This window comes from Mucilaginibacter jinjuensis (assembly GCF_028596025.1).
In the GTDB taxonomy this organism is placed as follows: Bacteria; Bacteroidota; Bacteroidia; order Sphingobacteriales; family Sphingobacteriaceae; genus Mucilaginibacter; species Mucilaginibacter jinjuensis.
This window is the reverse complement of record NZ_CP117167.1, coordinates 2,361,024-2,418,694: the sequence shown is the minus strand read 5'-3', so window position 1 is coordinate 2,418,694 and position 57,671 is coordinate 2,361,024. Positions and strand designations below refer to the sequence as shown.

Sequence of the window (57,671 nt, the reverse complement as noted above, 5' to 3'; positions counted from 1 at the left end):
TGGCCAGTTTCTTTTTTTACCAGGTCACCGAAATAGTTTGGAAGTAACGGAGGCTGCTTTAAAGCGCTTGCGAACGGATCATATTGACCTGCTGTACCAGCATCGTGTTGACCCCAACATCCCAATGGAAGATGTGGCTGGAACCGTGAAGGATTTGATCACTGAAGGTAAAGTAAAGTATTTCGGCCTTTCTGAGGCTAGCGTTGATTCCATTCGTCTGGCACATGCGGTACAGCCTGTCACTGCTTTGCAAAGTGAATATTCATTATGGTGGAGGGAACCGGAAGAAGAAATCCTGCCGCTTCTTGAAGAACTTGGCATTGGCTTCGTACCGTTCAGTCCCTTGGGTAAAGGTTTTTTAACAGGTGCGATCAATGATAGAACATCCTTTGATAAAACAGATTTTCGCAATACAGTACCTCGTTTTTCGGAAGAAAACCGAAAGGCGAACCAAGCCCTGGTTAATAAGCTCACACAAATTGCCAATGATAAAAATGCTACCCCGGCTCAAATCGCCTTAGCTTGGCTGTTGGCACAGAAATCATGGATCGTTCCAATTCCGGGGACAACTAAGCTTCACCGTTTGGAAGAAAACCTTGGAGGCGCGGATATAACACTCACAGATAGCGACCTGAATGTGATCAAAGCTGCATTGGCTGATATCGAAGTTCAAGGTCATCGTTATTCCGCTGATGCGCAAAAACTATTGGGACGCAAATAATAGAAATATGGGTGAAGTTACCTGCTCCACCCATATTTTATTTAAATGGAACCGAAACGCAATAATTAACACCAATTAGCAAACCAAAAAATGAGACACATGAAAAAATTAATCTTTGCTTTAATCTTGCTAACCTCAGGCATACAAGTATGCCAGGCACAAGCCAATCTGCCAAGCGTGGCCAAAACCCCGACAAAAGAAGAACAGGAATTACTCGACCTTTCTAAAACCAAGTGGACCTTAATGGCCGATAAAAAGGTTGATGCCCTGAAAGATCTGTTTACCGAAAAATGTGTTTTTGTACATATGGGAGGAAGCTGGGGCAAAGACCAGGAATTGAATACCATTAAAGGTGGTTTCATCTGGTATAAAAAAGCGGAGGTTTATGGGGCATCGGTAAACATTTTTGGTAATACAGCGATACTTTTAAATGACATCGACTTGCTGGCAGTAGTTGGCGGCAATGAAGTAGTTCATGCTTTTATGGTTACAGAAGTTTATCTCAAAGAGGACGGCAAATGGAAAATGGGCTCACTTACGTTCTCCACGTTGATCAGGCCCGTTAAAATGGCCGGCGCACCTGCTACGCCACCACAACAACATTAACATTTAACTAAACAAACTATGAACCGTCGTAACCTTTTAAAATCAGGCCTGGCAATTGCCGGTGGCTCTTTGCTGGCCTCAAATGCCGCTGCCGGTACCGTCATTTCCGAAGCGGTTGCGCCAATCCCCGGCCCCGGTAAGCGCAAACTTGGTGGTAAACTGGAAGTCTCAAGTATAGGACTCGGCGTACAGAACATGAGCCGGACCTATCAAACCACCATCCCATCGAGGCCTCAGATGATAGACATCATTCGAAAAGCTTATGATAATGGCATAACCTTATTTGATACGGCAGAAGCTTACGGGCCTTTTGAATGCGAAAAGATCCTAGGTGAAGCTGTTGCCTCGTTCCGGAACAAGATCGTCATCGAAACTAAGTTTGGCTGGGATATTGACCCGGAAACCGGCCGGATGCGCGGTGGCTTAAACAGCAAACCTGAACATATTAAAACGGCTATTGAGGGAATGCTGAAACGGTTACGGACTGACCATATTGACCTGGTATATCAGCACCGGGTTGATCCTAATGTGCCTATCGAAGATGTAGCGGGCACACTTAAAGATCTTATTCAACAAGGAAAAATTTTGCATTATGGGCTTTCAGAACCAGGTCCGGAAACAGTAAGGCGGGCACACGCCGTCCATCCGGTTACGGCGATTCAAAATGAATACTCGCTGCTATGGCGCGGCCCTGAACAAACTATCATCCCCCTTTGCCAGGAACTGGGTATTGGCTTTGTTTGCTGGAGCCCGCTTGGCGTCGGGTTTTTGACCGGTGCTATTGATGGAAATACTGGTTTTGCACCTGGTGATATCCGGGGCATGGAAACCCGTTTTTCAAGAGAGAATATCGGTAAGAATATGCCCCTTGTGGAATTGCTTAAGAAATGGGCGACGCAAAAAAATGCAAGTCCCGGCCAGGTATCACTGGCATGGCTTTCGGCGCAAAAGCCATGGATCGTACCGATCCCCGGAACAACCCAGATGGCACACATGCTCGAAAACGTGGGTGCCTCGCAAATTCATTTCAGTAATGCGGAGCTAACCCAGTTTAATACAGAATTGGCGGCAATTAAAATTGAAGGTGAGAGGTTACCGCCATTTGTACTCGCGTTATCGGGCGTAGAAGCGGTTGCAAAAAAATAAATTGATGTTTATGAAAAAGGTCATCGTTTACGGTCTTCTTATCTGTTTGTGTACCATGACATCATGTTTAAAGGCGCAGCCAACGACAGCAAAAAAGATCCTGATCGTTTACCTCACAAGAACCAAAAACACAGAGGCAGTAGCCCGGATGATCCAAAAAGACATTGGAGGAAAGTTGGTAGCCCTTGAATTGGTTAATCCTTATCCTGCGGATTATCGCGCCAATGTGGCGCAGATGGTTCAGGAAAACCAGGATAATTTCTTACCACCGCTCAAAACAAAGATCGACAGCATTGGCAAATACGACATCGTATTTGTAGGCTTTCCCACCTGGGACATGAAAATACCGCCGCCAATGAAGACTTTCCTGAAGCAATATGATTTGAGCGGTAAAACAGTCGTACCATTTAACACCAACGCCGGTTATGGCGTAGGCAGCGGCTTTGAAACAGTAAAGGAATTGTGCCCTAAGAGCAAAGTACTGGAAGGTTATTCTACAAAGGGTGGCATAGAAAGGGATGGGATGTTATTTGTTATGGAAGGAGATAAAGAAAAAAAGGTTCAGACTGAAGTAAAAATGTGGTTAACAAAATCAGGCATGATGGTGAAGGGTAATTAGGAAAATACATAATCGAATCAACCGACATTACTTTTTTAATACAATGGTTCAATGACTTGATAGCCAAAACAAAAAAATTACAAACCTATATTATCTATGAAAAACTACATCAAGATAATTGCCGCCAGCTGTTTGTTATTAACAGCCGCCTGCGCAAAAAAAAGCAAACCGGAAGAATCTATAGGGATGTCTGCAGGTGGCAATCCTGCATCCGTAGAAACGCTGCCTCCGAATTCAAATTATAAACCTGCTTTTGAGGGACAGACCAGGGTGGCCGCAGTAAAAACCGCGACAGCTTTTCGGGCAACTATAGTTACATCATCCTTGAACGCTCCCTGGGGTATAGCGGCGCTCCCAGACGGCCGTTTTCTTATCACGGAAAAGGCAGGAACAATGAGGCTGATCACCAGTAACGGACATGTTGGCTCCCCCCTTGCTAACGTCCCGGCTGTGAATGCAGCAGGTCAGGGCGGTTTATTAGGTTTATGTATAGATCCCGCTTTTTCTAATAATCGGATGGTTTTCTGGTCGTTTTCCGAAAGAGGATCAAACGGTAATGTCCTGGCTGTGGCCAAAGGACGGTTGGCTACCGATGAAACCGAATTTGAAAATGTAACTGTTATCTATCGGGCTACACCAGCTTACACGGGAGCCAACCAATATGGCAGCAGGGTTATTTTTGACGGGACAGGAAACCTCTTTGTCAGCAGCGGTGACCGCTCTGATCCGGCAATACGAATTCAGGCACAGGATCCTAACTCCGGCATCGGTAAGATCATCAGGATCACTACAGATGGACAACCGGCTCCAGGCAATCCATTTATAGGGCAGGCTAACACGCGGCCCGAAGTTTATTCTTTAGGTCATCGGAACGAACATGGTTTGGTTATCCACCCTGTTACCGGCGATTTGTGGGAAGCAGAATTGGGGCCAAGAGGTGGTGACGAAATTAATATTATTAAACCCGGTGCAAATTACGGCTGGCCCGTTATAACTTACGGCATTGACTACAGCGGGCAACCTATAGGAAATGCAATCCAGCAGCAAACGGGCATGGAGCAACCCATTTACTATTGGGACCCTGTAATTTCCCCCAGTGGCATGACCTTTTATAAGGGTAACCGTATCCCGGAGTGGGAAAATAATCTTTTTGTATGCGCACTAAGCGGTATGCATATTGACCGGTTGGTGATTGCTAATAATAAAGTCACCGGCGAGGAACGATTGCTTATTAGCGAAGGCCAACGGTTCAGAGATGTTATCCAGGGGCCAGACAACGCGCTTTATGCGATAACGGACCAGGGGAAGTTGTACAGGATCGACCGAGATTAACAACTTTAAAGTAAGAAGATTGGTAAGTAGATAATAGTACAGCTGATTTATCTCAAATAATTCCAACCTTCAATGAGACCTTAATATCTAAATCCAACCAGAAGCTAAGCCATGTTTAAACGAATAAAAGTTCTTAAATGAAAAGCCTTCAAAAAACAGCTATACACCTTTTTTTATTTGCCCTAACACTATCAGTTTATGGCCAACAAAATAACAATCGTGAATTATCACTTTCTGTCAGGCAGAAAGCTATGGTACCCATCGCAGCATTTGCCGCTAAAGGAGATCACTTGGGTTTGAGTCTTGCCTTAAATAAAGGATTAGACGCAGGGCTGACGGTAAATGAGATCAAAGAGATTTTAGTCCAGTTGTATGCTTACGCCGGTTTCCCAAGAAGTCTGAATGCGATCAGTACTTTTCAAATGGTGGTCAACACCAGAAAAGATAAGGGCGTAACCAATAACGAAGGCCGTAAACCGGGAAGTATTAAATTTCCCGACCAGAAGTATCAATATGGAAAAGATGTTCAAGCAAAACTGACGGGCCGATCAGCGATCTCAACCCAGGAGTTTGTTCCTGTGATCGACACCTTCTTGAAGGAACACCTGTTTGCTGATATTTTTGGAAGAGATAATCTCGATTTTCAAAGCCGCGAAATTGCAACTATTTCTATACTGGCCAGCATCGGCAGAGCTGATGCTCAACTTCGCAGTAATTTGAGAATCTATCAACGGGAAATTATGAAAGATGCTGCTGAACGCTATAAAGAATTGCTCCGTTTAAATCCCCAAATTATCAAACGGCTTTCCAACAAAATAGTCGCATCCTACCTGAACATGTCTCCGGAAACCCTGAGCCGTTTGAAAACAAAACTCTGAAAATATTGGGTATGATATAGATGTTTCGAAATTTACTAATTCTCCGTTTCAACATAGCGCTTTAGTTCGTTCAAAGTACGCATCTAATCAATAAATTGGTTCGAAACAGACCAGTTTGGGGAGCAAAAAACTTCGGTACTACCGACCTTTGCTAAAGTATTAAAAACAAGATATTTTCGGGTAAATACCTAATACGATTACCCACCTCTTTGTAAATAGGTAGTTATATAATATTAACCCTTGTGATGTACACCAAAACAGCTACCTGGAATATTGATTAAATGTAATCATCTGAAGGTTAACTCTGTACAACTTAGATTCGAAGCGAACCAGGACTGGGCCTACACTTGGAAAACGTAATATTCCAGGTGCGTCCCCTATATTCCGACTTATGTAAATCATCGGATAACATAGAATTGATGTTATCTGAAAAAATCCATTACGCACTCAATAACTTTTTCAGGCTTCCCTCATTCCTTGCTTTCCTTTCGTTTGAATAATTATACTCACTTAGTGAACACAGAACAAAAATTCAAAACTTATAAGCTATTCCAACCACTAAACCATAATCAGTTTTGGCAGAACCAGCATCCAGTGGTTTGCTATCAAAGTTGCCGTATAGGTTGGTGGTTAGGGAGAAATCGGTTATCAACGTCCACGAAACATTCAAATTCCCATCGTATCGGTAACGCCCTGACTGAGACAAGCTGACATACGCAGTATTTGTCATGGATACCTGCATATTCGGATGGCTAAACTTAAAGTAATCCAATTTCAACATTACAGGTATTTCTACCTGGGTACCTCCCCTGGGCGATAAGCCTTCAATACTTATCTCCTTACTTGCAGCTATCCCCGTTAATATAAACCCTTCGATGGTTTGAGCCTTTATAATTTTATTTCCTGCACCTAATAAACCCTGGTAACGATGAGCCAAAGATAGTTCTACATTACGCTGATGGCTTAAGGCCACCTCTGCAAACCAGGCTGAGCTTTTGATATAATGATACGAACTAACCTGTTCTTTCTCCTGGTCCAGTGAAAAACGGGACGAATCAATGCTCCCCAATTCACTAAGTGAAAGTTCTGACTGTAACCACCGCGAGGTATGTTTTACACTGGCATTCAAATTAAATTGCCCGATTGAAGAGGAACGCGCAAAACTTAAACCCGCGGATACATTACCATCCAACTGATCGAAGAAATTATTTCTGATAGATGCAATTGTGCTGATATCGTTAATGGCCAGCTTTGTATGTTCACTGCCATCAACCACATACAGTGTATCTTTACTACCCGATGGCTGAAGTTTGCCATAAATCCGCATTCGGTCTATTGTTTCTACCCGTAAAGTACTGATGGTTGTATGTACCGAACGAACCTTATAAGTCTTGATAGTTAACAGGCCTATATCATCCGAATCAAATGTCACCATGCCCCTGAGAATTTGCTTCAGTTCACCAATCAACCTTTCACCATTATTGAGCACAAGGGTATCTTTTTCCGTTTGTGCAAAACAAGCACAAGACATAAACAGGGATGTCAAAAATAACAGTATGCCGAATGCGGATCTTTTTGATCTCATTTCATTAGGTAATTTATTGAACCAATACGATTTTATTAACGGCGTCTTCCTCCGCCACCTCGCATACCGCCGCCTCGCATTCCTCCTCCTCCACGCATTCCACCGCCACCTCGGTTTTGAAAGTTTTGCTGGCGCATATTCCCGCGGTCGCGGTTTTGGAAATCGCGGTTCATTTCCCTGCCTTTATTACTGTTGGGGTTAACAGGGCCCCATTGCCTTGTATTATTATCCCTTTGCCCCCAGTTACCTTTGTTATCTCTTTGAAATACGCCCCCATTCCTATCGGTAAACACATTATTGGCCCCACCGGCGGGTCTTGCGTTAGGTCTGTTTATGCCGCTACTATTTGGTCGGTTCATACTGCCGGGTTGCCGGTAGTTTACCTTAGAAGATACACCTTTATGATTATTGTAAATATTGTTGTTGTGGCCGTGGTTACCGTTGAAATTATTATCTCCAATGTGGATGTTGTTCCCACTATGATTTCCATTATAACCGCCATGTCCGTTGTATCCGCCATGGCCATAGTATCCGCCGTGCCCATAATAGCCACCACCATAAAATGGCGGGCGATACATAGGCGGCCCAAACCAGCCACCATACCCACCGCCGAAACCAAAGCCAAAACCAACATGTAAGAAACCTACGTTGAAGCCGATCCCCATGCTCCATCCCATCCAGGGGTTATAACTGAAACCAAAGCCCCAGGTTACAGGGCGGGGATAATATGCTGCACCATACCAGGGCGAATAGTAAAAGCCGGTACCGTAAACAATAGTTGGCCCATAAACATAACAGCCCATATAACCGGGTGTATATCCTGTATAAACATAGTCAGGCGTGGATTCATATACATAAACATATTTGGTATTATATGCCGAACTACTTGCAGGTATTTTATCTACATCCTTTGGTCTCGAATCGGCAACTGCCCATGGGCCGGTAGCGGTAGAACTTATAAACCATATCCCATTATCTAAAGCATAGTACTTGCCACTGGCATCTTTCATCACGGTTAAACTCGAATTGTCTGCAAGCTGTAAAGAAGTGCCTTCAATAAGCTTAAATTTAGGCTGCCCGTCATACTCAACTTTTACTGTTGCGACCTTGCGGTCTACCTTGGCTGTTTGCGGAACCTGGGCATCAACCTTAGCTTCTTCTGCCGCATCCGTTCCGGGTACGCATGCAAGCACATCATCTTTTTCTGAGCCTTCCGGGATTTTAGCAAAATCGCCCGGCAGCTTATCGGCCTGCAAGTATGCCCATGGCCCTTTTATACCCGAAGCTGTATACCAGCGACCTGCCAGCAAAACATAGATCTTTTGCGAACTGATCTCCTTAAATATGTCATTAATTGTATTGGATACGTAGAGCAAATTAGTACCCTGTATAGATTTATAACTGGGTTCGCCTTTGGTTTGCAATAACTCTGCAGGTACTTTGCTTACTATGATATCAGTTGCTTCGGGCTTGGCGGTGATGTCTTTACCGCCGTTATTCTCTTTCTCCTGTTTTTTAATCTGGTCATTTATCGATTTAACTTTGGCCGATAAATTTTTGTTGGGTACCCAATTATCCAACACCGAGGCTGATTTATACCAGATGCCACCATTGTACATATTCCATTGGTTTGCTTCTTTAAAAATTAATGAAGGCGTATTTACCACCCGGTCAGCATCCAATTGCTTATCTTTTTGAACCTTGGGCTCTCCATCCAGAATCACCAGCGTAGTGGGCTTAGTTCTGTACAAAATTACAGGTGGATCATTTTTAAACTTTTCTAAATTTGATCCGCCACTTTCCTGCTTAATTGAGGTGATTATAGCATCCAGAGAAAGCTGCATATTCCATTTGGGAACTTCAGTCTGAATAATGGTTGCCAGTCTATTCAATTGTGTTGAATCTTCTACCCCAGGGAATTTTGCGTTAATAATATTGGCCGATTCAAGAGTGGCCTGGCGGCTGTTTTTATCTGTAGCAATAGTAGCGACAAAAAATATAGCTCCAAAAACCGGCTCCTCCTTTGCAGATTTCCGGACAGAGACCGCAGCACGTCCTGTAATCTTATCCCCTTCTAATTTTTCGGACTGTGGTTCATAAATGGTGATTTTACCCCCGTTTTTTATAGGGATGTATTTAGGCCACTGGGCTTTAACCTGTAACCCAACAAAAATTAACAAGATGGCTAAAATTGCCCTGGTGAAATGGCTATTTGTATACATAACTACAGTTTTAATTGGTTTAGAGGTGCTGTAAGCTCTAATTGGTTCTTACCGCTAAACATTGATATTTTATGAAGCAATGGGGTATGATTAAATGTAGGCAATCCATATAAGCACATAAGCATAAAGCCCGTTCAAAAACCCGGTTTAACTGTTAATAACCCCATCACCTTATTAAATGGGAGCATAAGGTGTTAGCTTTACTATTGTCATTTAGCAGCTGCCTGATTACTCTGATTAACTTAAACTGCAATTTTTCATTGAATTGGTAATTACACCAATAACTGAATAATAGATGTGTGCAGATCATACAACCTGCGCTTATAGTCTCTCGATCGAACAACCATAAGTCGTCAATGCATTTAATAGAATTTCATTTATCATATAACTATTTCTGAACATGAAAAAAATCTTTTACGTGATATTACTGGTGGCAATTGGATTTGCTGCCTGTCGAAAAACTCCGACTTACGATGATTTGTCATCCGACTTTATCGTCTCAACCAATCTCGATAAAACAGCTTCGTTTAGCAGTTATAAAACCTATTATATAGCAGACACGGTTGTGAATTTAGGTGGCACAGGAGCGGATACGCTATTGACTGACGCTAATGCTGTTAAGCTTGTAGCGAGTGTGAAAAACAACATGTCATCGAGAGGTTACAGCCTTGTTGCAAGAAACGCTAAGCCCGATCTTGTTCAAAGGATGGGCGTAGTCAAAACAGTCAATGTAGAGGTTTATTATCCCGGATGGTGGGGTGCCTATGGCGGGTGGTATCCATTTGGCGGCGGGTATTATCCTTATTATTATCCCTGGACAACCGTTTATACCTATAACACCGGTACGGTTATCCTCGATACCTATGACGTTAAAAATGCTAAAGCAAATGGTCAGTACAAAGTGATCTGGAATATTTCCTCGTTCGGTGCATTAGGTTCAGATATAGGCGCCAATTTAAATCGTGGGATCACTTCTATCAATCAGGGATTTGCACAGTCTCCATATCTAAAGGCTAATTAAATATTAAATGCTCTTATAACAATAAAATTTGATGTCATGAAAAAAACACTATATATCATTGCCCTACTCCTTGGCTTTTACCAATATGCCCAGGGACAAACGAGTGTCAATAAAAGCCCTGAATTTGATCGGGATCTATTCTTTGTAGGTTACGAGGTGGCTATACCTACCAACACCAACTATTTAACAAAAACCAGCTGGTCCGGCGCCAGGTTTGATTATAGGCGAATGATTAATCAAAACGTATCTGTTGGTATTGGTGTTAGCTTTAACTCGTTCAACCAGTATTTTAAAGAGCAAACCTATCAAAGGCCTGATGGTACCGGTGCAGTAACAAGTGATATGATCAGGCAAATTTACACCACTCCTATTACAGCAAGTGTACAATATTATTTTCCAGGCAAAATGATTAAACCTTATGTTGGGCTTGGGTTGGGTACAGAATATAGTGAGCAAAATGCCTACTTAAATATCTATAGCATAAGCACTAAAAATTGGGGCTTTGCGGTTAGGCCGGAAATTGGTGCAACAACGAAGTTCAATGAAATGGTGGGCGCTTTTGTAAGTGCGGCTTATAATTATTCTACTAACAATAATGATTCATTCCACATCAACCATCTGTCGCAATTCCCAATAACTATTGGTGTGATATTTATAGCGCCGTAATAGCTTTTGTGATTATTATTCGGCATAATCATCCTGAAGCGAATACTCGAAATGAATATTTATAAATTAAAGAGATTGGAAGGTTCTATACTTTTCAATCTCTTATCACTTTTGGTGTTTGTCAAGTCAGGTAGTCCCAGATGGTTTTAATCAACTCCAATCTGTCATTCCATAAAAAAGCGAGATGGACATTAACAAAGATTTTGCATTTGCCTCCGGCGGAATAATCTGGAGGATCATTGATCGTCCTAAGTTCGAAGCGAAAACTTTGCGATACAAAATTTCTATGGTGGTTATACTGGCAATGATGTGCTGGTTACCGCTTGCCTTGCTTTCTTTGTTCCAACTGGGGACAAGCCAGTTTTACTTATTATTTGTTCGTGACATTGCAACGCATGTACGTTTTCTGTTGGCTTTTCCTATCCTTCTCTTCGCACGAAGCACGGTTAATCATAGTTTCAATCATGCGATCACTTTCTTTTACGAAACTAAATTGGTTGATAAGGCCAATAGCTCCCAATTTGAACGGATACTGGATAAACTTAAAAAATGGAAAAAATTAAAAATCATTGACGGTCTTATAATCCTTTTGATCTTTTTTTTATTTTTCACTCAGGGAAAAGGCCAGACTAACAATGCCAGTATCTATGCACCCTGGTATTTGTTAAACAATCATATAACACTGGCGGGATGGTGGTATCTGATTTTAAGTCTGCCCATTTTTCAAATGTTGTTGTATCGCTGGATATATACCATTTTTCTTTGGATCGTCTTTTTAAGATTAATTTCCAAAATACATCTTAACTTATCTTCATTTCACCCTGATGGTGTAGGCGGCCTTGGATTTCTCAGATATACGCAGCTCAGCTTTTTCCCAATAGCGCTTGCCTTTTCGGCGCTTACGGCAGGGGTTACAAATAATTTAATCATCTTTTCGGGCATCTCTATTTCAGACTATAAAATTGCTATTGGCACCGTTATTATATTCTCCATATTTCTGTTCATTATACCACTATTACTGCTTATACCTTTACTGGTTAAAACCAAACGAAAGTATTTCATGGAATATAGCTTACAGGCCTGGCCTATAGCCAGGAAATATGAAGACGAGCTTGATGCCTTTTACCAAAAAAATGAAGGAACGCCAGATTCGTCATGGCATGTTGACCTGATCGGTAGTTTCGAAAAAACCCAGGAAATGAAAATCAGTTTGGTTGACAAAGACATCATATTCGCATTTCTGGCTGCAATTATCTTTCCTTTTTTACCTGTTGTTGCACAACAAATACCACTTAAGCAAGTGTTTTTTGATGTAATCGGGAAAGTTTTAGGATAGATAAAGCTTAGAACCGGGTAGGATTTAATCTGTCACCATCTGAAAACCAACCCTTTCCAGTCCTCCGATAAGCTGTGTGATAATTTCTTCCGATAATATAAAAGTTGCAAGCATATTTTTTATCTCTGAAGGCGTCTCCGGGTTTAGTTGCGGCAGTTTTGCCAGATATTTTTTCGCCTCATCATCTTCGTTGATATAAGACAAACAAGCTGATTTAAGCAGCGGATCCCAAAAAGTGGTCTCGGCATTCATTTTCTCTGCCCAGGCATAAGCCATTTCATATTCTCCCGTATGGAGATAGTAAAAAATAAAGCCCATGTTCATCCACCAGGGATAGTAAAGGTTCTTTTTAACAGCCTGTTCCATTACCGGGAAGCCAATTTCAAAATACCCGGCAGAGATCAGCATTAAGGCTGCACCGGCAGTCATGATAGAACCATTAGGGTTTATCTCTATACACTGTAGACCCGAGTACAGGCAAGATTCTTTTTCTTTTTTTATTAAATAAGCCCACGTAAGGCTATGCCATCCATGATGGCACAATGGATCGAGCTTAATAGCCTGCATTGCACAACGATAGCCGCTTTCAATGGGGTTATCAACTTTCTTTACGCGAAGTGGTATGCTGTCCAGGTATATTTCTCCTAACATCGCCCAAGATAAAGCATGATCCGGGTTAACTTTAACAGCCTGCTCAAGCAATATAACAGCCGAATTATAGTTCTCCATACTGAAAGTGCGCTGGTATTGGTGATAAGCATTAATACCCTTGCGCGTGCTAATATTATTATTAACTTTTAACGGCGATGCTTTATCCATTTTCTGAAAAATGAAGCCATAGTATCCTCCCACCTCACATATAAAACTTTTTACAATCTCATCCTGTATCTCGACCAGATCGTCACATACATCTCTGTCTAATGTCTTTGTCATTACCACCTCTCCGGTGGACGTGATTAGCAGATTAATTCTCACCCTTACCTTTTTATCGATATACCTGACACTACCCGTAATAATGTAATCGGCGCCTACTAATTTGCCTGCTTCTATAATGTTTTGGTTGATTTTTGCAGTCATCTCTACCGAATGATAACCTATTACAGAAATATCCTGAAAGCGCGAAAGCTCGGCACTTAGCTCCTCTCCAAGCATGATAGAAAACATTTCGCTTTCTTCTCCGGGAAGTATGGATTTAAACGGGAATACGGCTACAGTTGGGTTAACGTCAATATCGTGCGCTATATCTGCTTTTATTTCACCGGACTTACTCATCGGCTCAAACTGCGGGATATATCCTCCTTTGGGAATATGAATAAAAATAAGATCGCTCAGCCCCTCAGTTAAATAGTATTCATTCAATGCACGTCTCAGTCGCCCTGCATGGATACGTACAACTGCATTATCATTTGAGTTAAAGCTAACATCGCGGTTAAGCACATCCACAGCAACAGAATATTCTTTCAAATACTGCTGCCGGCCATTAGAGGTCTCCACTACAATATATTCCAAAAATTTAGAAAGTGTGTGGGAATTTTTAAATACGTAAAAGTTTAATATCCGTTGCAATTGTTCATTAACCTCGCCAATAGAAAAGCCCGTCGATGTTTCCATATCGATACCATTTATAATTATGATAAAGTAAAACGGGGTAAAGAAACGGAGCGGCGGGTACGGCTAAAATATTAAACCAATTGTATTGCATTACAATGGTTTATTCTTAATACTAATATAACTATTACTTGTAAATAACAAAGTTAAATATTTCAGTTAACGGTTAATAACCGCCTGATTGCGCTTAAACGCAGTTTTTATCTATAAACTTGCTCCATGCTTTCTAACAATACCTTGCGAAGAAAGCCTTTTCATTTTCTGATAAGCATAGTAAAACCCCTATTGTCCGAAAACAAATTGTGTTAGCCGAACGGAGATTAATACCATTAATTATAAAAAATTGATTGTTATGTCTTTTCCAGATTTTCTTAATAATGACCGGTTCTCCAAATATGCCGAGATAATTAAAATGCGGTATCTCGCGGATGAGGATTTTAGAATGCTTTGTGATGACTATGCCATCAGCAAAATAAAAATTGAAAAGTACGAAGGCCGGTTGATGGAAGATTCGTCGATAAAGCAAGAATACGAACACCTGGCATCAGAACTGGAAAATGACATTTTGAGGTACTTGAATAAATTAACTGATAAGCGGATCTGAATTAAATGCAATACCTCAATGACATAAAATACTAATCGAAATTAATAAAGGAGGGCAAGATGGAATCGGAAATAAAATTTTTAAAGGTGGGATTAACACTGGATATGGTACCCGGACTAAACACCCTACTTTATGCCCAAAACGATAATGATTCTTTATTCAGATATCTGAGATGGCGAACCAGATATATGAACGAATATAACAGACCTAAGCACGCTACATAAAACGCAAGCCTTATTTAACAGAACTAATAACCTCCGAGTACGATAAACACCTGTGATTAATTTTTTTCAAAACCCCCTTTGAACAAAATTTAACCGTCTGAGCTGAGGGAATGTTAATGGCATTCTCGAAAGTAACGGATGGTTATGTGTATTGAAAGCTATTATTCAATAACCATTAATCAATAGTCACTATGAAAATTCCTTTATCTAACGAAACGAAAATGGCCTGTATGACCACAGCGTTTTTGCTCGTGGTAACAGGTGTTTCGCGTGCGCAGAATACCACTCCGCCGCCACCGCCTGAGAAGCAAAAGAGCATGGAAATCTACGGATTCATCCAAACAGACGCGGGTTACGATTTTAATCAGATTAACCCCAATTGGTTTGATGTGGTTAGGCCAACACAGTTGCCATCTTATGCAAACCAATATGGTACAAACGGTAATACATATTTCTCTGTACGGCAAACCAGGCTTGGATTCAAAAACTATTTCGACACCCCATTGGGTGAGTTAAAAACCACTTTCGAGTTCGAGCTATTCGGCACAGGTGTTGACGCAGGGCAAACAACCTTTCGTTTAAGACACGCTTATGCCGAACTCGGCAAGTTTGGGGTTGGGCAATACTGGAGCCCCTTTATGGATATTGATGTATTCCCAAACACATTAGAATATTGGGGGCCTTCGGGGATGGTTTTCTTCCGCAATCTGCAAATACGGTACATGCCTATCCAGGGTGACACCAAACTGACTTTTGCTTTAGAGAGACCAGGAGCAAGCGCTGACCAGGGTGTATATTCAGACCGTATTGAACTAAAAGGTGTTAACACACGGTTCCCATTACCGGATTTTTCGGCCGAATTTCGGCAAGGTGCCAAATGGGGTTATGTAGAATTAGCCGGTATTGTTCGCAGGATCAATTGGGAAGATCAAAATAATGATCAGTACGATTTATCCGGCGGTACATTTGGCTGGGGCTTAAACTTCAGCACCAACCTTAAATTAGGCAAGGGAGATGTTTTCAGGGGCCAGGCCGTGTATGGTGAAGGTATAGAGAACTATATGAATGATGCCCCGGTAGATATTGGTATTAAGAATCAGCTCTCCAACCCCACCCAGCCTGTTAAAGGTGTGACGTTGCCAATTGTTGGTATCGTAGCCTTCCTCGATCATACCTGGAGCCCAAAATTCACTACATCACTCGGCTACTCTATGGATAAAATAAGCAACTCTGATGCCCAGACGCCGGATGCTTTCAAGAGAGGCCAATATGCAGCTGTAAACTTGCTATACACACCAGTAAAGAATGTAATGGCCGGGGTGGAGTACCAATATGGCAGCCGCGACAATTTCAGCGACGGGTTTAGCTCACACATCTCTAAAGTGCAATTTTCTTTCAAGTATAACTTCTCACAAGTATTCTACAAACACTAATACAGTCATTAACCTCAAAATAATTTAAGATGAAAACATTATCAGTTTTAAAAAGCCTGATGCTATCAGGACTTATCTTATCAACAGCTGTAGTTAAGGTAAAAGCTCAAACGCCATCTTACCAATCTGTGATAGATGCGGCGTATGAAAAATTTAAAGATCTGAAAGAAGGCAAAAACGCCGATTATATAAAAGAACTCGCCACTGTTGACCCCAACATTTTTGGCATTGTGCTGGTAACAGCAGATGGCAAGGTTTATACCAAGGGCGATATCACATCAAAGGTATCTATCCAAAGCGTGTCGAAAGTATTTACTAGGGCCAAGGTAATTGAAGACCAGGGCGCAAAAGCAGTACAGGATAAAATCGGCGTAGATGCCACCGGCATGCGTTTCAACTCGGTTATTGCGGTTGAAGTGCAAAAGGGAAAAGAAATAAACCCATTGGTAAACCCGGGTGCAATCGCCTCTACCAGCCTGATTGCCGGTACTGATTCTGCTACCAAATGGAAAAATATTGTACAAATACAAAGTGATTTTGCAGGCAGGCAGCTCAGTATAAACCAACCTGTATATGTAAGTGAAGCCGGAGATAATATGCACAACCAGGCACTGGCTGTTTTACTGTTATCGTATGGAAGAATGTATTTCGACCCAAGGGAAGCCACTGACATCTATACAAAACAATGTGCGCTTAATGTTGATGCCAAAGACCTGGCAACAATGGCAGCTACACTGGCAAACGGTGGTGTAAACCCGGTTACCAAAAAAACTGTAGTAAGCCCCGAAACAGTTGCGCACACCCTACCGGTTATGTGTACCGCCGGTTTGTATGACGATTCGGGCATCTGGCTATATAACGCAGGTATCCCGGCAAAAAGCGGTGTTGGCGGCGGCTTGCTGGCAGTTTGCCCGGGCAAATTTGGTATAGCTGTGGTATCTCCTCCATTAGATGCAGCGGGTAATAGTGTTAAAGCACAAAGGGTTATCGAATATGTAGTTGAACAGCTAAAGGTAAACCCTTACCTGGTGGTACCTAAAAAGTAACCATCTGCATTTCATTCTTACAGGCACACATTTAATAATCAAGCAATGAAAATTCAAAGATTCTTTTTATACCCCTGTGCGGTTTTAATGACGATGCTTTCTCAAACAAATTATGTTGTTGGGCAAGACGGTGCTTCGTCTAAATATCTGTTTAACGACAGTCATTTCCACCTTACCAATTATATTCAGGAGGGTATTACTGCTCGCAAATTCCTGCAGATAATGGATGATAAAGTGGGCCGTTCAACGTTGTTTGGCATCCCTTTGCAACAGCAGTGGTCTTACCAAAACTCGGGTGGCCAATCCGGCCCTACATACTACCTGCAATCAGACGCACCGCTTTACTACTATTCGTTTACAGATGCGTACATTGCCATGCAATATAAATCGCTCACCAAACAGGAACAAGCGCGGTTTGACCCCATGATCACTGGTTTTAATCCCGCCGATATGTACGGGGTAAACCATATTGAACGTGTGCTGCGCACCTTCCCCGGCGTATTTACAGGCATTGGCGAATTCTCTATCCATAAAGAGTTCGTGTCATCAAAAGTGGCGGGCGAAGTAGCCAGCCTTACCAATCCGGCATTGGATCGAATATTAGATTTTGCCGGAAAGGCCGGGCTGCTCGTTATAATGCACAGCGATATGGATATGCCAATGGCCAAACCTAAAACAGAACCGGTTTACCTTATCCAGATGAAATCTGTATTAAAACGGCATCCGCACACCACTATTATTTGGGCGCATATTGGGTTAGGCCGTATAGTGCACCCGGTTGGTTACGGTTCAGCATCTAATACAGAATCGGCAGGGCATTCTCCTAATCATATTGACATTGTAAAACAAATACTGGAAGATCCCCAATTTTCGCATGTGTATTTTGATATTTCATGGGATGAAGTAGCCAAATATATTGTGGCCAACCCGCAAACCATAAAAACCTGCGCAGAACTGATGGATAAATACCCTAACAGGTTTTTGTTTGGTACCGATGTGGTTTCGCCCCCCGATCAAAAGTTTTACATGGAGGTATATAACATGTACGCCCCGCTTTGGAAAGCCCTGAAACCCGAAACCAGCGAAAAGATAAGAAAGGGAAATTATATAACACTGTTCGATGCTGCACGCAAGAAAGTAAGGGCTTGGGAAGCCGCTAATGTGACCAAATAGTTGCCGGTACAGGCATCTTAATAAACAACTAACTATGAAACTTAAACTTTCTTTTTATATAATGGGTTGTTGTGTATTTGCGCTCAGTGCTCCGGCACTAGCGCAAATTGCTGCAAACCCGCCTGAAGATACCCTCGCTACACGTCAAAAAGAGGAGCATCGTCCGGGTCAGGGATTCTCATTATACAACGGCAAATATGCTACACTTTCGTTCTCTCCCTATGTGACAGAGCGCTACCTCAATCAGAAAGCATTGGATGATAGTTATACAGATGCTTTCGGCAATGTACATACTATAGCCAAGCGCAACGATATTCAATTGCAAAAGGTAACGCTGTACTTTAAGGGCTGGCTTGCGAATCCGAATTTCAGATATTTCCTGTACGTATGGACAGCTAATGCCAACATGGGCCAGGGAGCGCAATTGGTCTTGGGTGGCAATTTGCAGTACCAAATTAATAAACATTTCGACATTGGCGCTGGTGTTGGTCCGCTCCCAACCAGCCGGTCATTGTATGGGCAATGGCCTGCATGGCTTCGCCAGGATGCACGGCCTATGGCAGAAGAGTTTTTCAGGGGCTCTTTCACCACAGGTATCTGGTTGCAGGGTGAGGTTACAGATGGTCTATATTATAAAACTATGCTTGGCAACAATCTTAGCCAATTGGGGGTTGATGCAAGCCAGTTAGATAATGGCGTTAACACATGGAGTACAGCCCTATGGTGGACCAGCCACGATTATGGACGCTTAGGGCCTTACGGCGATTTTGAGAATCATCAGAAATTGGCAGGCATTTTGGGAGGCTCATTTACCACAAGTAACGAAACCCGCCAATCGCAACCAGGCGCTAATGCACCCGAAAACTCGCAGATTAGGCTATCAGATGGTACGGGGATATTTGCCGAAAATGTCTTTGCCCCAAATACACAGGTACTGTCTGCCTTATACCAAATGGCTTCTTTTAATGGCGGCATAAAAATTAAAGGCTTCTCCCTCGACGGAGAATATTTTCTTCGCTGGGTATCCAATTTCAAAACCAACGGGGTAATACCTGTTAAAAACCTTTTCGATAGTGGCTTTACAACACAGGCCTCAATCATGTTTGTTCCAAAAACACTACAGCTATACGGCACCGGCTCTTACATAAACGGGCAGTACGGAAAACCATCCGAGATTACCTGCGGGTTAAACTGGTATGTACTTCATAGCCGGGTTTTACGAATAAACCCGGAAGTAATGTTTGAACATCACTCGCCCGTTGGATACCTGAGTTACCCTACTGTTGTTGGAGCGAACGGCACCGTATTTATGGCTAACGTCGAGCTATTCTTTTAGAGTTCATTATTTACGATGTAATGGTTATTGCTATGATACATCATAAAAAACCTGGCCCAAGACGTAGAAAATGGCGGATTGCTAAACGAACAAGAATAAATAAGGAAAGGGATTATTTAAAAATTGTCAATCTTAACGCAAAGGACAATTACTGGACACAAGCAATTTTTTCAGTTAAAAAAACTTTAAAAGTATTACGCCTTTTGCTGCCTGCATCTAATTATCTCAGAATGCCCAGGATGCATTTAATTTCGAGAAAAAGGGTAAGGGATAGACATAAAAATATTTAACATCAGGCATAAATTTCATCAAATTGGTCACGCCATCCTTTGCTTTTTCTTTTTTGATGGTGAAAGCGACACTAAATGACTGCGATGTTTTCATCCTAATCAGTTTTTAAATGAATAAATGATTAATGATCCCCTGAAATCGCCCTATTTCAGGTCGCATTTAAGCCCCAGGAACTGCAAAACTTCAAGTCTTTTTGAGTCTTTTTTGATACTTATTTAAAGACTTAAAAAATTGAATTACAGACCATTAATTCACAAATGCGGCCTAAATGTAAAAACTAAATTCAGGTGTACGGATTGGTGTCAGAAACCATGCATTCAAAAGGACTGAAGAGGATAGGAATAAAATAGAAAACCCTCTAAATCAGCGATTTAGAGGGTTTTTGAATTGGCTTGGTTGCCATTTTGTGCGCCCACCTGGGCTCGAACCTATTTCCTTAAACCATTGATTTCCAATGATTTACTTTAGTTATTGTTGTTTAAGGTAGTTACATAGGTAACACGCCCTACTGACTATTCAAATATACGATTTTCTCTTTGTTTATTAATTTTCAGGTAAATAATACGTCCTCAATTACCTGTCTAAATATTCTGTCAGCCTTAAATCTTCTGTCCGACAAACCATTCAACGTACTGCGGCAAAGCTGTTCCGGCGTAATAGGGCAGATTCATTAACAAATATGGTTTCTTATTAGGTGTGACCGCTTGCTCTACCTTGAAAGCCCCCCCATACATACGGATGGCGTATGGATGGTCTGCGGCTTCAATAAACTGATGTAGTGATTTTAGCGATCCAGTACTGCCCGATTTAATTTCTATGGGAATAACGAATTTATTATAAACATATAGCAAGTCAACCTCTGCATTTGATTGGGCTTTTTCCCTTACCCAAAAATTTGGGGTGTGTGCTGAAATACTTTGTAGCGATATTAATTCTTGTGTTACCAGATGAGGTATAACCGCTCCTTTGTAAGCGCTATTCAAATCGTCCATAGCCAGCATTTCTGCCTGTATTCCTAATGAATAATTCACTAGGCCGGTATCTAAAAATTGTAAACGTGGTGCTTTCTTTAAGTCAGACTTTAATGGTGGCGACAAGTCTGTTGTTGGATAGATCAAACGCACGATCTTAGCTTCGTCAAGGGTTCTAAAGGCTTCTCCTACCTCTCTCGACCGATAGTTTGAATTTCCGAATCCCTGATACTTAATACGCTCGTCAAGGTATAATGGCGAAGTATCCATTAAATGTTTTATGATTTTCCTTTCAGTATCGTTTGACGTATATTTCTCAACATCGTTTTTATAGGTTCCCCAAATGCTTTCGTAAACAACTCTCAAATCTGAAAGGCTACGTTTATCAACATCTGTTTTTATCACCTCAGGCATACCTCCAATTATCGCGTAGCGATGAAAGGCATCCATTAAGGTTTGATGTGCAAATGCTTTTACCGGAACTTGTGCCAATTGTTCCAACAAAGCCATTTTTCTTATGGCTTCCAAATATTCTTTGAAATTTAGCGGGTGGAGATATAGAAACTCCACTCTCCCTACAGGAAAACTGTGAACTTTCTGTATGGCAAACTCTAACAACGAACCAGCACTAATTACATGTAGCCCCGGTATTTCTTCATAAAAATAGCGCAACAGCTGAATGGCCTTGGGACTTTCCTGTATTTCATCAATGAATAAAAGGGTATTTGTGATAGCTGATGAAGGTATATTATGTGCTAAAAACAAGGCTTCAACTATCGTTTGAACGTCATCAAAGTCATCGAAATAGCGACGGTCGGTTGGTTTTTCAAGGTTTAGCACAATAGTATGTGCATATGTTTTGGCAAAATCACGGATCAGGGTGGTCTTACCCACCTGACGTGCCCCCCTAATAATAAGCGGTTTGCGTGTAGTACCAGATTTCCAGCGATTAAGATTACTTTCTATACTTCTTTTAAAAGCCATAACGTGTGATTTATTATAACCGTAACAAAATAAGGGCAAATTTAAACCTATTTTGTAATATAATAAACCCTGTTTTGTTCGTTTATTGTAACAGAGTAAAGGCAGTTAAAAAATAATAGTGGAATGTGATTTTTTCAAACGTCGATGGTTGATTTTATATATGTCATGCGGAATGACTTTGACATTACAAAAGGTACTGATATTTACTATGAAGTAACATTGTAGCATGTTGACAAAACGATCAGTCACTATCGGCTTTTCTGTGGCATAAATAAGTATGTGACGAAAAATTGGCTAAGATTTTTCTTTAACAAAATTGGGATGTTCTTTAAAAAGAGAAAGCCAAAAGGATTAATGATCCTATTGGCTTAGTTTAAGCGATTGACTGGCATATAGCAGTAACCTACTTATGACGACTTGCTTGTATTTAAACGCCGCACAAGTAAAAAAGTTCAAGTTTGGAAACCCTGTCATACTCATCATGGATTACCGGAGATTTTCTAGCCGACATAAATAGTCAGGAACTCCTACAAACGCTGAATTACCCTGCTGTGCTTCTAAAGCTGGACATTCCGGAGCCAATGACACTTCTTTCCGGGATAGCGAACAGTAATTCCGTTACACTTTGAACATAGCAATTCATTGATTTTTAATTGCAATTTGATAAGTCAACTACACAAATCGGTGCTCTAATCCTACGGAATCGCCTGGTCAAGCGTTCCGGAATATCCACTGATACTAATATCAGGATTATTTTTCTATTCAGACATTAAAAACGGTGTCGCAACGTTACTCCATATTGCAGCTCCGATTAGTTTGCTTACTTATGTTGGAAGTTTGTATTTTCCTTCTAAAGTATCGGTTCAACAAAGAAAGATCGAAAGGCTAGCGGCCCATTTCAAACAAATATATGAAATAAATAAGATTGCCCAGAATTAGTCGTAAAGCAGATCTTATCAGTTGATACATTATAATAGAATTATGCTAAAACGTGTCGGTAACAGGCATTTGCCGTTATTTATTATTAGCTCAATTATCGCGCTTTTAATTGCTGTCATTGCAGAGTTGCGTTACTTTGGAAAAATCTAAATTTTACAAGTTCCACTCCACAGAGCACGACCAATTGCGAGAATTAGTTGACAATCCTTATTGGACAATGTATTATTGATATCCAAAGCAAAAAACTTTTAGTTGATGCGATTATGCAAACGCTGAAAAACCTCAAAACTTGATGAACAGATTTACATTCATACACCAATAAGAAATGAAAGATGATGTTAGGAATCTGAAATATCTTATAATTTAGACTGTTTTAACGGCAACGGTATGATAACATACTTTTTAATAAAATTACCAATATGGTAAGTTTACATTTGTCAATATTACAGATCACAATAGTTTGTTCATCCTCATACAGAATTATGAATGGAAGTGAAAAACGGCAATAGCTTTTATTGAGTTTATATTGGCGCGTCAGCGTACCGCCAAGTGAACTCAAATTGCCTTAAACGAACTATAAAGTTCAACGGAAACAACAGCTATACTGCATCAGCAGTGCTGGCATTTTGTAATGATGATCAGCACCCAGAACTGTCCATTAGAAATAATTCTTAATTTTACACATCTACTTTAAGGCATGATAAGTAACAAAAAGAAGGTCGCAATTTTTGACGATGACGAAGAAACAGTCTCCATATGCCAATATATATTGAAAGAATCAGGCTGGGAGGTTTATGCGTTTTCAGATTGTATTAATCCTGTAGAAAAAATTAGAACGATCATGCCGGATGTTATTTTAATGGACAACTGGATTCCTGACGAAGGCGGTATAGTTGCCACGAGAAAGCTAAAAGCCCAGGACTGCATCAAAAACATACCTGTAATATATTTTTCAGCACATAGCGCCATCGAAACACTCGCAAAAACTGCGGGTGCGGAGGCTTACCTTTCCAAGCCATTTGACTTAGATGATTTAGAACAGCTACTGTTAAAGATCACTGAGATAAATTAAATATATTTATTTGTGACAAAATAAATAGCGAAAAGGAATTAATGATCCGAGCTGCCTTGATATCCAAGCTTTTCCGACAATAGCGTATTTAATTTTTTAACACACAGTCTAAAACCGAAATACTATCAATCTATTCATTTTAGAATTTACGGACCAAAATAGTATCGAATAGTCCCCATATAAACCTTTGCATTTTGGGAAACATGATTAAAGGCGTAGCCAGGGCTATAGACTATCTTGACTGCGCCCTAATCACTCTTATCAGGTCTAGGATATTTCGATTTATCTCACCAGTTTTTATTTAAAATGGACTATTGGCTTGTACTGATTTATTTATTTTTCCTATCTCAACGTGTAGATAACAAATGAAGTCAGGAAGTGATTCCGTCAATATCATTATAAGCGAGCCAGCCCAGTCTTATTCTGTGTATGGAATATTTAAACTTTTAACTTTAAAGCATACACAAGAATCATAATCAATCATAACTGACCAGCCCAATCATCATCCCTGTTCTGATTTAAAAAAAGTGTACTTATCCAGACTAATGTGCCAGCCAAGAGCATTTTCTTATGAGGTTCCGGCAAGTGTTTTTCCCTACCCCATGCCAGCATGAGGATATCCCAAATCATTAGGATAAACAAAAGTGCCATCACTAAGGCGCGGCCAGCTTGCAATTTGTTTCTCATTCCAATTCGTTTAAATTATTCAACCTGAAAATAGTTTTGGCGATCAATTTTGAATTGTATCCAAGTTCCTCAAGCGTACAGCAAATGGTTTTGATCTTTACAGGTATTTCTTCCGCCGTTTCCATGAGGTCAATATGCAGCACACAGCTTTCGGTAATTTCATCATTACCTTTGAGCTGGTCGAATAGCTCGTAAGCTGCTTCGCGATCGTCACCGAAGAAGTATTGCCCGTAATAACTAAATCCCGTTAGCGTTTTCAGGCTAAGCAAAATATAAAACTGGGTTTCCATTCCGCTATTCATTGAAAGAGCCCCTTCAACAGGGGCTCCTGATTATAAAACGAATTGACACATCATTATTTGATTTCGATCTGCCTGCGCACAGCTTTAGCCTCTTCACGTTTGGCGATATCAATTTTAAGTACACCGTCGGTATAGCTGGCCTCAATATTACTGTGGTCGGCACCTTCGGGAAGTGTAAAAGACCGAACAAAAGAACTGTAACTATATTCCCGTTTGGTATAGTTCTTCTGGTTATCGTTTTGTTCCGCGGCCTGATCAACCGCGATTGCTAAGTTGTTTTGTTCCAGGTTTAATTTAAAATCCTCTTTCTTTAAACCCGGCGCTGCCAGTTCCACATGGTAACTGTTTTCCGTTTCGCTGATATTGACAGCGGGAACCCGCGCAATCATCCGGTCGCTAAAGAAAGTATCGTCAAAAATGGATTCAAAGATCTCATTAACGCCTGGCATTAATGAGTTGGGACGTTTGTCATTGAATTTAACTAAGGTCATGGCCTTTTCTCCTTTAAATTTTACTCTAAAAAATAAATGAACAATAAATTAATTAAACTAACACACTGATTACAAGCAGCATGCCAAATGATCTAAACTGAAATATTTTCACCTGCTGCTGCAAAATTTTCAGTCAGCGGTGTCATTTTTTCAGAATCGTTTGGAACACCGGATTATTCAATGAAACCTAATGTGTAAGCCTGTGTTGTGAATAAGTAACAACCCGACATGATAAACGATTTCAGCCCGATCAATAATTTCCTAAACAACTCTTCTTTCTTCTACACGATAGCGATCGGGATGGATAGCTGCTATGCTTATGTCAGCAAAAATTACGACCGGAATTTTGAATTTACCAATGGCACCTTGCTCGGCAGGCATTTTAGTGTAACCCTGCACCCGGAAGATGTTTCCATTTGCGCAGCGGTTGGCGCGCAGTGTTTCCATGCTCCGGGTCAGTTATTTGCCGCTACGCTGCGTAAGCACGACGGACGCGGCGGCTTTGTAGTCACGCAATGGGAGATGCAAGCCTATTTTGATGAACAGGGACAGCCCGAAGGCATCTATTGTATGGGATACAATATTACCGAATTTATTGATACGCAAAGCCGGCTCGATTCTGCTCATCATCAATTACATGAAATCGGATTTATCCAGTCCCACCTGGTACGCAAGCCGTTAGCCAACATTATCGGGTTAAGTAATTTGATCAGTCAGGAGTCGAAAGATAAGGGCCTGACAGATTTATGCCTTATGCTCACGGCCAGTACAACCGAGCTGGATCAGGTCATCAAGGATATTTCTAACAAAACCGACGAATAGTTAAACTAAGGCACTGTATACTTGTTAGCCTATAAATCAACAAATTATGAAAAATATAAATTTACTATTTGCAGCCTGCGTAACTGCAGCGACTTTCCAGGCCTGTTCCGGAAACAAAACCGTTTCGACAACAGACAGCACGACGGTGAAAACAGACAGCACGACAACGGTTAAGGCTGACTCATCCGTAGCGGCCTTGCCGGATACGGCCTTTGCGAGCAAAGCCGCAGTTGGTGGTATGGCTGAAGTCGCATTAGGTAAAATGGCAGCGGCAAAGGGTGCAAGCCAAGAGGTTAAAGATTTCGGCGGCATGATGGTCATGGACCATGGTAAAGCTAATGAAGAACTTAAAGCCATCGCTCAAAAAGAAAAATTGACGCTGCCAGCCGGCTTGGATGCTGAGCACCAGGCCAAGAGTGATAGCCTGAGCAAACTGAGCGGTAAAGATTTTGATAAAGCTTATGTGGCGGCCATGGTCGAGGGGCATAAAAAAACTTTAGCCCTGATGCAAACGGAGGCATCCGGCGGAAAAGATGCCAATTTAAAAGCTTTTGCTGCCAAAAATGCGCCGGTAGTCCAGCATCATTTGGACGAGATCACCAAGATCCAGGCAGGCTTAAAATAATAGTTTGCTGTGTATATGGTTTTTAACCGGCCGCTCAAAAGAGCGGCCGGTTATTTTTTTAAATAATCTTTTGCAGGAACATCTCCTGGGTTTAAAACACTTTAAATAGTTGGTGTCCCGCCTGTAACCTGTATCGTTGAGCCTGTCATATAACTTGACTGGTCTGATGCCAGTAAAACATAGGCCGGTGCCAGTTCTACCGGCTGGCCGGCACGCTTTAAGGGCGTATTCTCTCCAAATTTTTCCACTTCGTCCAGCGGCATAGTAGATGGAATAAGCGGCGTCCATATAGGTCCCGGCGCTACGCAATTTACCCTGATCCCTTTATCGGCCCAAAGCTGGGCCAGGTTGGCTGTAAAGTTTTGGATGGCCGCTTTAGTAGCCGCGTAAGCAATGAGTTTCGGTTTAGGAACATAAGCGTTAACCGAAGTTGTATTGACTACCGTGCTGCCTGGCTTCATATGTTGCTCCGCCAGTTTACAGAGGTAGAACATAGGGTAAATGTTTGTTTTAAAAGTTCGGTCCCACTCGTCGCTGGATACCTCTTGTAAAGATTCCCGTGCCTGCTGAAAGGCAGCATTATTCACGAGGATATCGATTTGCCCAAATTCCAGAATTGCGGTATCAATCACTTTTTTGCAGTGCATTTCATCACTGATGTCGCCTGCTACAAGCACAGCCTTCTGTCCGGCCGCCCGGATATACTCCGCGGTTTCGTTAGCATCGCTGTCCTCGTTCAGATAAGAAATCAGCACATCGGCTCCCTCCCGTGCAAAAGCAATAGCAACAGCACGTCCAATGCCCGAATCGCCACCGGTGATCACCGCCTTACGTCCCTTTAACTTTCCCGATCCCACATAGCTTTCTTCACCGTGGTCCGGCTTCGGATTCATTGCTGAAACCAGGCCGGGTATGGGTTGACGCTTTGCCTCATAAGGCGGTTTGGGATATTTATCCTGAGGGTTTTTATTTTGAGTTTCCATAGTATAGTATTGAATAGCGTATTTAATTGAAATTTGAAACGCAGCGGGATAAGTTCACGCCTACATTAAGGCAGCTTAACCTGATATACCTCGTAAGGGCTGGTACGTTTGTTTACCCCTTCATTATAATCCGGCTGTTTTTGAATTTGCGAAGTCGTAATGTAAATGTAGCCCTGTTTAGTTACACTGTAGGTATCAGGCCAGATCAGACGCGGATCACTGATCCAGGTATGGCTCTTAAGATCTGTTGTTACCTGAATCATGCTATAGGTCGTAGGGTCTCCTAAATACAGGTTGCCTTTGGAATCGAATATCATACCATCCGTGTTGGCAATATTGCCTAAATCTTCCACCGCCGCAGCCAGTTGCTGGCCTGTAAGCGTCGAGTCATTCAACGCAGCAGTTTTAATTCGGAAAAGTTTTTTATCACTGATTGTTTTGTAATACAAATCGTTCCGGTCCGGGCTTAGTGCGATACCATCAGACTGGAAAGCCACGGGTTGACCTTGCTTTTTAAGTTCCCGCCCGTCTATAATGAATTTCACATAGGGGTCGGGATGTACCGATTTATGGGCCTGCAGTACCTGCCGTGATTTACCGGTATTAAGGTCCAGGATAACAATACCACCCGTACCAGAATTAGTTAAATAGGCGACCTGTTTTTTCGTGTCCACCCGGATATCGTTCAGGTAACTCTGGTCATCGATGGTGCCGGGAAAGCGGTAAGTTTTAACCGCCTGGTTGGTGTTCAGGTCGTACTTTACAACCTTCGCACTGCCATCGTACACCTTTCCCAATTTCGGTGCGGCCGGGTCTACAATATACAGGTAATCATTATCATCCACAAAAGCGGTTTGCACGCATACCCACTTATTTTTACCATCCTGGCCCGGTTGCCAGTTATTCGTCTCCTCATCCGGGAAAGGCCTCGCCTGACCGTTGACTACCTCCACTACCCCGTATTTATAAGTGTCAGACCAGCGCGGGTAGGTAACAAACAACCGGCCCTTTGCAGACATCGCTACACCAGTGAACTGGTAAGTATTATCCTGGTAAACGCTTCGTAGCTTGGGTTGTTGAGCGATAGCTGAAACAGTAACTAACAAGCTGAATATTAAACTTAATTTCTTCATCATTCTATTTGGCAACAAGGTTTTTATATTTTTCGTCCAAAGCCTTAATGGCTTCCAAATGCTGTTTAAGCGTTGGTAACATTTGCTGTGCGAAAGCTTTTACTTTAGGATCTTTACCAGCAATGGCATAATTCTGAAACATCATTACCGTATTCCGGTGGCCTGTAACCATGGCATGGATATACAGTCGGTCAAAATCGTCGCCAGATGCTTTGGAAAGGTTAAGATCTGGCGGCGGCGTCATTGTCGCAGCGGCGGGTATTTGATATCCCTGCGTTTTAGCTAACTGTAACAGTTTTTGTTCAGCCCCGCTATGGTCAGTAACCATCATCTGGCCAAAAGATTTCACATCTGGCCTGGATGCCTTTTGACTGGCGAGCTTTCCGGAATTGATCTCCTGCAAATTACCGATACTGGCCATGATGATAAAATGCCGGGCAGTTGTGTCCGGATCAGGTGCCTGGGCATGTGCAAAATGGACAGCCATGACTGCCGTTAATAACATGATTATCTTTTTCATAAAATTTAAGTTTAAGGTTGGCCTACACCGCCAGATGAACCATAGATTTGCCCGGTAGCGAAACTGGCATCTGCTGCGGCTAATTGTACATAAATTGAGGCAAGCTCTGCCGGTTGTCCGGGACGGCCCAGGTAAGTCCAGCCTCCGAAAGTTTGCTGTTTATCCGGTGTTGTTCCCCCGCTAACCTGCAAAGCGGTCCAAACAGGGCCTGGCGCTACACCATTTACCCGTATCCCTTTTGGGCCGAGCTGCTTAGCGAGCGATTTAACGTAATTCATCGTCGCCGCTTTAGTTTGCCCGTAGGCATACAGCCAGGGATCCGGATTATAAGCCTGTTCTGAAGTCGTGCCGATAATGGCTGAGCCTGGCGGTAAATGAGGTAATGCTTCCCTGATAATAAAGAAAGGTGCGTAAATATTGGTTTTCATGATCGAATCAAACTCTTCAGACGTAACATCCAAAATTGATTCTGCCGCTTGTTGTCGCCCTGCATTGCTGACCACGATATCCAATCCTCCCAGGGCGCTTACCGCTTGTTGTACCAGTCTTTTACAGAAAGCCTCATCACGCAGATCGCCTGGTATCGCTACGCCTTTTCGCCCTTCCTTTTTGATCAGCGCAATTACTTCCTGAGCATCCTGTTCTTCCGATGGATAATAATTAATAACGACATCAGCCCCTTCCCGTGCATAAGCAATAGCTGCAGCCCTTCCCATACCGGAGTCGCCACCAGTGATCAGGGCTTTTCGACCGGCTAAACGTCCGGAGCCTTTATAGGTAGTTTCGCCGCAATCAGGCACCGGGTTCATTTTGCTTTGTAAACCCGGCCATGGCTGAGGCTGAAATTTAAAGGGAGGCTTGGGATAAAGTTTTGTCGGGTCGCTGATCGCCGGTCCCGCTGGGACTTTGCCGGCGGTTTCGGTCATCGCCAATGCGGGTGAGACCGCTGCGGCTGCGAATGTAGCGCCAAGTCCGGCGACAATTTGTCGCCGCGTTATTTTGTTTTCGTTATTCATAGGTGGGTATCTTGTAAGGCAATAACCTCAAATACCCGGATTGGTTTACTTCAAAAGAAATTTATTTTCATCTAACTACAGGAATGGTGATTAAGATGTTTAATAAGTTTACTAACTGACTTCGGTGCAGTTTAGGATTTAAAATGAAAGTTATGGCGTTTGAATCTCCGTTAGATACCACTATAATTTGTATCGAATTCACCTTACATAAATAGATCGCTTCAGCTATTTTAAACACGATCCGCCTTGTTGGCTATGCTAGATCAGCGGTAGGCTAAACCAGAAAGTTGAACCTTTCCCCCGTTCGCTGTCCACCCCAATTTTACCGCCATGACGATGAACAATTTCCGAACTTAGATATAAGCCGATACCGAAGCCCGATATATGCCTGGTATAATCGTCTTTTACCCGATAATAGCGCTCAAAGATATGATCCAGATGTTCAGGCTTAATGCCCATCCCAAAATCCTGTATGCTTACCACGACGTTTTCGCCCGCTCTTTTACACGTAACCAAAACCGGCTTGTCTTTAAAAGAATATTTAACTGCGTTGCTAAGCAGGTTGGAAATAACCGAACCGGTTTTATCACGGTCGGCATTGACCCAGATTTCATCAGCTGGAATAAACTCAATCGCTTGCGAACTGGTTGTGAGCATACTCTCGTCTAATATATCCTGAATAAGGCGGGAAATATCAAAAGCCGATTTTTCTATCAGAATTTTTCCGGACTCCAGCCTTGAGATATTGAGGAAACCATTAATCATAGCTGTCATCCGCTTCACCTGAATATTGGCCTTGCCCATCGCGTCATTCAGGAAGGGATCAGCATTATTCTTTAATTTAACGCTGCATAACTGAATAATCGCCTTTAGGGATGTCAGTGGTGTTTTTAATTCGTGGCTCACCATGCCTATGAAATCATTTTTGCGCTGCTCGTCTTTCTTCTGCTCCGTGACATCCATTACGAAACCAGAAAACACCGTATAGTTTCCATTAATATCCGGACTCACTTTACCGAAAGAGCGGAGCCAGATCAATTCACTATCGTTAAACCTGCGTTGCTGATAAACTACATCATAGTCGCCCCCTTCAGCGATCGCCTTCTCTATTGCTTTCAGAATTGAGGGCCTATACTCTTCCGTTACCTGGGCTATGGCCTGCTCATAGGTCATCGGGCTATCCTTATCGTATCCGAAGATCCGGGCTAAAGTGGTGTTATAAACGAGTGCTTTGGAAACCGGTTCAATATGCCATGCACCTAATCTGGCTGCCATAATAGCCATATTGGTCATCTCATCGGCTTCCTTTAATTTAAACCGGGACACGACCTGATCGGTGACATCATGGGTAAAAACCATAACGCCGGCGATGTCTCCATTGTTATCGCGGTACGGCTGGTAGGCAGCACTCAGGTACCCATTTATTCGCTTTCCCTGATGATGAACAGTATAAGGCGTGTCGTAAATGTCGAGTGGTTCGCCACTCATTCTGACTTTGTCGATCAAAGGCCTGAAATAAGCTTCTGTTTCGGGGATCAACTTGAACAATTCCTGATCCATGAGTTCACGGGCTTGCCTGCCGATCAATTTGGCGTATACATCGTTCACAATCTCCACCCTCATTTCTGAACCGGTTAGAACGATGATGCCTACTGTCGCATCCCGGATCAGATTTTGAAAGCGGCTTTCGCTTTGGCTCAGTTGCCGTATCGTATCATTGAGCTCATTCTGAGACTGGCTTAACCGGTGATTTTCGGCATGCTCCTCATCATTTGTAGCCGCTAATTTTTCTGTATCTATTAAATTTGACAAACGGAGCTCGATTTGTTCCATGACAATTTTCGCGAGCCCTTCAAGAACGCGGCGATCATGGTCGCTGAATTTCCGTGGCTGGGTGTCTACCAGGCAAACCGTACCGATCAAAAATCCATCATGCGTGATCAGGGGGGCACCTGCATAAAAACGCAGACCGAAATCTCCGCAAACCAGTGGGTTTTGAGCAACTATGGGGTCTTCTAACGCGTTTTCTACCACATTCACTTCCGGTCTAAGCACGGTTAATGAACAGAAACTTTCACCTCTCGGCCCTGTCGTACTGTTCATACCTACATTCGATTGAAATGAAACCTCTTCTGCGTCTACGAGGGAGATCATCGCAATAGAGGCATGAAATATTTCCGCAACCAGGTTAGCGATATTGATAAATGATTTTTCGGCGTAGGTACCGAGCAGGCGGTATCTTCGTAATGCCTTTACACGTTCCGGCTCATTGGGAAGTATAATCTCTTTTTGAAACGTGTTATGCATGAATAGTTTAGAAAATCGCGATTTTAAAAGCTAAAAGTAAAGTTTTTCAATTAAAAAGATAATGCTCCCTGGGTTATTTTTCCGATGGTCTAAGACATTTTTAAATGCTACTCGATCTAAAAACGAAATAGGTATAGCTGATGGCCTACAAATATCAAGCGTGCACGATCATCAGCTGATAACGGATAATTATATATAATTTTCGGTTATCTGCCGGTACAAGATCGTATCTTCATTGGCCTCGTCAAAGCATTCCAGCAGTAATTGCAGAACTTCAGGATTTTGCATCCTATCCGCCACTTTCATCATCGTTTTAAAAGAGGCCGTTTCAATGGTTTCTATATTTTGCATATAAAACAGTACTGATAAATCCCGGAGCCCCGGCGATTCATTTGATATGCCTGCGGATTGAAAGGCTTCATCCAAAACACCGATCAACCCAATACAACTTTCGGGTTGATAAAAAGCGTCCAGCCGGATATATATTTCTTTCATCCGCCGGATCTGTAACTGCACTTCTGCTATCGTTTCTTCAATGGCCTGGCGCAAATCAAGAAAATGCGACTGATCGCGTAGCTGCGGCAACCTGTCAACCAGTTGGCTCTTTGCACAGTAAATACGGTTTAAATGGCTGATAAAAAAATGGCGAAGTTCAGCTGAGCTCAAATCGTGCTCAGGATTACGGGGCGTCTGTTCCATATTCAATGCTATACTTAGTTTCGTGTGAAGTAAGCAACTGTGTATCCCGTATATTGTTTCGGCCATGCTATATTCTGTTTAGTTCAGCCATACAATTATAATGGTGTGTGCTGTTGCACAAGCGACATTGGCTCCGGAGGACAGAATGTAACTACATTACGACGGCACGCTTATTGCGCCGTGCTTATTATGTCCGATATTAATAAATTACAAACATCTAAGGCGATGGTAGTTAACACCGCAAATGATTTGATTAAAAAGGCAGCAAAAGCAGAGTCAACTCATGATAATGAGGAGACGAAACGAATAAAACAGGAATTAGAAAAGCTCAATGCTGCAATTTCTTATATCGACACCAAAATGAAATTACTAAAAGCTTGTGAGAAACCTGATGCCAATCAAGCTGGATTTGATGACGATCAATATTAGATAATCAGTAGGCGGGCGTCACATATGCATTACTTCCCTCCTTCTATTGTCCCTTGAGTGTTGTTATAATTGACTATTTTAACATTTTAACAGTTTTAAAATGACTATATGGATTTGTATCGTTAAAGCGTGTAGGTGAGAGAATGAATTGAGCTAAAATAGGAATAAGTAGCTAATTCTATTGTAAAACGAAAGCCCCTAACACTCGCTGTCGGGGGCTTTCAACCTAAACCTTATCACAATAGCAAGCGGTATGCCTGCTATTGCAAACTTCGACAATACTTACGGACAATCCTAAAGAATTCATTCCATAAACTTTATTTAAAAAGTACGGACAGAAACCAGTTTTTGTCTTATTAATTTTTAGTTTTTAAGTCAATTATTGCGTTTCAATAATCTGTACATTTTCGGTGCTGCCGATGGTGTATTCCGTTTCGGTCTGCAGTTCGGCAATAGCATCGTGTATGCTTTGGTAACTGGTTTTAATTTTCACTTTCATCAGTAAAAAAATCGTGTCCTCCATTGCTTTAAAATTGGTAAATGTTCATAAAATCGCTTAGTTCTAACTGAAACCTTGCGGGGTTATCTTTCGCTAGTGTTTCGGCGTAACCCTCCCAAAATATTTGGTTAGTCAGTTCTAAAAATTGCCCGTACATAGAAATTACTGTTTTTTGTGAAACCATAAAAAATGCTCGCCATCCCGATAGCTTCGGGATGGGAGCATAATTGTTTAAGCATTTGGGAAAATGATATTTGCTTCGATTTCGGCCAGTTTTTCGTGGCAGGCATCGAAAATGAATTGTGAAACCATGCGGATTAGGTTCGGCGTATTGGTGACAAACTCCCGGCCTTTATCATCGTTAATAATCAGCTTGCAACCCTGATAAGGGTTATTTTCCAGTTCGTCGTTTTCTTCAATCAGTTTTACCTCAAAATCTTCCAGCAACTTAATGCGGGATAATAGGGTAATACGCTGAATGCTTAGACGGTGCAATCCCTCCACGGATTTTAAAGTTTGCTCTAAGTTCAAAGCAAACTTTTTAGGCTCGGCTTTTACTTCCTCGGTTTTTACGGGTGTAGCTTGCACGGCTTCCGCTTTGACTTCTTCGGCTTTGGCGGGTTTAGCTTTAGGCTCGTCTATGCCTTGCACTGTGGTAAAGGGCGCAACGTTAGCGGGTTGGTTATCCACTGTAGGGGGGCTACTGGTCTTAACATCGGCAGGGTTGGCTTTCTCAACTTGCGGAGTTTGGGCAGGTGTTTGATCTTTAGCGATTTCATCTTGTTTGGCTTCCTTTCCTGTCAGGCTTGGGCGGTTTTCAATGCGGTTAACTGTTTGGTTGTTTTTTGCTGTTGCACCTTGTACACCGTTTGCATTTTTTTCTGCTGTTTTCATTTTTTAAATGATTTAAAAGGGTTAAAAATTTTGTTTTTTGTTTCCCTCTTTTCCCGAAGACTTTCCCTGAAAAGCTATTTTTCAAAAGAAAAAACGGTAAAAAAGAAAGTCAAAAAGGCGGTCGTAAAGCTTGGGCGGGAGAACTATAAGTCCCGAAGGGTGGCCGCAGCAATGCGGAGGACATTATGCGTTCGGACGACCGGGCTGACCGATCTTGACGCCGCTTTTGTCCGTTTTCTTTGGAAAATAGCACCGTAAAAGCATCTGATATTTTAGCAGTCTATTAAGTGCAGCATTCAGGCAAACGGAGCTTTTCCCAGCATTGCGGGTAAACGAGTGAAGTCCTGAATGATGCTCTTAATGGGAATTGGAAGCAGTTATAATAAAGCAAATGCTTTTGCAGCGCAGCAAAAATGCAGCAGCGGATTTACAAGTAGTGAGTATTAAACAAGTCAACTGTCAAGGATTGAAGTAGCATCCTTTTCATGGAAAAGATATAGCGGAAAGCCTGGCCGTAGGGACAGCCAAAGCTCAATGACTTTATAGAAGGTAGCCCAATATTAATCTGACAATAACTGCAATAATAACAATTGTCCAGATGACTGAAGCTTTACCACGCAATTCGGAAAGCTGACCTATAATTATTGATCTGGTCGTTCATAATTCCGATACGTTCGGTTTGCAATTTTCGCTCGCTGGTTAACTGAACATTTGGCAATTCCATTTTTTCTTTATAAACCTGTTCAAGGTCTTTTGCGGTTTGTAAACGAAGTTCTTCATTAGCCTTCAGCTTTTCATTCAGGTTGTCAATTTCTTTCTGATAATTTGCCGTAAGCTGTATTTTTACAGATTCAATTAATTTGGCTTTGGAATTTTCCAGTTCTTCAACGGTATCGTTATAGGCGGGTATTCTGCTGAAAATGACCAGGTATTCCGGAATAAAGTTTAGCTTGAAAAATGGATTTTTTTCGTTTAGTCCGGCTTCGTCAAAAAGTTTCTTAACAAGCTGATTTGCAACCGGAAATCCTGAATTAAAAGATATCCCCGACCCGCAAAAAACAGTAAGCGCCTCCTTCTTTATTTGTTGGGATAAACTGTCATATACCTTGTTAATCATTTTAATAAATTAAGTTATGAATTTACTATATGTCCAAGAATAGTATTTAAACTTATTTTACTATTGGCCAAAATCAAATGCTCTAAAAGCCTTGATTATTAACTTGTTTATTTAATATCTGATTGCGATATTAGCCCGAACTTAACCGTATTACAAATAATGAATATTACTTCATTTCATACCGACTTGCTATTTGACGACAACCAGATTATTCGTGAAATGGCGAAGGACCGGAAGGTGCCGCTAAACGAATTTCAGAATAATAGCCTCGATTGCGATGGTGGTGTTCAGGACAAAAAACAAAATATTGTATTTGATGCTCAAGATTGTGTAGGAACTGGAGGTTAAAATGATACCGTATAAATCACCAAATTTGCTTTTTTCTAATTTGGATAATGGATTTTATGGGGTGGTCAATACATTCCAGCCAGATAGTCTGCGCGTAATTAACAGTAAACAAAAACAATTATTTGACCAAATTGATGGTAGGCTGACAGTTGCAGAACTGGCAAACAAATTAATATTTGAACAGGATAACCTAAAATTGGCACTGGATGGTTTTAATGCATCAGGATTGATCAGATACCAGAACCAGTTTCCCGAACCGAGTGCAGAATTAGCGACATCTACCCTTAACCTTTGGGTACATACCACCAATAAGTGTAATCTCTCCTGTAATTACTGCTACATCTCTACTTTGAATGAAACCGGTGGTATGTCCAAAGCCATCCAAGACAAATTTTTAAAGAAACTGGTAGACACAGCCAGGGTTAGAAGATTAACAAATATCAAACTTAGACTCGCAGGAGGTGAGCCCTTAACGCAATTCGCGCAATGGAAGAGCTTTATTCTTAACGCGAAAAATGACCTAAGTGAAATTGGTTGTACTTTTGGTGTTTCCTTCATTACCAATCTAACTATCCTCAACGATGAGATGATCGAATTCTGCAAAGCTGAAGATATCGGGTTTGGTGTATCGCTGGATGGTTTATATAGTTATCATGACAATACCAGGAAGTTGCATAGCGGCAAGGGAACTTTCGAGACAGTAGACAAAAACCTCAATCGTTTGATTGAAAACGGCATTCGCGTCTCAACTTCAACAGTTGTTTCTAACGAAAATATGGCGGGTTTAGCCGAATTGACGGCGTACCTTATCGAAAGAGATTTACCGTTTCGGTTTTCTATTGTTAAAGGAGTAGATATAAACAGGCAACAATTAACGAAAAATTTATTAGCTGCCTATAAGGTGATGGAGGATGCTATCAACAAAGGATGGGATTTTTCCCGTAAACACAAGTTTTGTGACCTGAAGCCAAATGAATTAGGTACGCAAACCTGCAGTTCGGGATTTTCTGGCGGAGCCGTTTACGTCGACGGAGGCATTTACTATTGTCATGTTCAATTTGGTCAAAAGGAGAATGCAACAGGAACGATTGCTGATGAGAATATTGATCTGCTGAGCATGATTGAGACGGGCATGCATTTTGAAGGAATGAAATCCGTGGATTGCCAGTCCTGTAAATATAAATATATCTGTACCAGCGGGTGCCCAATGTACCGAATTGACGGGAAGGACCCCAATTGTGGGATTTATCACGAGATAATACCATTGGTATATCGCTTACAGGCTAAGGAGAAACTTTTGAGAATTATAAACCATTATAATTAAAAATTATCGGTTATGTTCACAGACCCACAGACCATAGCGTTAGCTGCATTAATCGTTTCGTCTTTGTCGTTCGGTCTGTCATTCGTGCAGCTCCTGATTCAGCGCAGCCATAATAAAAAAACGGTACGCCCGATTGGTCAGATTGATTTGGGTGATTTTGACCACACCATGTATATTCACTTTGTCAATAATGGCATCGGTCCGCTAATCATTAGGAAGATCACTTTTGAGAAAGGTGACAAAATTTACACGGATATCGTTCACTGCCTGTCGCTTGATCCAAAGGCATATAATCATATTTCAATTAACCCAGAGGTTTCCAAAGCCGTTCTGCCGGAAAAAGTATTCGTGATTGCGGATTTGGAATACGATAAAAGAAAGCATTTGGCTGATTTTAAGAATAAACTCAGAACTGAACTATCACAATTAACTATCGAAGTTATTTATGAAGATGTTTATGGTCAGGAATATTCCTGTCAAAGAAATCTTAAATGGTTTACCCGCCATTTGGAAACCAACACTAATACCTCTGAATGTGAGTAGATAAAACTTAAAAAACTAAAAATTTAAACCTTAAAACTATGGGCACCACAGACAATGAAAAACAGCCATTTTTAGGATTCTTAGCCCATGCAGCGGTATTTTTAGGATTTGCTTGCCTGCTGCTGTCCAGTGGCTATCTATTTATTATTTATTAAAATCACCACCTCCGAATAAAATTGTCGCGGAAACTATGACCACCTTCAATGCTGAAAGAAGGATGACACTGATCTCGACTGCTTTTTTCGTTGCTTTATCATTTTGCTTTATCGGATTTGCGCTCTTTTTGATTAATGCAAAGGGCGAGCTGGAGGGAGACAGCCCTTTATTGATCACAAACTGTAACTAAATAATGAATGCAATCTAAATTGAAAAAATTAAATCTGAACCTATATGCTGGAGAATTCGCTGATATAGTTATTACTATTTAAATAGTGCTGCTATATTTTGCATTGTTAGAAACATCTTACCTGAATCCAGCTTTATGAAATCGTATTTGGCGTAGAACGCTTCGGCATCATCATCGAGAGGATCGACGATCAGAGCCATTGAGCCTATGTGTTTTTCTGATGTGTCGAAAGCCTTTTTTAACGCATCCATTAATAAATATTCACCCAGGCGCTGACCTTTATAATTTTGATCTACGGCCAGACGGCCCAATAAAGTGGCGGGCAAATCGTGGTAAGATGGCGGCATTTTCTTTTGAGTCTCTTCCGGAACCAGGTCACGGGAGATGCTTGTACTTGACAAGGTATAATAAGCTATCACGCGACTATCATCCACCATTGCAAACACAGCGCTCAAACGTCTTTTCAGATCCTGACCGGCCTTCTTTTGGATATAATTATCCAGCATGTCCTTGCCACAGTTAAAGTCTTTTTTATTAAACTCAGACTTTAGCGGAAATATAGGATAACTCATTAAACTTCTGCAGACTGGTTATTAAACTCTTTGTACCTTTTAGCTGCATCCTGTAAACGCTGATTAGCCTGAGGCGGGTTCATAATAGCATCGAAGAATATTTTTTTGTCGCGTTCAGAAGCTAATATCGCTTCATGCTGCTGAATGATAGTCTTCGCTTTTTCTTCAGCAGTTGACAACATAAAATCTGTTAAAGTGCGATAGCCCCCTATTTTTGTGGCTAATTCAAAAAGTTCCTTTTGAACTTTGGTTAGTTTTGTATCGAACCTTGTTTTTTCGACTTTAAGTGCCCGTTCCATGGAATCAATTTTATCATGCAATATACGGAAAAATTCCGTACCAATAACAAATAACGAAAAATTTAACGCCGTGTTTGGATGAGCCTATGCCATTGAGTGGATTGAATTATTTTTCTATAGGCAATTTGAAAAGAATGGTAAAACGATTTCAACCGATTAATATCCGCCCTCCTATCCTTTAAGTCAAAGAAAGGTCGATGGAGAAACATCAAACAGAAAGCGATAGCCGCGATGCGCCAACTACATTGAATGGTTACGAAATTACAGCCACATGGTTAAATTATAAACCTGAAAGTGTTTTATGACGAACACCATCAATTTAATTAACTGTGATAGTATTTAATTGTAATCGGGTTTATTGGGTGAAAGTTCTCCGCTGTGCCTAAGTAAAATCCGCTTTGAATATTTTCGGTCAAAATTACTTCCACGGTAGGGGTCAACCATTTTTTTTTATTTTTTTCGTTATGAATTTTTTCGCTGCGTTGTTTCATGTTGTCATTGAAATTTCAAACTACAATTGGGTATGGCAATTTATAAAAAACTCCAATAATTAGTAATTACCCTGTCCTTTTTTAGGTATTCTGCTGATCATAGTCCTCCGCAAAAAATAGGCTAAACAGATGTAAAAAGCGTTCAATATTTAAAATTGACGAAAAGTAAAAGTCCTGTCCGTTTACATAATATCAAATTTGAACCCGGTTCAGGTCATTCTGGCCGCAAGTTTCTCGTCATTAGTTTCGAGTGTAAGCCCTCGTATACTTTTCAAGCACCCATTATTTTCAAGAGTGCCCTATTACTGGTCTCTCTATTCCGTTACGGTCTTTTGCCATTGTGGTAAGAAAAAAAGTAATCTATTTCAAAAACACAATTAATAAGATACAATTAATTATTTAACTATCTAATTTAGAATACTATAATACTGTCCGGCTACAGTTAGATAGCAATGGTTGAAGTGTAATACGTGTTAAAACCATCAATTAAACAAAAGGCCTTTCCGGCATAAAGTCCTTAGGACTACAATTAAATATTTGAGCCAACTTATTGAGGTGAGCGATATTGTATTTAGCCCTTTGTCTGGGGTTTTCAATCTGGCCAATGAATGCATCCGACACTTCTAACTTGATTGCAAGCACTGCTTGTGACATATTATTCTCTGCTCGATATGCCTTTACCTTATTGATAATATATAAGTCAATTTCAGATTTAGTTGCACCACGAGAAAACATGGTGCAAGAAAGTTCTAAAAGAAAATTTTAGTACTAATACCTGTATTGGTAAAATAAATCTTTATTTATAAATTAGCCTGAAGATACATTCAAAAACGCTGCAAGTGTTGGCCTGTTTTATTTGACATCTATCTCAAAAAGAAATTCCGGTAAACCTCGAAGATGACTAACATGGACGAAAAACAAGCTTTAGAAATAACAATTGAGGAGATGGATCTTGGCGACGCCTTTTGTGAGACGAGCAGGAAAATGGGCTTTAAAAAGCTGAAGGATATACTATTTATTCTTCCTGAAGAACTCATCTCAAAAGCGGGATTTACCTACACCTGGCTGGGCGAACTTAGTGCATACCTGGATAAAAATGGGCTGTTATACTTACTGCAACCATTACCGGGAAGAAATCGCGTTTGATACGCGTAAGCATTTTTTCCAACAATGCCCTGACACGTGCGGCTGTTTGCTGATCGGCGCTATAATAAGCTTTACTAAATCCCCCTGGTGATATCGCAGGTTGCCGCTTGGTTTGAAAATGGTCGGCAAAAAAACGGAAAAGCACTTTCAGGTTTTGGTTCCCAAATATATTTTCGTCCACAAACAAATGCGTCAGGTAAGCGAAATGTGCGACCGGAAGTTCAACAGGAATTTTGGGGAAAATCGACTCACCATTTTTCAGGGCATCATCAATAGATTGTTCGGTAAAATGAATCGCTTCCTCTAACCAACACCCGAGCATTGTTTTTAAAGATGGCCACGCTTCATCATAAATTAGAGTGGCAATTACAGGTCGACTGCAGATCGCGGCCTGTTGTTCACGCATGGTAGTCAATTTTTCAGCAGGATTGAGGGCTTGTTCCTGTTTTGTACTAAGCTGTTGCTGCAGGTACACAAAAAATGATAAGTGGTTAAAATTACTTTGAAAAAGTTCATTTAAAAATAATTCCTCCGCATTACCTAGGCTATAATCGATCCCGGCTAAGTTGTTGATTAGCCGGATAAAATAGTCTAAGTTTTGGAAACTAAGTTTAATAGACTGATCAAGGCAACCAGCATGATTCAAATACTTTAGGAACATATCACCCAATGCTGCGTCGTTCATCGTATTTAAACCATTTTTAACAAGGTCCACTTTGGATTTCAGTTGCTTTGATACGTGCAAACGGTATAAATCGGGTGAAATAGCCTTGCAATTGAAATAACAAGAATAATAAACATGCAAGTGGTCTATCAGGTTTACTATTAATTGCCATGCAGGCTCTTCGGTTTTATTACCACATTTATAGTAGGAATTGGCAATCGCAAAAACAGAATCAAGTTGATAATGAAAGTAACGCACCAGGATATGCTCCGGTGCTTCGGATAAAACCGCATCTTCCCAAGACCGCCGCACACGTGCGCAAATCCCGGGCGTCAGTTCAATTAATGCCGCACAAACGCCACCTTCTGGCAGCGAGCCTGGGTCCTGAAATATAGAAAGTTCATTCCGAAGCATAACTAACTTGCTGGTGCGTTATTACAAGTCTTATCGATGGATAATATGGCTGCTTGTAAGCCCGCTGTTGGTCACACTCGTTGTATCCGAAGCTTGACCAGCAGTTCTGATACTTGCCGCGGTTGAGCGACCGATCGTTTGTGTTTTTTTCTTTGGAAGTTTGTTCATTTTTCTCATAATTTCTATTTTTTTATTAATTTAAGTAAAACAAGTTTTCCAACTGCATTTATTACAGAAACGAGCCGACTGAGCATAAAAACAGTGTTGATGGTTATGAATTTGGTTAAGCGTCTTCTTGATAAAAAAGTCTTAGTCCACGTCTTTTGCTGGGTTTTATTTATCATTTATGAGCTCAGTACCATATATTTCATTTCGGGCCGCATTGAACGCCCCTATGTTTACTTGATTTACTACCCTATTAACATTAGCTATTTTTACGCCAACGTCTATCTCTTAAATCAGATTTTCGACCACCCCAAGTCCGACTATTTTAAAGGGCTACCCAAGATGGCGCTGGCGTTTGCTCTCTATATGCTGATTAAATTGATCGCGGATTATTTTTTAGATAAAAATTCCCAAAATATCGCAAACCCTTTTGTCTACGTGCAAGGGTTTTACAACCGTAATATCGTCAGAGGATTTTATTTTTTAGTACTGTCCATTTTTTACTGGGCGGCTGGCCACATTTCCCATTTCCGAAAACAATCCCTAATGGCCGAAAGACAACGGTTAATTGTCGAGAAAGATAAGGCAGAAATTGAAACCCAACTTGCGAAAAGCCGAAGCGCATTTTATCAACAGCAAATCAACCCGCACTTGTTATTCAACGCACTAAATTTTGTTTACTCGAAAGTCCAGGAGCATTCTGACGAAGCTGCACATTGTGTATGGCTACTGGCTGAAATTATGCATTTCAGTTTGCAGCAAACGGAGGCCGATGGTAAAATAAACCTCGTAGATGAAATGGCACAAATTCGTAATTTATTGGAGATAAACGCCTATCGATTCCCGGTAGGAATTGTCCTGACAATGAATGGGGAATTTCAACGCCACCGAATCATTCCGCTGATCTTACTTACATTAACAGAAAATATTTTTAAACACGGTGATCTCACCAATGCGAATATGCCAGCTCTCTTGCACCTGGAAATTGATGCAAACGGCCATTTTTTTTTTCGCAGCCAAAACCTAAAAAAAGCAAAGAATACCAAATTTGCCCGCCAGCAACTGGGCCTGCAAAACGTCCGCATCCGGCTGGATGGAGCATATCCGGAAAAATATCGACTGAATATCACAGAACTGAAAGATATATTTGAACTGACCTTAACAATCAACCTATGAACCTTACATGCTACATTATCGACGACGAAAGCCACTCAATCGATATTATTAAAAGATATATTGAACAAACTCCCGGTCTTGAATTATCCGGCACTTCTACAAATCCCTTGGAAGCGCTGGAATTTTTTTCCGAAAATCCAGCTCCGGGATTAACTTTTCTCGATGTCGACATGCCGCAGTTGAACGGCCTTGATTTTGCAGAGTTGGTAAATCCTGTTACCGAAATCATCTTTACCACGGCATTTCGTGACTACGCCCCCGAGGCTTTTGAAAAAAATGCGATAGACTACCTCATTAAACCGATTAATTACAACCGTTTCCTGAAGGCTGTTACTAAAGTTAAACTTGCAACAGAAGCTAACAAAAACGGCTTTTCGGACGTCTTGGCTTACTTTTTTGTCAAAAGTGATTTAAGAGGTAAATTTAATCGCGTGGAAATCGATAAAATCGTGTACATCGAAAACCTCGGAAATTACATTGCCATACATTTGACTGACGAAAAGATCACCACTTATTTGACGCTTAGCGAAATATTGACAAGATTGCCTAAAAATCAGTTTTCCAGGATTCATCAGTCATTCATCGTGAACCACTGTGCGATTAAATCTATTGAACCGGGTCAGATCAGGCTAAACACACAGTTTACTTTGCCTATCGGCGGAACGTACCGTGCCGCATTCCGTCTAAAAATGGATAACGTTATTTTGCTCAGCAAGCGGCAAACCTCCGGCTAGTTATTGGTTTAGAACGCCCAATGCAGCATATCCTAAGTTCTTTTAAATCAATTCACCAAAGAAAACATCGGATTCTTATGCTTTAAAGGCAATGTTAGTTAATGAGAAAGGGAGAAATCAAGCTTCAGAAAATACCAATGAGTAATGTGGTAATGAGACCCTTACATGAATAAATATAAATATTAAATATCAGCAAATTAACGACTGTAGACATACTTAAACTTTTAATTTTTAAGCTAACATCCATTTATAAATCTTTGTACGTGAGGCAAAACTCGAAGTGCAATGAACAACAACGCCGCAACAACTGAATTAAAAGAGAAAGCATTGCTTAACGCAATTGAAGTTTTAAAAATGAAATAGCGACCAATGATTCTTCCCTTTGGGAGCTATAGTAGGCCAAATCCCTCCTTTTTCATTTCGGTATCAAGTGTTGCGTAGTCATCTTCGTCTGAAGAATGTGTAACATTTTATGTTTTGTAAATAAACTTTTTATGATAAGTATTGGTTGGTTCTAAGTCACTAAATAGAGATTTACTAATCCAATAAAATTGCAACGGCGCTATAATGTTGATAGAAAGCAAAGGAGCAACAAAATATTATTTCAAAGTATGGGTCGTAAACCCGGAATTAACCTAATACTAATGTTGCTTCCTTTGATTACATAATTATATAATTACTACCATCATGTTCCTTCATTTGCCCGCTGGTAGTCTGATTGATATAATCTATTATCATTAACACAGGCAAAAATTCTATGTACAAGCTTGTTTCTTATCGCATTGAGCACGGCCATCTTTGGTTTTCCTTCTGTTTTAGTTTTCTGTACGTAGTATGCTTTGAGGTCCGGAACATATCTCATCGCGCCGAGTGCACAGGTATGGAGTAATGTCTTTACCCGTTTATTTGCTATGTTGGAAAGTTTGCTTCTACCCTCGATTTTCCCGGAATCATTTTTAAAGGGCACCACACCGGCATAGCACGCAAACTTTTTAGGATTGTTAATATCTTGGAATTCATTCGTTGTGATGATGATTTGCACTGCGGTCACAGTGCCAACACTTGGTACGGATGTAATCAACCGGTGCAATCTGTTTAAATTATCGTCGCTTTTTATCAGTCCCGCGATAGTATTGTCAACCTTTTCCAAATCCGTAGTCAATGCATAGAAACTGTCGCTGCATAATGCCTTACTCTGGGTGATAATCCTTTTATTCACAAACAGAGCATCTTCATTTAACGGAGTATTTAATGATTTTCCTAAAGTGATGAGTTTATTCCTAAGCGCCGACAGGTGGGCTAACTCCTGGACAACCGGTCGTTTGGGCTGCCATAGTTTAAATTGTTCCCTGTTTTTATACAGGTATTGGGCTATCCTGATCGCATCAATTTTATCGTACTTACCACGGATGTTACCTAACGAATTTCGAATATGAACAGGATTTTCATAAACGATATTTGCTTTGAGTTTCTTTAATACCAGCAGTAAATGATTGCCGTATACACCCGTATGCTCCAGCCCGAAAACAGCCTTTGAAATGACAAACTTTGGTAATTTTTTTAATTCTAAGACCAAACCCTTTATTTCGGTTACTTCGTTTTTAATTTCTTTGTGAAATAGCAGCTCCGCAACCCGCATTATCGCAAAATCGAGCTTATTTCTAGAAACATCTATACCGATAAAATAAGTATACTTCTTTGGTCTGTTCATATCAAGTGACTTTCAAATCATTTTCATGAATTTAAAGCACCGGCTAATAATGTAAAACGTAGCAGCCGGGCTTTGTTGAATATATCAAATGATAAAGCTTGAATCAAGGATTGGGTCTTTAACCTGCGACTTTTGATAAGGCCCTTTACCATTTGATATAATTAATTAGAACAATAAGCAATTATCATTCTTCCATGCCTTAACCGGTCATCATTAATCCACTTACCGCTGTAGCATTATCTAGGGAACAACAGCTCGTTATTAACTCAAATGGTAAGACTTAATACAAAGATTAGGCCTTTAACCTGTGACATCGAATAAGTCCTTTACCATTTGAATGCCTTTGGAAAACAGTAAGCGATTATTGTCCTTCTAGGTCTTAGCCTTATCGTTCTTTAATCCACTTACTGTTATATCCTTCTGAGTAATTAGTATAGCTTGTTATATTCTCAAATGGTAAAGCTTAAATCTAAGATTAGGTTGTAAACCTGCGACTTCTGATAAGACCTTTTACCATTTGAGATTATAAAACAGCAAGCAATTCTGTCGTTCCGAGTCTCTAACCTGAACTTTTTTTTTCCATCTTTTTGTATATCATTCACAAAAAATTTAGCTGATATTATTGCATTAAATCGTAAAGGGTAAATCATGAGGTAGATTTAAACCCTTAGTCGCAGATAAGTTTCTTTGCCTTCTGATATCATCAAGCTAAGAAAACAATTAGTGATATCCGTCTTTCCAGGTCTTTAATCTTAAGTTTCTATAATCAACTTGCCGTTATATCGTTATTTAACTCATTCTTATTAGTGTCACCCGAATATTTGTTTTTGTAGTTTGGCTCATATTCTCTATCCTGATTTAAGCAGGCAAATATTCTTAACACAAGTTTGTTCCTTACTGCATTTAACACAGCCATTTTCGGCTTGCCCTCTTCTTTATGTTTCCTTTCAAAATATGCTTTTAATTCGGGGTCGTGCCTAATCGCATTAAGGGCACAGGTATGTAACAGTGCTTTAACTCTTTTATTAGCTAACTTAGATACTTTAGCCTTCCCTTGAATCACGCCAGATTCTCGCTTGAATGGCACAACCCCAGCATAGCAGGCATACTTCTTAGGGTCGTTTATATCTCTAAGTTCGTTTGAAGTAATGATAATCTGTATTGCCGTGACTGTACCGACGCATGGAACAGATGTAATGATATCATGCATCCGCATTAAATAAGGGTCTGATTTTACCAATTCAGTTATGAATTCGTCTACTCCGGTTACATCAAGAGAAATAGCACCCGTACTTTTACTACATAGCATTCTACTTTGATTTAGTATTTTCTTATTGACGAAAGTTGTGTCTTCATTTAGTTGTTGTGATATGATAGTTTTTACATTGATTAATCTGTTTCTGAGTGTGGACAAATGGGCTAATTGTTCAAGAATCAATCTTCGCGGTTGCCAGACACGTAGGTGCTCACGGTTTTTATAACCATATTGAGCAATTCTGATCGCATCAATTTTATCGTATTTTCCTCTTACTGTACCTAATGAGCTTCGAATATGTAGAGCATCTTCTATTATGATATTGGCTTTGCAGCTCTTGAGCGCAATTTTCAGATGGTTACTGTAAATACCGGTTTGTTCCATACAGAACGCTGCTTTTCTGATCGTAAATTTTGGTAAGCCCTTTAATTCCGTCACCATGAGCTTAATATCTGCTACTTGGTTAGGAATTTCTTTGTGAAATAGGAGCTTGCTGTCCTGCATTACAGCGAAGTCCAATTCATTACGCGATATATCTATCCCAATAAAATAGGTATATTTCTTGAGTTTAATAGGTTCTGTATTGATCATCTGCTAATTTCTTTTCGATGCTTGAGCTGAAGTCGATATCATATACTTTTCCAGGCAGTAATAAGCCAGATATTCCTGTTGTCGCTGATCTGAATGGAATGTACGGTTCAATTGCATATGTACAAGATCTGCCGCCAGTGTATTGATTATCCGGATATCGCTTACCGCACTTATTAAATGCTTTACACGTTTTCGTAAAAGGCTACATTTCCTCAACATAATGGTATTGCGCATAGCCATCTCAACCATAGACTTGAGCTCCCGATATTTTTGATCCATTTGAATCTTTAATGTTTTACTACCGCCAAATTCTACAAAAAAGGCTCCTGCGGCTTCCCGGATATATTCTAAGCGACTTTCATGATCAGCAATACAGCATGTGATCATGAGGTTTGCAGTAACCAGTCCGAACTCAAATTCACTCCATCGGCCCCTAAGTGCCTTTTGTCGCAGAAACCAAATCACCAATTCACTGCCTGCATGAAAAACATCTTCTACCAGTGGCATGAGGGTTGCGCTGTAACGTTCAATTTCCCGGCGATAGGTATCCAAATGGTAATCATGGATTAAATGATCGTATCCGCTTATGCTCATCCGTTTTCGAAATGCAACTAAAAGCCCCCCTATATTGTCCTCAGCGGCACAAAAACGCAATCGTAAATGATGACCCTGTTCGTCATAGCGAATAAAAAACCATTTCTCAATCAAAGCACGGTTTTCGAAAATAAAAGGGCGAGCAATATCCGTAAGAATCGAATTCGCTATCCTTGGCGTGCAATATATTTTAAGGTAAAGCCATTGACTACCGACCATAAAGTCGCGTGGCTCGGCCATATCCGATGTGACCTGAATTGCCGGATGATAAATACAATTATCATGTGCCAGAAACGCCACGATCTGACCTGCAAATACTTCGTGGCCATTCCTGATCGAACGGTCCGGCAACAAATATTCTTTAACCTCCGCTTTTTCCAATCCTTTGAGACATTGTATAAAAAGAGCAGCTTCCATATCATCGGCCAGGTCAAAGACCAGCTGCTGATCGTATTCACCGAGCGTTACATGTCTTGGTATCCGGTATTCCTTCCTGAATTTTTGAAGACCGGCAGGCAATTCATCCGGTGTGAAGCCGGTTAGTTCATTTAATTGTTCCTTTCTCAAATTCCATTTAGCCAAAGACAGTATCGTATTTTGATAGGTTATACGCGGATAAAAATCCAGTTCGGGGAACAGCGCATCCAATTCTATCGTCACTGATGTGGAGAGTCCCTGGAATTGCAGGTCGCATAGCAGACGAAAGACAGCGGAATTATTATGCCGGAAGTTAAAGGCTGTGGCCAGACGGGGAATAACCCGTCTACCTAGTCGGCCTGACTCCAGCACTAACTCCCCTTTTTGCACCGAGAGCAACAGATCGCCTGGGTTTAACTGTTGCTCCGGGGGCAGTGTACTAAAGACGTTTAAGGGAATTTCAAAAGGATAAATTCGAAGTCGCCGGTTAATATTATCTACATGTATATCAGACAGCTGGCCAATATCTGCAAAAACAACACCGGGATTTGCTGCGATCTCTTTGGCAGCCAGTTCGCTGCATAAGCGGTGAATGTCTTGATTAAAGCAAGAAAAACGTCCGATCAATGAAGTCGCAGAGACGCCGGCCGCATGTTCGATCAACAGGTGTTCCGCTGTCTTTCGATAAAGTACAGCGAGCGTTTGAGGAAAATGAGGAGAGTCCGGCGGATTAATTTGAAGGTCATTAAGATCTTCTTCATTTATTTCTAGTGGAGACCAGGGATCACGAAGTTTGTCACCAATCCAGCGGCGGAAAAGCATACGGTGGACAAAACTCCAGCCAACCGTCGGATCACCATTTCTTTTTGTAGAGAAGTCTAAATTTTCAAGCATCCCGGGTTCTGAAATTCCCTTACTCAACCCGCCATAAGATATACCGGCGTCTGGGTCGAGCGCCAAAAGCAAGGGCACTTTCTGCCTGTCAAAACGTTTTCGGAAATCATCAATAAAACGGCGCAGGTCTACGTTCTGCTGCGGAAAGGCAAGCTTGCGAAGCAAAGAAACGGCCTGTCCCAATTCCAGTTTTTCCGTTTCGCCCCGGCTTCCGCTAAGTGCCGATTTTCCAAGGGCTGCATAAAAAGGCTGATTGATTTTTTCCGCATCCAATCCCAAGCCTGAAGAAGACATAAGTTTAGCTGCCAGGATAGGTAAAGAAGTTGTTCCGGGAGCAGCAATTGCCTGTCGGCTTTTCCAGAATAAATCTGGGGACGACTTGGAGGGGGGCACGATCTCAAAATTTCTATAAATCAACCCTCCCTGCGTACGACTCATGAGGAACTGTTCTTCCAGCAAAAAATGAAGATATTCGTTCGCTTCTTTTTCCGTACACGCTCCCTCAACCTGAATCCAGGACAATAAATGACTGTGTTTGACAGCACCTTCCTTGAATAATCCCACTAAATCAATATGAAATTTTACCGCAGCAAGTGCTTTAATTTCAAACTGATACTTTTTTCCGTCAGCGAATACACCATGTATAAACCTGTATTCTCTTTCGATGCGGTAAAGACAAGGATTAAGTATCAGGTCATCCTTGTCAGCCTTGGGTTTACGCACCTGATTTAGCCTTGCCAGAATCTGTTGATCCGCCAACACATAAATCTCTGCATCCTTATTATCCGCCAAAACAATGGGCTCCCCATTCCCCCATTTGAGCAAAGAAAAAGAGGAAAAACTTCCGAAGGGAGTCGGCCGGAAACAAATACGATTATAGTACTTATGGACTGTAAATTTCTCCTTATCGTTCAACCGGCCATATTCAAAGTCCTTACGGGCTAATATTTTAAAGAATACCGGGCTCGCGAGCCATATGGCGTTTTGAAAACTAATTTGTTTCAATACTTCAGGTAAACGCATCAGATCGTAGCGGTTATAACCATAGTTAGGTACACGTAAAAAAAGCTCAGGAAGAAAATAATAGTGGTTTTTATCAGCGTTATCCATGTTTTTCATTGTTCAAAAGGGTATACTACCCACTTCATACTATTTTCAGATTTTTCCAGGGTCGTACTTTGCTTTCACAAAATCACAGGCCATGAAGACATTTATCAAGTTAGTTGTACCCGCCGCACTGATCGCGTTGTTCACCTATGCAGCAATCAGCAAGCTCAGCGACATTAATGCTTTCCGTACCCAGCTCTACAGGCAACCCTTTGCACATTTACTGGCTGGCATTTTAGTTTATGGGCTGCCAGCGACCGAGTTACTGGCCGTATCCCTGATGCTTTTTAGCCGCACGCGGCTGGCGGGCTTGCTTCTTTCTGCCGGGATGCTGATCGTATTTTCCGTATATATTGCACTTGGCCTGCTCCATTTCTGGCGTAAAATCCCTTGTTCCTGCGGCGGCATCCTGAACCACATGTCCTGGCAAACCCATTTGATCTTCAACCTGGCATTCCTGCTGGCCAGCCTTGCCGCTATCGCGGTCTTCCACGCAGAGCGTAGCGCAACCTGTCCAAACAGATAAACCAAAGACCAACAGGGTAAGCCGAAAACCTGCGAAAAGAGTAGGCATCATTATTCACTAAGTTTTTCGTCTGCTTTTTAGTAAAAAAGCATTCCTGTACGATGAACAAGTCAAAATCATTCATCTTCGGCCTGGCACTGGTGCTGGGCGTTGCCGGCGCTTTCACAACGAAAGCATCCAAAACCATCCGCAAAACAGACCCGGTTTACTGGACCTTCAATGGCACCCCAGCCCAGGTTAACGATCCGAGCAAGTACTCTTACAGCCAGGACGACCCGGGTTGTGCCGGAGATGGCGATCTGTGTGCGATACAGGCCAACCGCAGCAGCTCGAACCCCAACCAGCCTAACCTGTCTACCGCCAGCGGACAGGAATATCACACTCCACAGTAATAATGCTGCTGAGGGGCAGGCCTTACCGGCCTGCCCTTTTTTAGTTTTGGGCCATGCCGGTATCACTGATGACCGCCAGCGGCAAGGGCAAGGTATACCGCGGATCATTTGGCGGCAGTGTATACGTCTGCCCGTTGACTACCTTTTTCAACGTTATTGCCAGTGCCGCCTCCTGGTTTAACCGACGCAAATCACTCCACCGCAATCCCCGTAGTAAGAGTTCCTTTCGCCGTTCTGTTAAAACTAAAGAGAGTGCTTGTACCGCATCTGTCGCAGCGAGCGGCAGGTAAGCCGCTTTTGTAAACCTGTTTTGCCGCAAGGTATTCAGGTCCGCCATGGCTGCATCCAGCTTACCAGACCGTGCCGACGATTCTGCGCGGATCAGATACATCTCATCCGTAGCTGGCCCGTTAAACAGATTTACGGTTCCGTCGTAACTCCCCTTAAAAGTATAATAGGTCGTACCCGCCTGTACCTGGAAGAATAGTACCTTCCGGAGATCACCTGCTTCATAAAGACGGTACAAAGTCGTGTCTACGGCAAATTTAGGTGACAGCTCCAGCCCTACAGGCGAGCTCAGCGTATGTAATAAGACCTCCGCGTTGAAGCGTGTAAAGGATGGGCTCGTGCCCACTTTGACTGTGTTATAGTCCAGTAACTGGCTATTCAACTTTAAACTAGAATCTGCATAAAGTCCGGCATTCGGATAGTCCCGCATAGACAGGTATATCCTGGCCAGCACAGCGTAAGCCGCTGATTTACATGGCCGGGTCTTAACCACTGCGGTTGTCGGTAACAAAGGAACAGCAGCCGACAGATCGGCGATCATCCGGGCATAGGTTTGCGCTACGGTTGACCGGACTGGTTTGACGTTCAAATCGGAAGAATTCCGCAGCACCAGACCCGGATCTGTATCTGCGCTTTGCGCATTATAAGGTTTGCAAAACTGTTGGGCCAGCTGGTAATAAGCGTATCCCCGGAAAAAAGAGGCCTGCCCCTGGATATTATTCCACTCTGCCGTATGTTGCCCATATTGCTGCACACCCTCCAATACGACATTCGTATAAAAGATGACCGTATAGGCCAGCGACCAGTCGTTCCGTGGATTTTCATTGAAAACATTGCGGTCCCAGATGTAAGCGTTGCGCGGGGTCAGGGTTGAAGACTGCCAGTTGGCGGTACTTACAAAGCCCTCGTCCGCGGCTGCAATTCCGGCAAAAGGCCAAATCTGGGTCATGACGTTATTATTGTCCATCAATGACTGGAAATCAGCGATCGTAACGGGCACTTCGAGCGCTGAAGAGGATTTGACATCCAGTTGTTTTTTGCAGGAGAAAGCGGCAAGACCAATTAATAAAAGGATTACCGTTTGATATCTTTTCATTTTTTTCATTATCATATCAGTTTAAAAGTTACCGGTAATACCCACCGCAATGGTTAGTGGCGGGCGAAGTGAAGATGGATAATCGGGATCCAGGCCCGTTTTGGTGGCCGTCCAGATCAGGCCCAGGTTGGTGGCATAACAAAAAACCTGCAGGTGGCGAAAAGGCATTCTCTTCCATTGCTTCTGATCCGCGTCATAACTGAGCCGGAGATCCTGCAACCGGATGTTGTCGCCCTTTTCCACATTCACCACGGACTGGTCATAAAACTGGTCGCGCTGGCTATTAGTCGGAAAAATAAAGGAAGGCACGTTGGTATGCTTTTCATCGCCCGGCACCTGCCAGCGGCGCGCATAATCCCCGGTAGAAACATCCCAGGCGGAGATCAGCGCATCATATTGTACCGCAGGCCTGATAAAATAATAATCCAATTTATAGGCGATATTGGCCGAGAGCGAGAATTGGCGGTAAGTGAACGTATTGCGAAAATAACCGTAAACCTGCGGAACAGCAGAACCGCTGTAATGAAGATCGCTAACAGTTGTATTGGCCAGTATGGAAGCATAATCTGAACTCACCTGCCCATTCAGGTACCCCCTGGGATTCCCGTTAGCCGGGTCCAAACCGGCCCATTGATAGGTTAAGATGGAATAAAGCGGTTTACCAACGAGCGGCACGACCGTATAAGCGTTAGCCACATAATTTGTGGCCTGGCTGTTGTACTGGTAATAGCTCGTCACGCGGTTAAAGGCAGTGCTGAGTATCACATCAGTCTGCCATTTCAGGGCCCCGCGCAGGTTGTGGCTGTGCAGAGTCAAATCTATCCCATGTCCCTTCATGGCCGCTACATTCCCTTTATACTGGAACAAGCCTGTAGCAGGGTTTAAAACCCCGGTGGTCTGGTCGACGGGCTGGTAACCGATCAGGTCTTTCCCATTCTTATGGTAATATTCGACGGAACCGGAAAGGACATTCCCGGCTATTGCAAAATCCGCCCCGAAGTTCAAAACACCTGTCTTCTCCCAGCCCAGGTCAGGGTTTGGCGGATTGGCAATGCCCGAATAACGCTGTTTCCCCACGGCGCTGGTGCCAAAGTTATGGATGGTAGTTAATGCAGACAAGGTGTTGTCGACGTTGCCGCTATAACCATAGGTGGCGCGGAGTTTCAGGTACGGCAGCCAGCTGAGGTGGTAAAATTTCTCGTTGTTCAATGTCCAGGCCGCACCAAGCGAATAGAGCGGCACCCCTTTCTGGTTGGCATTGACACCGAACAGGTTGGATTCGTCTTTGCGGATGCTGCCGGACAGGCTGTAGCGGTTATCAAAAGCATAGGCCGCATTGGCATAATAAGAGAGGTTATTATTCTGAACAGTACCATACTGATCGAGGTAAGGGATGGTGGAATCGACGAAATAAGAATAATTGGACAACAGGAAGCTGGTCTTGTAATCGACCGGCTGCGAAGTTTGCGTGTCGCTGTCATAGCCATAATCCGTACTGGCACGGCTAACCGTTTTGTCGGTCCGGTATTCATAACCGGCCAGTGCGGTCAACTGGTTCTTACCCCAATCCAGCTGGTAATTAAGCTGTGCCCGCAGGCTATGCGCATTCAAACGCGTATCCGAAGCATTGTAGATCCCCCCAATGGGTATGGGCCGGGTTAGGGAACCATTGGCAGCCGTCTGGGTATATCGGTTAATGTCATCCCTGGCGTAATAGCTGTCCTGGTTATACAATAGGTCACCCTGCGTCTGGCTATGCTCCAGCTGGTAGCGAAGCTCAGCCCCCAGCCCTTTGACAATTTTGTATTTCAGGGCTGTATTGACCAACAGGTCCAGTTGGCGGGTCTGGTTACTGATATTCTTATAATCAGTCAACGGCACATAGTCCCAGTTCAGGAACCCGGCCGCTTCAGATGCGGCCACAAAGGATTGGCTGTAATTCTTGAGCATGGGCAGCGGATTTCCCTGTGCATCAGCCAGCCTGGTATATGGCAACAGGCCTTTCGTATCGCTGGTCCGTAGCGCCGTGTAATCATCCCGCCCGGCCACAGTGAGCGCATCCGTCATGTAAACACCTGCATCAAACTCCAGGCCTTTGGTTAAGTAGAACCTGTAATCCGAGCGGAGGTTGAGCCGCTGGTAAGTAGCATCGAGTGCAGAAAGGTTATGATCATAACCTGCGGAAAACACGTAACTGCTTTTGTCCGAACCGCCATTCAGGTTCAGGGCATATTGCTGGTTCACGGCTTTGCGGTACCAGTATTTTTGCAGGTCGTTCCGCACGTCATGAGCAGCCAGTGCATTGATTTGCGTGTTCGCGTCAGCGGCGCTGATCTTGCCGTCCCGCTGGGCGATCAACAACTGTACAACGGGTGACAGCGGCGTATGGCTGTAGGAATTCTCGTCATCACCGTAATATCCTTTGGCAAAAAGCTGCTTTTCGAGGTCTACGAAATCGGACGAAGACATCTGCGGCAGGTAGAATAGGTCCGTTTTGTTCGCAACGGTCACATTCGCACTGAAATTAACGGAAAGCGGCTTGTTGAGCTCCCCTTTCTTCGTCGTGATCACGATCACCCCGTTGCTGGCGCGGACACCCCAAATGGCAGCAGCTGCGGCGTCTTTCAGGATCGTTACGCTTTCTACATCGTTGGGGTTGATATTGTTGATATCCCCGTTGTAAGGGAAGTTATCCAGTACAACCAACGGGGCATTATTACCGAACAGGGTACTCCGCCCACGGATGATGAGAGTATTCTCCTGCCCTATCCGTTTATCAAAAAGAATACTGCTGACCCCTTCGAGGCGGTCCAGTACATTGCTGCCGGTAGACCGGTTGATTAAAGTCTGGCCAATGGCCTCAAAGGAACCGGTAGCCTTTTGCAGCGGCAGGTTTTGATAGCCGTTAGATACGATCTTCACTTCGGTCAGATCTTCGTTATCAGGGCGCAGGGTCACATTAAAAGTACCGCCGCTTTGAACGAAGATATACTGGATACCATAGCCCGCTTTTTTAAAATAGAGCGTATCACGAGGCCGCGCAACCAAATTAAAGTGGCCATCCGCAGCAGACACGGTTAAAGGGCCACGGCCCTTAACACCGATTTCAACGCCGGAAAGCGGTTGGTTGTGGGTATCCTGTAGCCGCCCCGAGATATGCTGGGCGGTGGCCGCCAGCGGGGTTAAGGCGAGTGAGGCTAAAATGAATAATAGGTAATAGGTCTGTTTCATGAATTATTTTTTATGCGGTGCTCAGAGCACCAGTGGTTCATCGGGAATAGAATAGTCGGGAAGCGGCACCAGGCGAAAGACATTGCCTATCCACTCCGACCGGACATTAAAAAAGCGGTCGAGGTCCTGCCTGACGCTCTCGCGGGCACGGATAGCGGAACGGCCGGGCAAAGTCAGCTCGTAACAATACAGCCCGCGGTCCGGCCCAAGATCCAAACTGTCTTTAGGCAGTTCCCTTAATTTTTTAAAGGCGAGTGAGTACAGGAGTTTCACGCTCACGTTAGACGCCCGGACAATGATCACCGCTTTGAGCGAATCGTAATGGATACTGATAAAGGACGGCAAACCGGGAATAGCTGCGGTAATAATGGAACGGTAACGATAAGCCGAATCAGGCGCCCCGTTCCCATCCACTAACAAAGGTTTATTCCGCTGATAAGATAGCACGTCTGCTTTCAGGGAAGCATTCGGTTGTTTACCGGACAAAGCCCGATCTATCGCCAATACATTAACGGCCGCCACATCCGTAATGGCCATCACGTGACCTGTGCTGTCTATCCAGACTTCGTGCGGCACCAGACGATGCGGGAACAAGGCATGCAGGTCGCGGTCTTCGACCACGGTGCGAAACTTCCAGCCCTGCAAAAAGGCATTTGCTTTCTGGAAAGCCATTACCCGTTTCCGCTTTTCAGCCGTCACCGGGAGTATCACAACCCTCCCACCGGATACCTTTTGCAAAGAATCCAGCCGCGGCATGGCCTGTATACAACCGGCGCATGACGTTGCCCAAAAATCAAGGATCAGTAAACGGCCGCGAAAGTCAGACAAACGGGTAGCCCCCCCATTATTATTCAGCACCTGTGAAATCAGGACATCAGGCACAACCTGCCCGATACTTAACCCGGTATATTGCGGCGCAGCAACCGGTAGTTTATGATTTTGTTCCTGCGCTAAAACCCTGAAAATTGGGCATAGGAATAGCAGGAAGCATAATTTAAGCTTCATTTTCG

At 42.3% G+C, this 57,671-nt stretch carries 53 protein-coding genes (1 of these 53 only partly in view); 25 read left to right on the top strand and 28 right to left on the bottom strand.

All coding sequences use genetic code 11. The features are described 5' to 3' along the window. Nucleotides 1–125, bottom strand: the 5' portion of a protein-coding gene (locus PQO05_RS11085; protein WP_337943109.1) for a helix-turn-helix domain-containing protein. The gene continues 181 nt to the left of window position 1, outside the view; the window shows 125 of its 306 coding nt (coding positions 1–125); its start codon is at nt 123–125; its stop codon lies off the left edge, out of view. On the opposite strand from PQO05_RS11085, the gene PQO05_RS11080 reads away from it, so the two are divergent. The 6 genes from PQO05_RS11080 (at nt 38) to PQO05_RS11055 (ending at nt 5,302) form a co-directional block, all read left to right on the top strand. Then, a complete protein-coding gene (locus PQO05_RS11080) occupies nt 38–721 on the top strand; it encodes an aldo/keto reductase (protein WP_273632976.1) in 684 nt (227 codons plus the stop codon). The genes PQO05_RS11085 and PQO05_RS11080 overlap by 88 nt on opposite strands. A 99-nt stretch (nt 722–820) precedes the next feature. Continuing rightward, nucleotides 821–1,327, top strand: a complete 507-nt coding sequence (locus PQO05_RS11075) for a nuclear transport factor 2 family protein (protein WP_273632975.1) — start codon at nt 821–823, stop codon at nt 1,325–1,327. Between the two features lie 18 nt (nt 1,328–1,345). Next, complete coding sequence (locus PQO05_RS11070; RefSeq protein WP_273632974.1) at nt 1,346–2,473, top strand: aldo/keto reductase; 1,128 nt, start codon at nt 1,346–1,348, stop codon at nt 2,471–2,473. Between the two features lie 10 nt (nt 2,474–2,483). Next, nucleotides 2,484–3,092, top strand: coding sequence for a flavodoxin (locus PQO05_RS11065; protein ID WP_273632973.1), 609 nt, complete (start codon nt 2,484–2,486; stop codon nt 3,090–3,092). Nucleotides 3,093–3,188: 96 nt separating this feature from the next. Then, complete coding sequence (locus PQO05_RS11060; protein WP_273632972.1) at nt 3,189–4,424, top strand: PQQ-dependent sugar dehydrogenase; 1,236 nt, start codon at nt 3,189–3,191, stop codon at nt 4,422–4,424. Between the two features lie 137 nt (nt 4,425–4,561). Next, on the top strand, nt 4,562–5,302 hold the full coding sequence (locus PQO05_RS11055; protein ID WP_273632971.1) for a carboxymuconolactone decarboxylase family protein: 741 nt from the start codon (nt 4,562–4,564) through the stop codon (nt 5,300–5,302). Nucleotides 5,303–5,834: 532 nt separating this feature from the next. On the opposite strand, the gene PQO05_RS11050 is transcribed toward PQO05_RS11055, so the two are convergent. Then, nucleotides 5,835–6,887 (bottom strand): DUF481 domain-containing protein, encoded by a 1,053-nt coding sequence (locus PQO05_RS11050; protein ID WP_273632970.1) that lies wholly within the window; start codon nt 6,885–6,887, stop codon nt 5,835–5,837. Between the two features lie 35 nt (nt 6,888–6,922). Continuing rightward, nucleotides 6,923–9,109, bottom strand: coding sequence for a hypothetical protein (locus PQO05_RS11045; RefSeq protein WP_273632969.1), 2,187 nt, complete (start codon nt 9,107–9,109; stop codon nt 6,923–6,925). Nucleotides 9,110–9,509: 400 nt separating this feature from the next. On the opposite strand from PQO05_RS11045, the gene PQO05_RS11040 reads away from it, so the two are divergent. From PQO05_RS11040 to PQO05_RS11030, 3 genes are all read left to right on the top strand, one after another. After that, nucleotides 9,510–10,130: a DUF4136 domain-containing protein gene (locus PQO05_RS11040; protein ID WP_273632968.1), complete on the top strand. Its 621-nt coding sequence runs from the start codon at nt 9,510–9,512 to the stop codon at nt 10,128–10,130. Nucleotides 10,131–10,166: 36 nt separating this feature from the next. Next, nucleotides 10,167–10,796 carry an outer membrane beta-barrel protein gene (locus PQO05_RS11035; protein ID WP_273632967.1) on the top strand — a complete coding sequence of 210 codons (630 nt, stop codon included), beginning with the start codon at nt 10,167–10,169 and terminating at the stop codon, nt 10,794–10,796. Nucleotides 10,797–10,980: 184 nt separating this feature from the next. Further along, the gene (locus PQO05_RS11030; protein WP_273632966.1) at nt 10,981–12,132 is read left to right on the top strand and encodes a hypothetical protein; all 1,152 of its coding nucleotides are present in this window, start codon (nt 10,981–10,983) and stop codon (nt 12,130–12,132) included. Between the two features lie 24 nt (nt 12,133–12,156). On the opposite strand, the gene PQO05_RS11025 is transcribed toward PQO05_RS11030, so the two are convergent. Continuing rightward, nucleotides 12,157–13,743 (bottom strand): tetratricopeptide repeat protein, encoded by a 1,587-nt coding sequence (locus PQO05_RS11025; RefSeq protein WP_273632965.1) that lies wholly within the window; start codon nt 13,741–13,743, stop codon nt 12,157–12,159. A gap of 349 nt (nt 13,744–14,092) precedes the next feature. Here PQO05_RS11025 and PQO05_RS11020 point away from each other — a divergent pair, with 349 nt between their 5' ends. The 5 genes from PQO05_RS11020 (at nt 14,093) to PQO05_RS11000 (ending at nt 19,556) form a co-directional block, all read left to right on the top strand. Then, nucleotides 14,093–14,344: a hypothetical protein gene (locus PQO05_RS11020; RefSeq protein WP_273632964.1), complete on the top strand. Its 252-nt coding sequence runs from the start codon at nt 14,093–14,095 to the stop codon at nt 14,342–14,344. Nucleotides 14,345–14,759: 415 nt separating this feature from the next. After that, nucleotides 14,760–16,001 carry a DcaP family trimeric outer membrane transporter gene (locus PQO05_RS11015; protein WP_273632963.1) on the top strand — a complete coding sequence of 414 codons (1,242 nt, stop codon included), beginning with the start codon at nt 14,760–14,762 and terminating at the stop codon, nt 15,999–16,001. Between the two features lie 29 nt (nt 16,002–16,030). Then, entirely contained in the window at nt 16,031–17,047 is a 1,017-nt protein-coding gene (gene glsA, locus PQO05_RS11010) for a glutaminase A (protein ID WP_273632962.1), read from the top strand. A gap of 45 nt (nt 17,048–17,092) precedes the next feature. After that, nucleotides 17,093–18,220, top strand: coding sequence for an amidohydrolase family protein (locus tag PQO05_RS11005; RefSeq protein WP_273632961.1), 1,128 nt, complete (start codon nt 17,093–17,095; stop codon nt 18,218–18,220). 34 nt (nt 18,221–18,254) lie between these two features. Beyond that, nucleotides 18,255–19,556, top strand: coding sequence for a hypothetical protein (locus PQO05_RS11000; RefSeq protein WP_273632960.1), 1,302 nt, complete (start codon nt 18,255–18,257; stop codon nt 19,554–19,556). Nucleotides 19,557–19,781: 225 nt separating this feature from the next. Here PQO05_RS11000 and PQO05_RS10995 read toward each other — a convergent pair whose 3' ends face one another. Both PQO05_RS10995 and PQO05_RS10990 read right to left on the bottom strand, forming a co-directional pair. Beyond that, the gene (locus PQO05_RS10995) at nt 19,782–19,940 is read right to left on the bottom strand and encodes a hypothetical protein (RefSeq protein WP_273632959.1); all 159 of its coding nucleotides are present in this window, start codon (nt 19,938–19,940) and stop codon (nt 19,782–19,784) included. A 506-nt stretch (nt 19,941–20,446) separates the two neighbouring features. Further along, entirely contained in the window at nt 20,447–21,802 is a 1,356-nt protein-coding gene (locus PQO05_RS10990) for an ATP-binding protein (protein ID WP_273632958.1), read from the bottom strand. A gap of 1,636 nt (nt 21,803–23,438) precedes the next feature. On the opposite strand from PQO05_RS10990, the gene PQO05_RS10985 reads away from it, so the two are divergent. Continuing rightward, nucleotides 23,439–23,813, top strand: a complete 375-nt coding sequence (locus PQO05_RS10985; RefSeq protein ID WP_273632957.1) for a response regulator — start codon at nt 23,439–23,441, stop codon at nt 23,811–23,813. 480 nt (nt 23,814–24,293) lie between these two features. Here the strand turns inward: PQO05_RS10985 and PQO05_RS10980 are convergent, their stop codons facing one another. The 3 genes from PQO05_RS10980 to PQO05_RS10970 form a co-directional block, all read right to left on the bottom strand. Then, a complete protein-coding gene (locus PQO05_RS10980; RefSeq protein WP_273632956.1) occupies nt 24,294–24,500 on the bottom strand; it encodes a hypothetical protein in 207 nt (68 codons plus the stop codon). Beyond that, nucleotides 24,497–24,790 carry a hypothetical protein gene (locus PQO05_RS10975; RefSeq protein ID WP_273632955.1) on the bottom strand — a complete coding sequence of 98 codons (294 nt, stop codon included), beginning with the start codon at nt 24,788–24,790 and terminating at the stop codon, nt 24,497–24,499. The genes PQO05_RS10980 and PQO05_RS10975 overlap by 4 nt, the downstream gene beginning before the upstream one ends. 65 nt (nt 24,791–24,855) lie before the next feature. Then, nucleotides 24,856–25,293 (bottom strand): Hsp20/alpha crystallin family protein, encoded by a 438-nt coding sequence (locus tag PQO05_RS10970; protein ID WP_273632953.1) that lies wholly within the window; start codon nt 25,291–25,293, stop codon nt 24,856–24,858. Nucleotides 25,294–25,521: 228 nt separating this feature from the next. On the opposite strand from PQO05_RS10970, the gene PQO05_RS10965 reads away from it, so the two are divergent. Next, a complete protein-coding gene (locus PQO05_RS10965; RefSeq protein ID WP_273632952.1) occupies nt 25,522–26,115 on the top strand; it encodes a PAS domain-containing protein in 594 nt (197 codons plus the stop codon). Nucleotides 26,116–26,161: 46 nt separating this feature from the next. After that, nucleotides 26,162–26,740 (top strand): DUF4142 domain-containing protein, encoded by a 579-nt coding sequence (locus PQO05_RS10960; protein ID WP_273632951.1) that lies wholly within the window; start codon nt 26,162–26,164, stop codon nt 26,738–26,740. 101 nt (nt 26,741–26,841) lie between these two features. On the opposite strand, the gene PQO05_RS10955 is transcribed toward PQO05_RS10960, so the two are convergent. The 6 genes from PQO05_RS10955 to PQO05_RS10930 form a co-directional block, all read right to left on the bottom strand. After that, complete coding sequence (locus PQO05_RS10955) at nt 26,842–27,723, bottom strand: glucose 1-dehydrogenase (RefSeq protein WP_273632950.1); 882 nt, start codon at nt 27,721–27,723, stop codon at nt 26,842–26,844. A 65-nt stretch (nt 27,724–27,788) separates the two neighbouring features. Next, on the bottom strand, nt 27,789–28,859 hold the full coding sequence (locus PQO05_RS10950; RefSeq protein ID WP_273632949.1) for an L-dopachrome tautomerase-related protein: 1,071 nt from the start codon (nt 28,857–28,859) through the stop codon (nt 27,789–27,791). A gap of 1 nt (nt 28,860) precedes the next feature. Further along, a complete protein-coding gene (locus tag PQO05_RS10945) occupies nt 28,861–29,376 on the bottom strand; it encodes a DUF4142 domain-containing protein (RefSeq protein WP_273632948.1) in 516 nt (171 codons plus the stop codon). Nucleotides 29,377–29,387: 11 nt separating this feature from the next. Then, entirely contained in the window at nt 29,388–30,392 is a 1,005-nt protein-coding gene (locus PQO05_RS10940; protein WP_273632947.1) for an SDR family oxidoreductase, read from the bottom strand. Nucleotides 30,393–30,650: 258 nt separating this feature from the next. Then, nucleotides 30,651–32,699 carry an ATP-binding protein gene (locus PQO05_RS10935; protein ID WP_273632946.1) on the bottom strand — a complete coding sequence of 683 codons (2,049 nt, stop codon included), beginning with the start codon at nt 32,697–32,699 and terminating at the stop codon, nt 30,651–30,653. Between the two features lie 189 nt (nt 32,700–32,888). Next, on the bottom strand, nt 32,889–33,398 hold the full coding sequence (locus tag PQO05_RS10930; RefSeq protein ID WP_273632945.1) for a DUF892 family protein: 510 nt from the start codon (nt 33,396–33,398) through the stop codon (nt 32,889–32,891). A 189-nt stretch (nt 33,399–33,587) separates the two neighbouring features. Here PQO05_RS10930 and PQO05_RS10925 point away from each other — a divergent pair, with 189 nt between their 5' ends. After that, nucleotides 33,588–33,827, top strand: a complete 240-nt coding sequence (locus PQO05_RS10925) for a hypothetical protein (protein ID WP_273632944.1) — start codon at nt 33,588–33,590, stop codon at nt 33,825–33,827. Between the two features lie 379 nt (nt 33,828–34,206). Here PQO05_RS10925 and PQO05_RS10920 read toward each other — a convergent pair whose 3' ends face one another. The 3 genes from PQO05_RS10920 to PQO05_RS10910 all read right to left on the bottom strand — a co-directional run bounded on the left by PQO05_RS10920 (nt 34,207) and on the right by PQO05_RS10910 (nt 36,337). After that, nucleotides 34,207–34,350, bottom strand: coding sequence for a hypothetical protein (locus PQO05_RS10920; RefSeq protein ID WP_273632943.1), 144 nt, complete (start codon nt 34,348–34,350; stop codon nt 34,207–34,209). A gap of 207 nt (nt 34,351–34,557) precedes the next feature. After that, complete coding sequence (locus PQO05_RS10915; protein WP_273632942.1) at nt 34,558–35,220, bottom strand: hypothetical protein; 663 nt, start codon at nt 35,218–35,220, stop codon at nt 34,558–34,560. Between the two features lie 610 nt (nt 35,221–35,830). Next, a complete protein-coding gene (locus PQO05_RS10910; RefSeq protein WP_273632941.1) occupies nt 35,831–36,337 on the bottom strand; it encodes an SIR2 family protein in 507 nt (168 codons plus the stop codon). Nucleotides 36,338–36,496: 159 nt separating this feature from the next. Between PQO05_RS10910 and PQO05_RS10905 the strand changes: the two genes are divergently transcribed. Genes PQO05_RS10905 through PQO05_RS10895 form a run of 3 tightly spaced genes read left to right on the top strand, consistent with a single transcriptional unit; the run spans nt 36,497 to nt 38,552 of the window. Next, nucleotides 36,497–36,685 carry a hypothetical protein gene (locus PQO05_RS10905; protein ID WP_273632940.1) on the top strand — a complete coding sequence of 63 codons (189 nt, stop codon included), beginning with the start codon at nt 36,497–36,499 and terminating at the stop codon, nt 36,683–36,685. A 1-nt stretch (nt 36,686) separates the two neighbouring features. Continuing rightward, nucleotides 36,687–38,009, top strand: a complete 1,323-nt coding sequence (locus PQO05_RS10900) for a radical SAM/SPASM domain-containing protein (RefSeq protein WP_273632939.1) — start codon at nt 36,687–36,689, stop codon at nt 38,007–38,009. Between the two features lie 12 nt (nt 38,010–38,021). Next, nucleotides 38,022–38,552, top strand: a complete 531-nt coding sequence (locus PQO05_RS10895) for a hypothetical protein (protein ID WP_273632938.1) — start codon at nt 38,022–38,024, stop codon at nt 38,550–38,552. A gap of 420 nt (nt 38,553–38,972) precedes the next feature. On the opposite strand, the gene PQO05_RS10890 is transcribed toward PQO05_RS10895, so the two are convergent. The 4 genes from PQO05_RS10890 to PQO05_RS10875 all read right to left on the bottom strand — a co-directional run bounded on the left by PQO05_RS10890 (nt 38,973) and on the right by PQO05_RS10875 (nt 42,484). Next, nucleotides 38,973–39,470, bottom strand: coding sequence for a GNAT family N-acetyltransferase (locus tag PQO05_RS10890; protein WP_273632937.1), 498 nt, complete (start codon nt 39,468–39,470; stop codon nt 38,973–38,975). Next, entirely contained in the window at nt 39,470–39,769 is a 300-nt protein-coding gene (locus PQO05_RS10885; protein WP_273632936.1) for a type II toxin-antitoxin system TacA family antitoxin, read from the bottom strand. Before PQO05_RS10885 ends, PQO05_RS10890 begins: the two co-directional genes overlap by 1 nt. A 977-nt stretch (nt 39,770–40,746) precedes the next feature. Continuing rightward, nucleotides 40,747–40,995: a helix-turn-helix domain-containing protein gene (locus tag PQO05_RS10880; RefSeq protein WP_273632935.1), complete on the bottom strand. Its 249-nt coding sequence runs from the start codon at nt 40,993–40,995 to the stop codon at nt 40,747–40,749. Nucleotides 40,996–41,335: 340 nt separating this feature from the next. Further along, a complete protein-coding gene (locus PQO05_RS10875; RefSeq protein WP_273632934.1) occupies nt 41,336–42,484 on the bottom strand; it encodes a hypothetical protein in 1,149 nt (382 codons plus the stop codon). 507 nt (nt 42,485–42,991) lie between these two features. On the opposite strand from PQO05_RS10875, the gene PQO05_RS10870 reads away from it, so the two are divergent. Together PQO05_RS10870 and PQO05_RS10865 are read left to right on the top strand one after the other, a co-directional pair. Next, nucleotides 42,992–43,825 carry a histidine kinase gene (locus tag PQO05_RS10870; protein WP_273632933.1) on the top strand — a complete coding sequence of 278 codons (834 nt, stop codon included), beginning with the start codon at nt 42,992–42,994 and terminating at the stop codon, nt 43,823–43,825. Further along, a complete protein-coding gene (locus PQO05_RS10865) occupies nt 43,822–44,559 on the top strand; it encodes a LytR/AlgR family response regulator transcription factor (RefSeq protein ID WP_273632932.1) in 738 nt (245 codons plus the stop codon). The genes PQO05_RS10870 and PQO05_RS10865 overlap by 4 nt, the downstream gene beginning before the upstream one ends. 685 nt (nt 44,560–45,244) lie before the next feature. Here PQO05_RS10865 and PQO05_RS10860 read toward each other — a convergent pair. The 3 genes from PQO05_RS10860 to PQO05_RS10850 all read right to left on the bottom strand — a co-directional run bounded on the left by PQO05_RS10860 (nt 45,245) and on the right by PQO05_RS10850 (nt 51,140). Beyond that, nucleotides 45,245–46,270, bottom strand: a complete 1,026-nt coding sequence (locus PQO05_RS10860; protein ID WP_273632931.1) for an IS110 family RNA-guided transposase — start codon at nt 46,268–46,270, stop codon at nt 45,245–45,247. 766 nt (nt 46,271–47,036) lie between these two features. Further along, on the bottom strand, nt 47,037–48,116 hold the full coding sequence (locus tag PQO05_RS10855) for an IS110 family RNA-guided transposase (protein WP_273632930.1): 1,080 nt from the start codon (nt 48,114–48,116) through the stop codon (nt 47,037–47,039). A 3-nt stretch (nt 48,117–48,119) separates the two neighbouring features. Then, entirely contained in the window at nt 48,120–51,140 is a 3,021-nt protein-coding gene (locus tag PQO05_RS10850; RefSeq protein WP_273632929.1) for a lantibiotic dehydratase, read from the bottom strand. Between the two features lie 82 nt (nt 51,141–51,222). On the opposite strand from PQO05_RS10850, the gene PQO05_RS10845 reads away from it, so the two are divergent. Further along, nucleotides 51,223–51,654 carry a MauE/DoxX family redox-associated membrane protein gene (locus PQO05_RS10845; protein ID WP_273632928.1) on the top strand — a complete coding sequence of 144 codons (432 nt, stop codon included), beginning with the start codon at nt 51,223–51,225 and terminating at the stop codon, nt 51,652–51,654. A gap of 101 nt (nt 51,655–51,755) precedes the next feature. Next, the gene (locus tag PQO05_RS10840) at nt 51,756–52,046 is read left to right on the top strand and encodes a hypothetical protein (protein ID WP_273632927.1); all 291 of its coding nucleotides are present in this window, start codon (nt 51,756–51,758) and stop codon (nt 52,044–52,046) included. A 40-nt stretch (nt 52,047–52,086) separates the two neighbouring features. Here PQO05_RS10840 and PQO05_RS10835 read toward each other — a convergent pair whose 3' ends face one another. From PQO05_RS10835 to PQO05_RS10825, 3 genes are read right to left on the bottom strand one after another with little or no spacing between them, the layout of a single operon-like run. Further along, nucleotides 52,087–53,439, bottom strand: a complete 1,353-nt coding sequence (locus PQO05_RS10835) for a RagB/SusD family nutrient uptake outer membrane protein (RefSeq protein ID WP_273632926.1) — start codon at nt 53,437–53,439, stop codon at nt 52,087–52,089. 12 nt (nt 53,440–53,451) lie between these two features. Next, nucleotides 53,452–56,661: a SusC/RagA family TonB-linked outer membrane protein gene (locus tag PQO05_RS10830; protein ID WP_273632925.1), complete on the bottom strand. Its 3,210-nt coding sequence runs from the start codon at nt 56,659–56,661 to the stop codon at nt 53,452–53,454. Nucleotides 56,662–56,682: 21 nt separating this feature from the next. Continuing rightward, complete coding sequence (locus PQO05_RS10825) at nt 56,683–57,666, bottom strand: TlpA family protein disulfide reductase (protein WP_273632924.1); 984 nt, start codon at nt 57,664–57,666, stop codon at nt 56,683–56,685. Nucleotides 57,667–57,671 lie beyond the last annotated feature (5 nt).

Bases quoted from the DNA above. Each gene is read 5' to 3' on its own strand.
- PQO05_RS11075 (WP_273632975.1), top strand. From the start codon at position 821: ATGAAAAAATTAATCTTTGCTTTAATCTTGCTAACCTCAGGCATACAA.
- PQO05_RS11070 (WP_273632974.1), top strand. From the start codon at position 1,346: ATGAACCGTCGTAACCTTTTAAAATCAGGCCTGGCAATTGCCGGTGGC.
- PQO05_RS11065 (WP_273632973.1), top strand. From the start codon at position 2,484: ATGAAAAAGGTCATCGTTTACGGTCTTCTTATCTGTTTGTGTACCATG.
- PQO05_RS11060 (WP_273632972.1), top strand. From the start codon at position 3,189: ATGAAAAACTACATCAAGATAATTGCCGCCAGCTGTTTGTTATTAACA.
- PQO05_RS11055 (WP_273632971.1), top strand. From the start codon at position 4,562: ATGAAAAGCCTTCAAAAAACAGCTATACACCTTTTTTTATTTGCCCTA.
- PQO05_RS11050 (WP_273632970.1), bottom strand. From the start codon at position 6,887: ATGAGATCAAAAAGATCCGCATTCGGCATACTGTTATTTTTGACATCC.
- PQO05_RS11045 (WP_273632969.1), bottom strand. From the start codon at position 9,109: ATGTATACAAATAGCCATTTCACCAGGGCAATTTTAGCCATCTTGTTA.
- PQO05_RS11040 (WP_273632968.1), top strand. From the start codon at position 9,510: ATGAAAAAAATCTTTTACGTGATATTACTGGTGGCAATTGGATTTGCT.
- PQO05_RS11035 (WP_273632967.1), top strand. From the start codon at position 10,167: ATGAAAAAAACACTATATATCATTGCCCTACTCCTTGGCTTTTACCAA.
- PQO05_RS11030 (WP_273632966.1), top strand. From the start codon at position 10,981: ATGGACATTAACAAAGATTTTGCATTTGCCTCCGGCGGAATAATCTGG.
- PQO05_RS11025 (WP_273632965.1), bottom strand. From the start codon at position 13,743: ATGGAAACATCGACGGGCTTTTCTATTGGCGAGGTTAATGAACAATTG.
- PQO05_RS11020 (WP_273632964.1), top strand. From the start codon at position 14,093: ATGTCTTTTCCAGATTTTCTTAATAATGACCGGTTCTCCAAATATGCC.
- PQO05_RS11015 (WP_273632963.1), top strand. From the start codon at position 14,760: ATGAAAATTCCTTTATCTAACGAAACGAAAATGGCCTGTATGACCACA.
- glsA (WP_273632962.1), top strand. From the start codon at position 16,031: ATGAAAACATTATCAGTTTTAAAAAGCCTGATGCTATCAGGACTTATC.
- PQO05_RS11005 (WP_273632961.1), top strand. From the start codon at position 17,093: ATGAAAATTCAAAGATTCTTTTTATACCCCTGTGCGGTTTTAATGACG.
- PQO05_RS11000 (WP_273632960.1), top strand. From the start codon at position 18,255: ATGAAACTTAAACTTTCTTTTTATATAATGGGTTGTTGTGTATTTGCG.
- PQO05_RS10995 (WP_273632959.1), bottom strand. From the start codon at position 19,940: ATGAAAACATCGCAGTCATTTAGTGTCGCTTTCACCATCAAAAAAGAA.
- PQO05_RS10990 (WP_273632958.1), bottom strand. From the start codon at position 21,802: ATGGCTTTTAAAAGAAGTATAGAAAGTAATCTTAATCGCTGGAAATCT.
- PQO05_RS10985 (WP_273632957.1), top strand. From the start codon at position 23,439: ATGATAAGTAACAAAAAGAAGGTCGCAATTTTTGACGATGACGAAGAA.
- PQO05_RS10980 (WP_273632956.1), bottom strand. From the start codon at position 24,500: ATGAGAAACAAATTGCAAGCTGGCCGCGCCTTAGTGATGGCACTTTTG.
- PQO05_RS10975 (WP_273632955.1), bottom strand. From the start codon at position 24,790: ATGGAAACCCAGTTTTATATTTTGCTTAGCCTGAAAACGCTAACGGGA.
- PQO05_RS10970 (WP_273632953.1), bottom strand. From the start codon at position 25,293: ATGACCTTAGTTAAATTCAATGACAAACGTCCCAACTCATTAATGCCA.
- PQO05_RS10965 (WP_273632952.1), top strand. From the start codon at position 25,522: ATGATAAACGATTTCAGCCCGATCAATAATTTCCTAAACAACTCTTCT.
- PQO05_RS10960 (WP_273632951.1), top strand. From the start codon at position 26,162: ATGAAAAATATAAATTTACTATTTGCAGCCTGCGTAACTGCAGCGACT.
- PQO05_RS10955 (WP_273632950.1), bottom strand. From the start codon at position 27,723: ATGGAAACTCAAAATAAAAACCCTCAGGATAAATATCCCAAACCGCCT.
- PQO05_RS10950 (WP_273632949.1), bottom strand. From the start codon at position 28,859: ATGATGAAGAAATTAAGTTTAATATTCAGCTTGTTAGTTACTGTTTCA.
- PQO05_RS10945 (WP_273632948.1), bottom strand. From the start codon at position 29,376: ATGAAAAAGATAATCATGTTATTAACGGCAGTCATGGCTGTCCATTTT.
- PQO05_RS10940 (WP_273632947.1), bottom strand. From the start codon at position 30,392: ATGAATAACGAAAACAAAATAACGCGGCGACAAATTGTCGCCGGACTT.
- PQO05_RS10935 (WP_273632946.1), bottom strand. From the start codon at position 32,699: ATGCATAACACGTTTCAAAAAGAGATTATACTTCCCAATGAGCCGGAA.
- PQO05_RS10930 (WP_273632945.1), bottom strand. From the start codon at position 33,398: ATGGAACAGACGCCCCGTAATCCTGAGCACGATTTGAGCTCAGCTGAA.
- PQO05_RS10925 (WP_273632944.1), top strand. From the start codon at position 33,588: ATGTCCGATATTAATAAATTACAAACATCTAAGGCGATGGTAGTTAAC.
- PQO05_RS10920 (WP_273632943.1), bottom strand. From the start codon at position 34,350: ATGGAGGACACGATTTTTTTACTGATGAAAGTGAAAATTAAAACCAGT.
- PQO05_RS10915 (WP_273632942.1), bottom strand. From the start codon at position 35,220: ATGAAAACAGCAGAAAAAAATGCAAACGGTGTACAAGGTGCAACAGCA.
- PQO05_RS10910 (WP_273632941.1), bottom strand. From the start codon at position 36,337: ATGATTAACAAGGTATATGACAGTTTATCCCAACAAATAAAGAAGGAG.
- PQO05_RS10905 (WP_273632940.1), top strand. From the start codon at position 36,497: ATGAATATTACTTCATTTCATACCGACTTGCTATTTGACGACAACCAG.
- PQO05_RS10900 (WP_273632939.1), top strand. From the start codon at position 36,687: ATGATACCGTATAAATCACCAAATTTGCTTTTTTCTAATTTGGATAAT.
- PQO05_RS10895 (WP_273632938.1), top strand. From the start codon at position 38,022: ATGTTCACAGACCCACAGACCATAGCGTTAGCTGCATTAATCGTTTCG.
- PQO05_RS10890 (WP_273632937.1), bottom strand. From the start codon at position 39,470: ATGAGTTATCCTATATTTCCGCTAAAGTCTGAGTTTAATAAAAAAGAC.
- PQO05_RS10885 (WP_273632936.1), bottom strand. From the start codon at position 39,769: ATGGAACGGGCACTTAAAGTCGAAAAAACAAGGTTCGATACAAAACTA.
- PQO05_RS10880 (WP_273632935.1), bottom strand. From the start codon at position 40,995: ATGTTTTCTCGTGGTGCAACTAAATCTGAAATTGACTTATATATTATC.
- PQO05_RS10875 (WP_273632934.1), bottom strand. From the start codon at position 42,484: ATGCTTCGGAATGAACTTTCTATATTTCAGGACCCAGGCTCGCTGCCA.
- PQO05_RS10870 (WP_273632933.1), top strand. From the start codon at position 42,992: ATGGCGCTGGCGTTTGCTCTCTATATGCTGATTAAATTGATCGCGGAT.
- PQO05_RS10865 (WP_273632932.1), top strand. From the start codon at position 43,822: ATGAACCTTACATGCTACATTATCGACGACGAAAGCCACTCAATCGAT.
- PQO05_RS10860 (WP_273632931.1), bottom strand. From the start codon at position 46,270: ATGAACAGACCAAAGAAGTATACTTATTTTATCGGTATAGATGTTTCT.
- PQO05_RS10855 (WP_273632930.1), bottom strand. From the start codon at position 48,116: ATGATCAATACAGAACCTATTAAACTCAAGAAATATACCTATTTTATT.
- PQO05_RS10850 (WP_273632929.1), bottom strand. From the start codon at position 51,140: ATGAAAAACATGGATAACGCTGATAAAAACCACTATTATTTTCTTCCT.
- PQO05_RS10845 (WP_273632928.1), top strand. From the start codon at position 51,223: ATGAAGACATTTATCAAGTTAGTTGTACCCGCCGCACTGATCGCGTTG.
- PQO05_RS10840 (WP_273632927.1), top strand. From the start codon at position 51,756: ATGAACAAGTCAAAATCATTCATCTTCGGCCTGGCACTGGTGCTGGGC.
- PQO05_RS10835 (WP_273632926.1), bottom strand. From the start codon at position 53,439: ATGAAAAAAATGAAAAGATATCAAACGGTAATCCTTTTATTAATTGGT.
- PQO05_RS10830 (WP_273632925.1), bottom strand. From the start codon at position 56,661: ATGAAACAGACCTATTACCTATTATTCATTTTAGCCTCACTCGCCTTA.
- PQO05_RS10825 (WP_273632924.1), bottom strand. From the start codon at position 57,666: ATGAAGCTTAAATTATGCTTCCTGCTATTCCTATGCCCAATTTTCAGG.